This window comes from Desulfovibrio sp. An276, assembly GCF_002159665.1.
GTDB lineage: Bacteria > Desulfobacterota > Desulfovibrionia > Desulfovibrionales > Desulfovibrionaceae > Desulfovibrio > Desulfovibrio faecigallinarum.
In genome coordinates, this window is sequence record NZ_NFJC01000002.1 from 57,078 (window position 1) to 114,748 (window position 57,671).

General features: G+C 55.1%; 47 protein-coding genes, 1 tRNA gene and 1 pseudogene (2 of these 49 cut by a window edge). 32 read left to right on the forward strand and 17 right to left on the reverse strand.

The window, feature by feature from the left end:
- The 3 genes from pgm to B5F76_RS02295 form a co-directional block, all read right to left on the reverse strand.
- Positions 1–408, reverse strand: the start of a protein-coding gene (gene pgm, locus B5F76_RS02285) for a phosphoglucomutase (alpha-D-glucose-1,6-bisphosphate-dependent) (RefSeq protein WP_087350439.1). 1,233 nt of this gene lie to the left of the window's left edge; the window shows 408 of its 1,641 coding nt (coding positions 1–408); the start codon lies at positions 406–408; its stop codon lies off the left edge, out of view.
- Positions 409–718: 310 nt separating this feature from the next.
- The gene (locus tag B5F76_RS02290) at positions 719–2,152 is read right to left on the reverse strand and encodes a Do family serine endopeptidase (protein ID WP_087350442.1); all 1,434 of its coding nucleotides are present in this window, start codon (positions 2,150–2,152) and stop codon (positions 719–721) included.
- Between the two features lie 144 nt (positions 2,153–2,296).
- Positions 2,297–3,874, reverse strand: a complete 1,578-nt coding sequence (locus tag B5F76_RS02295) for a S1 RNA-binding domain-containing protein (RefSeq protein WP_239406926.1) — start codon at positions 3,872–3,874, stop codon at positions 2,297–2,299.
- 621 nt (positions 3,875–4,495) lie between these two features.
- On the opposite strand from B5F76_RS02295, the gene B5F76_RS14735 reads away from it, so the two are divergent.
- The 3 genes from B5F76_RS14735 to B5F76_RS02310 all read left to right on the forward strand — a co-directional run bounded on the left by B5F76_RS14735 (position 4,496) and on the right by B5F76_RS02310 (position 7,383).
- On the forward strand, positions 4,496–4,741 hold the full coding sequence (locus B5F76_RS14735; protein ID WP_087350444.1) for a hypothetical protein: 246 nt from the start codon (positions 4,496–4,498) through the stop codon (positions 4,739–4,741).
- 10 nt (positions 4,742–4,751) lie between these two features.
- Positions 4,752–4,828, forward strand: a tRNA-Met gene (locus B5F76_RS02305).
- A 65-nt stretch (positions 4,829–4,893) separates the two neighbouring features.
- Complete coding sequence (locus B5F76_RS02310) at positions 4,894–7,383, forward strand: aminoacetone oxidase family FAD-binding enzyme (RefSeq protein WP_162608633.1); 2,490 nt, start codon at positions 4,894–4,896, stop codon at positions 7,381–7,383.
- Positions 7,384–7,485: 102 nt separating this feature from the next.
- On the opposite strand, the gene B5F76_RS02315 is transcribed toward B5F76_RS02310, so the two are convergent.
- Entirely contained in the window at positions 7,486–8,109 is a 624-nt protein-coding gene (locus tag B5F76_RS02315) for a GNAT family N-acetyltransferase (protein ID WP_087350450.1), read from the reverse strand.
- Between the two features lie 802 nt (positions 8,110–8,911).
- On the opposite strand from B5F76_RS02315, the gene B5F76_RS02320 reads away from it, so the two are divergent.
- Entirely contained in the window at positions 8,912–13,564 is a 4,653-nt protein-coding gene (locus tag B5F76_RS02320) for an autotransporter domain-containing protein (RefSeq protein WP_087350453.1), read from the forward strand.
- Here B5F76_RS02320 and B5F76_RS02325 read toward each other — a convergent pair.
- Positions 13,561–14,298, reverse strand: a complete 738-nt coding sequence (locus B5F76_RS02325) for a HesA/MoeB/ThiF family protein (RefSeq protein WP_342633801.1) — start codon at positions 14,296–14,298, stop codon at positions 13,561–13,563. The genes B5F76_RS02320 and B5F76_RS02325 overlap by 4 nt on opposite strands.
- Before the next feature lie 946 nt (positions 14,299–15,244).
- On the opposite strand from B5F76_RS02325, the gene B5F76_RS02330 reads away from it, so the two are divergent.
- The gene (locus tag B5F76_RS02330) at positions 15,245–17,236 is read left to right on the forward strand and encodes a DUF3987 domain-containing protein (protein ID WP_162608634.1); all 1,992 of its coding nucleotides are present in this window, start codon (positions 15,245–15,247) and stop codon (positions 17,234–17,236) included.
- A 183-nt stretch (positions 17,237–17,419) separates the two neighbouring features.
- On the opposite strand, the gene B5F76_RS02335 is transcribed toward B5F76_RS02330, so the two are convergent.
- The 5 genes from B5F76_RS02335 to B5F76_RS02355 form a co-directional block, all read right to left on the reverse strand.
- Complete coding sequence (locus tag B5F76_RS02335) at positions 17,420–17,839, reverse strand: helix-turn-helix domain-containing protein (protein WP_087350463.1); 420 nt, start codon at positions 17,837–17,839, stop codon at positions 17,420–17,422.
- A 150-nt stretch (positions 17,840–17,989) separates the two neighbouring features.
- Positions 17,990–18,334 carry a YkvA family protein gene (locus tag B5F76_RS02340; RefSeq protein ID WP_087350466.1) on the reverse strand — a complete coding sequence of 115 codons (345 nt, stop codon included), beginning with the start codon at positions 18,332–18,334 and terminating at the stop codon, positions 17,990–17,992.
- Positions 18,335–18,396: 62 nt separating this feature from the next.
- The gene (locus B5F76_RS02345; protein WP_087350468.1) at positions 18,397–18,744 is read right to left on the reverse strand and encodes a YkvA family protein; all 348 of its coding nucleotides are present in this window, start codon (positions 18,742–18,744) and stop codon (positions 18,397–18,399) included.
- 69 nt (positions 18,745–18,813) lie between these two features.
- Entirely contained in the window at positions 18,814–19,173 is a 360-nt protein-coding gene (locus B5F76_RS02350; protein WP_162608635.1) for a YkvA family protein, read from the reverse strand.
- A gap of 85 nt (positions 19,174–19,258) precedes the next feature.
- Complete coding sequence (locus B5F76_RS02355; protein WP_087350474.1) at positions 19,259–19,606, reverse strand: YkvA family protein; 348 nt, start codon at positions 19,604–19,606, stop codon at positions 19,259–19,261.
- 891 nt (positions 19,607–20,497) lie between these two features.
- Here B5F76_RS02355 and zorA point away from each other — a divergent pair.
- The 7 genes from zorA to B5F76_RS02400 all read left to right on the forward strand — a co-directional run bounded on the left by zorA (position 20,498) and on the right by B5F76_RS02400 (position 31,286).
- Positions 20,498–22,357, forward strand: coding sequence for an anti-phage ZorAB system protein ZorA (zorA, locus tag B5F76_RS02360; RefSeq protein WP_144268366.1), 1,860 nt, complete (start codon positions 20,498–20,500; stop codon positions 22,355–22,357).
- 20 nt (positions 22,358–22,377) lie between these two features.
- Positions 22,378–23,121: an OmpA/MotB family protein gene (locus tag B5F76_RS02365; protein WP_087350481.1), complete on the forward strand. Its 744-nt coding sequence runs from the start codon at positions 22,378–22,380 to the stop codon at positions 23,119–23,121.
- Between the two features lie 3 nt (positions 23,122–23,124).
- Positions 23,125–24,591 (forward strand): EH signature domain-containing protein, encoded by a 1,467-nt coding sequence (locus tag B5F76_RS02370; protein ID WP_087350484.1) that lies wholly within the window; start codon positions 23,125–23,127, stop codon positions 24,589–24,591.
- A gap of 3 nt (positions 24,592–24,594) precedes the next feature.
- On the forward strand, positions 24,595–28,056 hold the full coding sequence (locus tag B5F76_RS02375) for an SNF2-related protein (RefSeq protein ID WP_087350487.1): 3,462 nt from the start codon (positions 24,595–24,597) through the stop codon (positions 28,054–28,056).
- A 732-nt stretch (positions 28,057–28,788) separates the two neighbouring features.
- Positions 28,789–29,097, forward strand: coding sequence for a hypothetical protein (locus tag B5F76_RS02390; protein ID WP_087350497.1), 309 nt, complete (start codon positions 28,789–28,791; stop codon positions 29,095–29,097).
- A 42-nt stretch (positions 29,098–29,139) separates the two neighbouring features.
- Positions 29,140–30,444, forward strand: a complete 1,305-nt coding sequence (locus B5F76_RS02395) for a PqqD family protein (protein WP_087350500.1) — start codon at positions 29,140–29,142, stop codon at positions 30,442–30,444.
- A 362-nt stretch (positions 30,445–30,806) separates the two neighbouring features.
- Complete coding sequence (locus B5F76_RS02400; protein WP_087350504.1) at positions 30,807–31,286, forward strand: hypothetical protein; 480 nt, start codon at positions 30,807–30,809, stop codon at positions 31,284–31,286.
- A gap of 277 nt (positions 31,287–31,563) precedes the next feature.
- On the opposite strand, the gene B5F76_RS02405 is transcribed toward B5F76_RS02400, so the two are convergent.
- The 3 genes from B5F76_RS02405 to B5F76_RS02415 form a co-directional block, all read right to left on the reverse strand.
- A complete protein-coding gene (locus B5F76_RS02405; protein WP_087350507.1) occupies positions 31,564–35,337 on the reverse strand; it encodes an AAA family ATPase in 3,774 nt (1,257 codons plus the stop codon).
- Between the two features lie 75 nt (positions 35,338–35,412).
- Entirely contained in the window at positions 35,413–36,807 is a 1,395-nt protein-coding gene (locus B5F76_RS02410) for a hypothetical protein (RefSeq protein ID WP_087350509.1), read from the reverse strand.
- A 10-nt stretch (positions 36,808–36,817) separates the two neighbouring features.
- Positions 36,818–38,092, reverse strand: a complete 1,275-nt coding sequence (locus B5F76_RS02415; protein ID WP_162608636.1) for an exonuclease SbcCD subunit D C-terminal domain-containing protein — start codon at positions 38,090–38,092, stop codon at positions 36,818–36,820.
- Positions 38,093–38,254: 162 nt separating this feature from the next.
- Between B5F76_RS02415 and B5F76_RS02420 the strand changes: the two genes are divergently transcribed.
- The 6 genes from B5F76_RS02420 (at position 38,255) to B5F76_RS02440 (ending at position 41,934) form a co-directional block, all read left to right on the forward strand.
- Positions 38,255–38,875: a nucleotidyltransferase family protein gene (locus B5F76_RS02420; RefSeq protein WP_162608637.1), complete on the forward strand. Its 621-nt coding sequence runs from the start codon at positions 38,255–38,257 to the stop codon at positions 38,873–38,875.
- Positions 38,876–39,211: 336 nt separating this feature from the next.
- Positions 39,212–39,538: a hypothetical protein gene (locus tag B5F76_RS02425; protein WP_087350518.1), complete on the forward strand. Its 327-nt coding sequence runs from the start codon at positions 39,212–39,214 to the stop codon at positions 39,536–39,538.
- Positions 39,539–39,639: 101 nt separating this feature from the next.
- Positions 39,640–40,221, forward strand: a complete 582-nt coding sequence (locus B5F76_RS02430; protein WP_087350521.1) for a Spy/CpxP family protein refolding chaperone — start codon at positions 39,640–39,642, stop codon at positions 40,219–40,221.
- A 134-nt stretch (positions 40,222–40,355) separates the two neighbouring features.
- Positions 40,356–41,402, forward strand: coding sequence for a DUF1848 domain-containing protein (locus tag B5F76_RS02435; RefSeq protein ID WP_204218296.1), 1,047 nt, complete (start codon positions 40,356–40,358; stop codon positions 41,400–41,402).
- Positions 41,403–41,509: 107 nt separating this feature from the next.
- Positions 41,510–41,647 carry a hypothetical protein gene (locus tag B5F76_RS14740; RefSeq protein ID WP_162608638.1) on the forward strand — a complete coding sequence of 46 codons (138 nt, stop codon included), beginning with the start codon at positions 41,510–41,512 and terminating at the stop codon, positions 41,645–41,647.
- Positions 41,648–41,748: 101 nt separating this feature from the next.
- A complete protein-coding gene (locus B5F76_RS02440) occupies positions 41,749–41,934 on the forward strand; it encodes a hypothetical protein (RefSeq protein WP_087350524.1) in 186 nt (61 codons plus the stop codon).
- Positions 41,935–42,303: 369 nt separating this feature from the next.
- On the opposite strand, the gene B5F76_RS02445 is transcribed toward B5F76_RS02440, so the two are convergent.
- Together B5F76_RS02445 and B5F76_RS02450 are read right to left on the reverse strand one after the other, a co-directional pair.
- Positions 42,304–43,515, reverse strand: coding sequence for a diaminopropionate ammonia-lyase (locus B5F76_RS02445; protein WP_087350527.1), 1,212 nt, complete (start codon positions 43,513–43,515; stop codon positions 42,304–42,306).
- Positions 43,516–43,606: 91 nt separating this feature from the next.
- Positions 43,607–44,185, reverse strand: a complete 579-nt coding sequence (locus B5F76_RS02450) for a GNAT family N-acetyltransferase (RefSeq protein ID WP_144268367.1) — start codon at positions 44,183–44,185, stop codon at positions 43,607–43,609.
- A gap of 836 nt (positions 44,186–45,021) precedes the next feature.
- Between B5F76_RS02450 and B5F76_RS02455 the strand changes: the two genes are divergently transcribed.
- Entirely contained in the window at positions 45,022–45,564 is a 543-nt protein-coding gene (locus B5F76_RS02455) for a hypothetical protein (RefSeq protein ID WP_087350533.1), read from the forward strand.
- 403 nt (positions 45,565–45,967) lie between these two features.
- Entirely contained in the window at positions 45,968–46,225 is a 258-nt protein-coding gene (locus B5F76_RS02460) for a FeoB-associated Cys-rich membrane protein (RefSeq protein ID WP_087350536.1), read from the forward strand.
- Between the two features lie 44 nt (positions 46,226–46,269).
- Here B5F76_RS02460 and B5F76_RS02465 read toward each other — a convergent pair whose 3' ends face one another.
- Positions 46,270–46,461 carry a hypothetical protein gene (locus B5F76_RS02465; RefSeq protein ID WP_087350540.1) on the reverse strand — a complete coding sequence of 64 codons (192 nt, stop codon included), beginning with the start codon at positions 46,459–46,461 and terminating at the stop codon, positions 46,270–46,272.
- 395 nt (positions 46,462–46,856) lie between these two features.
- Here B5F76_RS02465 and B5F76_RS02470 point away from each other — a divergent pair, with 395 nt between their 5' ends.
- The 12 genes and pseudogenes from B5F76_RS02470 to B5F76_RS02530 all read left to right on the forward strand — a co-directional run bounded on the left by B5F76_RS02470 (position 46,857) and on the right by B5F76_RS02530 (position 56,529).
- Positions 46,857–47,090 carry a FeoA family protein gene (locus B5F76_RS02470; RefSeq protein WP_087350543.1) on the forward strand — a complete coding sequence of 78 codons (234 nt, stop codon included), beginning with the start codon at positions 46,857–46,859 and terminating at the stop codon, positions 47,088–47,090.
- 88 nt (positions 47,091–47,178) lie between these two features.
- The gene (locus B5F76_RS02475; protein ID WP_087350546.1) at positions 47,179–47,421 is read left to right on the forward strand and encodes a DUF6110 family protein; all 243 of its coding nucleotides are present in this window, start codon (positions 47,179–47,181) and stop codon (positions 47,419–47,421) included.
- Between the two features lie 45 nt (positions 47,422–47,466).
- A complete protein-coding gene (locus tag B5F76_RS02480; RefSeq protein ID WP_087350549.1) occupies positions 47,467–49,635 on the forward strand; it encodes a heavy metal translocating P-type ATPase in 2,169 nt (722 codons plus the stop codon).
- A gap of 9 nt (positions 49,636–49,644) precedes the next feature.
- Complete coding sequence (locus tag B5F76_RS02485; RefSeq protein ID WP_239406928.1) at positions 49,645–49,923, forward strand: HMA2 domain-containing protein; 279 nt, start codon at positions 49,645–49,647, stop codon at positions 49,921–49,923.
- 481 nt (positions 49,924–50,404) lie between these two features.
- Positions 50,405–50,872 (forward strand): cytochrome c3 family protein, encoded by a 468-nt coding sequence (locus B5F76_RS02490; RefSeq protein ID WP_087350553.1) that lies wholly within the window; start codon positions 50,405–50,407, stop codon positions 50,870–50,872.
- The gene (locus B5F76_RS02495) at positions 50,865–52,439 is read left to right on the forward strand and encodes an ammonia-forming cytochrome c nitrite reductase subunit c552 (protein ID WP_087350556.1); all 1,575 of its coding nucleotides are present in this window, start codon (positions 50,865–50,867) and stop codon (positions 52,437–52,439) included. The genes B5F76_RS02490 and B5F76_RS02495 overlap by 8 nt, the downstream gene beginning before the upstream one ends.
- A 428-nt stretch (positions 52,440–52,867) precedes the next feature.
- A pseudogene (locus tag B5F76_RS02505) lies at positions 52,868–53,811 on the forward strand (Rpn family recombination-promoting nuclease/putative transposase).
- A 31-nt stretch (positions 53,812–53,842) separates the two neighbouring features.
- Entirely contained in the window at positions 53,843–54,376 is a 534-nt protein-coding gene (locus B5F76_RS02510; protein ID WP_087350565.1) for a methylated-DNA--[protein]-cysteine S-methyltransferase, read from the forward strand.
- An 11-nt stretch (positions 54,377–54,387) separates the two neighbouring features.
- The gene (locus B5F76_RS02515; protein WP_087350568.1) at positions 54,388–54,972 is read left to right on the forward strand and encodes a DNA-3-methyladenine glycosylase I; all 585 of its coding nucleotides are present in this window, start codon (positions 54,388–54,390) and stop codon (positions 54,970–54,972) included.
- Positions 54,969–55,280: an antibiotic biosynthesis monooxygenase family protein gene (locus B5F76_RS02520; RefSeq protein WP_239406929.1), complete on the forward strand. Its 312-nt coding sequence runs from the start codon at positions 54,969–54,971 to the stop codon at positions 55,278–55,280. Before B5F76_RS02515 ends, B5F76_RS02520 begins: the two co-directional genes overlap by 4 nt.
- 59 nt (positions 55,281–55,339) lie before the next feature.
- On the forward strand, positions 55,340–55,606 hold the full coding sequence (locus tag B5F76_RS02525; protein ID WP_087350571.1) for a hypothetical protein: 267 nt from the start codon (positions 55,340–55,342) through the stop codon (positions 55,604–55,606).
- 212 nt (positions 55,607–55,818) lie between these two features.
- On the forward strand, positions 55,819–56,529 hold the full coding sequence (locus tag B5F76_RS02530; RefSeq protein WP_087350574.1) for a glutamine amidotransferase: 711 nt from the start codon (positions 55,819–55,821) through the stop codon (positions 56,527–56,529).
- 141 nt (positions 56,530–56,670) lie between these two features.
- On the opposite strand, the gene B5F76_RS02535 is transcribed toward B5F76_RS02530, so the two are convergent.
- Positions 56,671–57,671: the final stretch of a sigma 54-interacting transcriptional regulator gene (locus B5F76_RS02535; RefSeq protein WP_162608641.1), read on the reverse strand. Its footprint extends 1,129 nt past the window's final position; the window shows 1,001 of its 2,130 coding nt (coding positions 1,130–2,130); its start codon lies beyond the right edge, outside the window — the gene reads right to left on this strand; its stop codon occupies positions 56,671–56,673.

Genomic DNA, 57,671 nt, shown 5'->3' on the forward strand with positions numbered 1-57,671 from the left:
GCCCTCGTGGCTGCGGTTCCACAAAAGGATGGCGTGGGAAACAGCGGGTGTTGCCGTGTAGGCGTGATTTTTGGAGATGCGCACGCGCACGTTGTTGGCAGCAAGCACTTCAAGTGCTGTGCGCTGGGCAGGCTCGGACAGGGCGTGGGTGTCGAAGCCGAGGTAGAGGGGTCCCTCGATGCCGTCTTCCTTTCTCAGCTCGCACACGGCCTGGGTCACTGCCAGGATGTGGGCCTCGTTGAAGCTGGTTTTGAGGGAAGAGCCCCTGTGGCCGGATGTGCCGAAGCTTATGCGCTGCGAGGGCTGCCCGGGGTCTGGGACAAGCGTGTAGTAGGCGCTTACCAGGGCCGGGATGTTTTCAAGTGTTGCAGGATCGGGAAGTTTTCCCGCTTCTGGATGGATGGCCATACAAACCTCCTTGGGGCCAAGAGCCACGCGGGCCGGAAAAATTTTTTTTGATTTTAGGATGCAAGGGGAATCTTGGCAAGGATTTGGCGCGTTGAGAACATGTGACAGCTGCCTTTGCTGTACAATTGCTGACCGCCCTGTACACAAGAATGGGCATTTTCTGACCACCCTGCCCCATTGCACATTGGTCCATGTTCGAATTGCCGCATATTCATATTGCCACATGCTCGTATGGACGAGGACAAAAAAAAGAGGACTGCCTCCATATGGAAGCAGTCCTTCTTGAACTGTATGGCCCTGTCCGGTTTTCCTACTTTGCGGAACCGAGTTCGACTGTGCGGAAGATGAGGTCGCCTCTGCGGTTTACCTGCAAGAGGATGGCGCCTCTTTTAACACCTTCCTCACGCACGATGCGGGCAAGATCTGCCACGGTCTTCACGGCCTTCATGTTGGCCTTGACGATGACGTCACCGGGGCGCAGGTCCGTGTTGGCTGCGGGCTTGTCCTGGTCGATGTCGAGAATCATGATGCCGTTGTCGATACCGAGCTGCCTTGCTTCCTCGGCCTTCACGGGACGAACCTTGAGGCCCAGGTTGGCTTCGGCACTGTCTTTGGAACCTGCGGGCGCGCCGTTGTCGGCGGTCTCGAGGTTGGAGGACCTGTCGCCCAGCCTGACCTGCAGGGTCTGAGCCTTGCCATCGCGGATGACTTCTACAGCCACGCGGGTGCCGGGCTTCTTGGATGCAACGACGCGCAGAAGTTCGTCGCGATCCTCGATGTCCTGGTCGTCGATCTTGCGGATGATGTCGCCGTCCCTGATGCCTGCCTCGTCTGCGGGCTGTCCGGGCTGGACGCTCACCACGATGGCACCCTTGTGGTCCTTGAGGCCAAGGGCCTGGCCTGTGGCCTCGTCGACATCCTGGATGACGATGCCGAGCCAGCCACGGCTCACCTTCTTGCCGTCACGCACCTGGGCAATGATCTCGTTTGCCATGTTGGAGGGGATGGCAAAGCCTATGCCCTGGCCGGAGGCGATGATGGCGGTGTTGATACCAATGACCTCACCCTGCATGTTGATGAGGGGGCCACCGGAGTTGCCGGGGTTGATGGAGGCATCGGTCTGCAGGAAGTTGTCGAAGGCTCCGGCGTTGATGCGACGGCCTGTGGCGGACAATATGCCTGCAGTGACGCTGTGATCGAGGCCGAAGGGGTTGCCAATGGCAAGGACCCATTCACCGACCTTCAGGTTGTCGCTGTTGCCGAAGGTGAGATAGGGAAGCTTTTCCTTGACGTCGATCTTCAGGAGGGCGAGATCCGTCTCCTCGTCCGAGCCGACGAGGGTTGCCTTGACGTTGGTCTTGCCCTTGGCAATCTTCTCGTCCAGGGTCACGCGGATAACGTCCGCGCCGTCCACCACGTGGAAGTTGGTCACGATGTAGCCGTCGGCGGAAATGAGAAAGCCCGATCCGAGCGAGCGCTGCCTGTTCGTGTTGGGACGGCGCTTGTCACGCTGGAAGGGCTCGAAGAAGCGCTCGAATCCTGGGGGCATGCCGCGGAACATGTCTCCGAAAAAGTCCTCGGGACCTGTGGTCTTCGTGACCTTTTCGGTGTTGATGTTCACCACCGCGGGGCCACACTTGGCTGCAAGTTCGGTGAACTCGGGCAGGGAGGCTGCATTGGCGCTGGTCACAACAAGGACAAGGGCCAAAAGGGCAGCTGTCAGGGAGAAAAGGGGATTGCGCATGCAGAAAAACTCCTTTGGGAATGTCCGGAAAGAATCCAATAAAGAACCCGGGAAAGAATCCCGGGTAGCATATTGTCCGCCCGGAGCACCCCGGACGGACAATATGGGGATTATGGAAAGAGCAGACTCTTTCCCGACATTACCTTATTGCTTGTTTTCCTGAGCTCTCTGCAAGGCCTGTGCCAAAGTGTTGGAGAAGGAACCGGCCTCGTCCTGCTCGGTCTTCTGATGCTTGTGCCAATCGTTGTTGGAGGAACCACCCTTGCGAGAGGGCTTTTCCTTGCGCTCACGGGGTTCCTTGGGCTGGGGCTGCATGCCTTCGGGCACCAGGGTGATGCGGCGGGCGACGGGGTCGACGCGCTGCACTTCCAGGGTGACAGGAGCGTCCTTCTCCAGCTTCTGGTATTCCTGCTCGGTCTTGGACTGGCGCATGATGCCTTCGGGGAGAAGGCCGGTGATGCCGGGGGCCAGGGTCACAAACAGGCCGAACCTGGACTGGCTCTCGACCTTGCCTTCCACCACGCTGCCCACGGGGAAGCGGGTCTCGACGTCTGCCCACGGATCGCCCTCTGCGTCGCGCAGGCTAAGGGAGACGCGCCTGTTCTCGGTGTTGATCTCCTTGATCTTCACACGCACGACCTGGCCGGGCTGCACGATCTCGTCTGCACGGTTCACGCGCTGGGTCCAGGACATTTCGGACAGGTGCACAAGGCCCTCGATGCCGGGAGCGATTTCCACGAAGGCGCCGAAGGGTGCGATGCGCATGACCTTGCCTTCCACGATGGAACCGGGAGCGGCCACGATGGTCTCAATCTGATCCCAGGGATTGCCCTGGGCTTCCCTGATGGAGAGGGAAATGCGGGTATGCTCGTTGCCGTCCCTGCCCTTCTCCTTGCCGATCTTGAGGATCTTGGCCTGCACGGTGTCACCGGGCTTCACGACCTCGTCGGCCTTCATCACGCGGGACCAGGAGAGTTCGGAGAGGTGCACCATGCCTTCCACGCCGGGAACGAGTTCCACAAAGGCGCCGAAGTTGGCGAGACGGGTCACCTTGCCTTCCACGATGTCGCCTTCGCGGACCTGATCAAGCAGGGCCTGCAGGCTCTGCTCGCGCTGACGATCCATGAGGGCCCTGTGGGAGACAACGATGTTGCGGCCACGGGATTCCACGCGGGTGATCAGGAACTGGAAGGTCTGGCCGATGAGGCTCTCGGGGGAACCGTGAGCCATCTGGGAACCGGGGCAGAAAGCGGTCTTGCCGAGGATTTCCACGTGGTAGCCGCCCTTGCACTGCTCGGTGACCTTGCCTTCAACGGGCACGCCGTTCTCCCTGGCGTCCTCGATGGCCTGCATGCCGGCGCCGCTCATGGAGCGGGCGAGACGGATTTCGCCGGAGGAAACCTGGGTGATCCAGGCTTCCACGTCGTCGCCCACGGACACATTCACGTTGCCCTCGGCGTCACGGAAGTCGTTCATTTCCATGACACCCTCGAGCTTGGCACCGATGTTCACGAACACGGTGTCCTCGTTCATGTCCACTACCTTGCCCTGAACCTTCTGCCCTTTCTGAATGCGCACCTGGGCAATGTCCTGCTTGGCCATCAGATCGGCAAAGCTTTCCTCATCGCCAGCGTTGTCTGCGGCAGCAGCGGTTGCGGCCTCCTCGACGGGGGCTGGGGTTTCCTGCTGTTCTTCCTGGGGCATAGTCAGTTCATCACTCATGTGTTGTATCTCCTTCGAGAAACATAATTAGGCTTATGTTTCTGTAATTTGTTTCCAAGTCTCATGCGCATTTCACGCACCCCGACTTTAATCCTGTTTCGCCAGGGGGTACCCGTGGCGAAATGCCTTTTGTCAAACGCCGGCTTCCCTAAAAACTCTCGGGGAAGAGCGCCATCTGCTCCGGATGCTGATCATCCGGAATCTTGTTAATCCCTGAAGGTAGACTCTCCATATGGGCCCTTGCCTCCTGCGTGCAGGATGGACTCGGAACAGCCGGGGGAAACACAAAGGATGTGCAGACGGCGACCGGAAAAGGCATGGGGTGAGCGTGAAAGAAAGTGTGCCGGCTTTTGGGGGCCAAACAGGCCACCAGGGCCGGCTTGTGACCGGAACGGGGGATCCCTTGCCGGGAGGCCCCGGTGTGCGACCATGGATTTGCGAGAGATCCCGCACACAACTCGTTATAGTATATTGGTAAACTGCGAAAGTCCAGTGATTCGCAGGCATTTTGCAAGAAAAATTAAGGGAAAAAGGCTTTTTCCCGGGCCGGATTCGCATGATCTTGCAGGTCCCGTCCCCTGCCTGTCATCCAGGGTGTCGCATAGGAGGAGCCGGGGCGATATGGCATCCTGGGGCTGCCATCAGGGGGTGACCCGAGGGCTCAGGGTGCTGGTATTCCTTCTCCATGCTCCTGCCGGGGGACAGATGATAGACCTGGGTATGGCTCTGAAAGTGGCTCTATTGGCTGCCCTGCTGGCCGATCTAAAATTTTTTTCACAAAATCGTAAAAAAATGCTTGCCAAAGGGGGTCGATGTGTATATAACCCCTCTTCGTTGGAGCGCAGTGCTTCAGCGAAAACAAAATAGCCAACAATGTGGCAAGGTAGCTCAGCTGGTTAGAGCATGCGGTTCATACCCGCAGTGTCGAGAGTTCAAGTCTCCCCCTTGCTACCACAATGCATATACCCCGGTCAGCCAACGCTCTCCGGGGTTTTTTGCTGCAGACAAACAGGAAAACCATGTCCGCGACAGAGCAGAACTACCAGGGCCTCGAGGGCCGCGACCACAATCCTCAGCAGCCGGACGGGGCTTTGCGCGGGCGCAAGCCCAGGCAGGGCAAATTCGGGCCTCGCGCAAAATCCGGGGGCAGCCGACACCAGGAAGGTGAAAGGCAGGATAGAAGGCAGGAGCAGGCTTCCCATGACGAGCCCCGTGAGGGCCGTGGCAGGCGCGGGGGAAGTTTCAACCACAGGCGTCCCGGAGGCGAGGCTTTCGGACGCGGGGAGCAAAGGGACCATGGGGAACGTGGCCCGCGCTCTGCCCGTGACGAGCGTGGCTTTTCCCGCAATGAGCGCAGTTATTCCCACAAGGACCGCCGCGACCACAGGGATGAAGGCGCAAGTTTCGAGAGAGCCAGGAACCGGGAGGCGCACGATAGAGATGCGCGTGATGCGGACTTTGAAGGCCGTTTCGACAGGCGTGAGCGCTTTGCCCCAAAGCGCGAGCATTTTGTCAAAGACAAGGGGGATTTTTCCCGCGGCTCTGAGGGCGATGGTGGCAAACGGAACAGATTTGCCAGCGAAAGACACGACAGGCCTGCCCGTGGCGCGTGGCACGGCCGCAATGATCGTGAGGATCGCGAAAGGGCTGACGAGCGCCGTGACAGCCGTGAAGGCCGCACGAACCTGCAGCCCCGTGCCCGCTTCAGCGAACGTTTCCCGGCAAGACCAGGGGAACGCAGGGAAGGCTTTGGAGATCGCGGGGAAAGGCGCGGCTTTGGTGAGAAAGCCGGTCAGGGACGGGACGCGAGAGGCACTGGGCCTCGTCCGGACAAGTTCCAGGGCGAACGCGACTTTTGCAGGGAAAACCGCGAAGGGCCCCGTGACGATCGCCGGCAGGACCATATGAAACGCGACTTTGCGCCCACCCTTCCCCGCGAAAGAAACAAGGATCGCCACGACGCGCGCCATGACGCTCGCAAGGATCGGCAAGGCGGGTTCGACACAAGGTCTGACAGGGGGCAGGACGAGCGCCCGAATCGCCCGAACCGTCCAGAGCGCCCCGGGCGTTCGGACCGTATCTACCGCGCTGAGCCTGCGGTAAGATCAAACCGACCCGATCGTCCAGAGCGTACGGATCGTACGGACCGGCGCGAACAGCTGGACGGATACGTTTCCGGTCGGGACGATTCTGTACAGACGAAGGCAGGTGCTGCCTACGCACTTGCCCGCACGCCGGAGGACTTTGTCAGGCCTGGCGAATGGGGCTACGAGGCTGAGGACAGGTCCAGGAAGGCCATGCTGAAGGAGCGCAGCGGCCTGACAGACGTCATCATCCTGGGCGCCGGTGCCGCAGGCCTCATGTGTGCTGCCCACCTGGTAGATCTGGGCCTCAGCGTCTGCGTGCTCGACAGGAGCAGGACTCCTGCCAGAAAGCTCGCAATTGCCGGCGGAGGCCACGCCAACTTCAGCAACAGAAATCTTTCTCCCTCGCACTACGTCTGTGGGCAGGAAGGCTTTGTTGCGCCTGTGCTCGAGAAAATGGGCACTAACGCCATGGTGCGCACCATGGAGCTTCTGGGTATGGGCTATGAGGAGCGGGAAAAGGGCAAGCTTTTTTTGACCGGAACAGGTGTGGATCTTGCTCGCGCCCTGCTCGCCCGCTGTCGCAAGGGGGACTTTACCCTGCTTCTTGGCGAGCATTTGCGCGAGGACTGCGTACGCCCGGAAGCGGAGCGCATCATGGTGAGAAGCCAGGGAGCTCGTCTGGCTGCCCGCCACGTCGTACTTGCCCTGGGATCCCCTGCCTGTCCTGCAAGTGGTGCCACAGGCCTTGGCTACGCCATGGCCCAGCACCTTGGGCACAGCGTGATTACCCCGAGGGCAGCTCTTACGCCACTGACACTTCCCGAAACGAGCCCCTGGCTCGCCCTCTCCGGTGTCAGCCTGCCAGTGAAGCTCACTGTGTGCGACAAGACCATCAGCGACGACATGCTCTTCACCCGCACAGGGCTCTCCGGGCCAGCCATCCTGAAGGCCTCCCTCTACTGGAAGGAGGGCGAAGCTTTGGAAATCGACCTTCTGCCCCACGAGCTGCACGGGCTTTTCGGAGACGAGAACGGCAAGCGCACTCCGCGCTCCGTGCTCTCGCGTCTCATGCCCCAGCGCCTTGCTGACCTTGTGCTTCCGGAAAGCCTGGCCAACAGGCGCTGCGCGGAGCTATCGAGGGAAATGCGCGAGGAGCTCGAGGAGCGCGTGCACGCGCTCAAAATACTGCCTTCCTCGCGCGCAGGCCTGCGTCAGGCTGAGGTATGCATGGGCGGCGTGGACTGCGCAGAAATCGAGCCAGTCACCTTCGCAAGCAAACTCGAGAACAGGGTGAGCATCATAGGCGAGATGCTGGATGTGACCGGGCACCTTGGCGGCTACAACCTGCACTGGGCCTTTGCCTCCGCACTTCTGTGCGCGGACGCTGTGGCAAACAGCCTCTATCGCCTGCGCCGCGGATAAAGTAAAAGTCCACAAGGGCAAAAACATGAAGGAGTACCTGAAAAAAATTCGGGTACTCCTTTAGTTTTTGTACGGGCAACTGTCGGTCAGAATTGTGTTATTTCAGAGTGTTGTTTTGGAGATTGTCTGGGAAGTCCCCTGCTCTTCCAAAAGGGACAAAAAGCGCGTGCGCCACTCCTTCCAGGACGTTTTGTCGGTTTGTAGGACCGTGTGGGGCATATCCTGCCCCCTGAGGTGGATAACGATTTCCCCGCATGCGTGCATGCCAAGGCGTCCTGCCACGGCGAGAGATGACGTGTTCATGGGACGGATGGTGGCGTACATCTCTCCTGCCCCAAGGCTGTCGAAGGCATGGTCCAGAAGGAGTGCTCCTGCTTCCGTGGCATAGCCCATGTGCCAGAACCTCCTGTCCAGGATGTAGCCGATTTCCAGGCACTCCTTCCCGAAGATGGTTTTTGGGAGAATGCCCGCCTGGCCGATGATACGGTCTTCCTGTCCCTTCAGGCACAGGGCGCGATAGCCGAGCTCGGGGTTTGGAAAGCTGCGCATGCGTTCAATCCAGGAGAACACGTCCTCGCGCGTGAAGGTGTATTCCCAGGCGTACATGACCTCAATGTCCCCCATGAAGGCGTACAGGGCGTCGAGGTCGCTTTCCTCAAGCCTGCGCAGGAGAAGCCTGGACGAGACAAGGGGCTGAAGCTCTGGGTGGGGCATTGATTGGGTCATGGATGGGCTCTCCTGGTTGTGGTGGCAAAAAGTTCAGGGACGCAAGGTGAGTACCCCGGTAGTGCACGTTGCGCAAGGGCGAGCCCCGGATTTTTCTTGCGCCCCGAATGGTGTCGGGTTTTGCGACACCGTCCCGGCCTCGTTGTCAAGCGCGGCGTGCGGCCAAAGGGCTCTCCTGTCTGGAGAAGAGTGGAATGCGATCCCTCCCGGGATGGTGTCCTTGTTTGCGTCCCCAAGGTCAGTGTACTTGGCCGGCAGGCCGTGCTCTCCTGTCCGAAACGTGGCTTTTGAAAAAGTGGACTGGGGAGCGGCAGACGAAAGACGCATTTTGCTCCCTGCGTTCACCCTATGCTGTGGGGCGTGCCGCCCTGTCTCCAAACGAAAGCTGCCACAAGGAGAATGAAGAGCGTGATTTTTTGGGATCAGGAGAGCTTTTTGATTGTATTTCTCCTGTTTGTGATGACATATGATCGCAATTTTATCGGGGCAAATGTCGTCAGATACTCTGTCAGTTTTCCGTTTTCTCGCATGGGCGACCAACATCGCATAATCGTTGAACAAACAGGGAAATGATTTTTACATTCTCATAATTTGACGCATGAGAACTATTGTCACTTTACAACACGTGTGCTATCAGGATTTCACAATTCTCCTGACAGAGTATCTGTCAGCTTTTCGTAACAGCGGGTCATGCGCAAATCGGCTCCTGAAGCCGTTTTCAGGTGAAAAGGGCTTTGGAAGTCGTGGGACTGTATTCCGAGCGCTGACTCAATCCGCAAGGTAACAGAGAGGAAAGGTTCATATGAAACAGACAAAGGGAGCTATTGGCAATCTGCTCAACCGTTATAGGGCAGTGCTGAAGAAGTGCCATCTGCTCAACACCTTTGGCTCGCTGGCAGTGGCCAGCATGCTGGTTATGGGTGGGGCAGGCGTAGCGCAGGCCACAACAGTTATGAGTGGAGAAGAGTTGCTCAATGCAGTAACTGAGGCCACACACGATGGTGCAATCACAGTAGGGCAGGATATTTCCCAAGGCGTGGGCGTGTCATTTCCCTCTAATCACGATGTAACCATTGATTTTGGTGGTCATACATATACTGCCTACAAGGATCCTGCTGGTTCTGAAAAAACAAAATCCCAGCTCTTCCAATTGCTTAAAGACAGTACTATTACTTTAAAAAACGGAAATTTAAATGTTTCATCTGAGGCTTCCGGACGATTCTTGATGGTACTCCAAAACTACAGCAACCTCACATTGGAAAATATGGTTGTTGACGGTACAAATCTCCAAGGTAGTAGCCCGTATATTATGAGCAATAATTACGGAGATATTACTATTAGTAATTCAACAATTATTGCAAAGGATGGGGGTATTGCTTTTGATGTGTATTATGGTCTTTATGATACATATGATGCAGTTGGTATTAATGTAAATGTTGAAAAATCTACTATTACTGGTAAAATTGAAGTAACTGTTGCTGATAGAGTCTCAGAACTGGCAGAGGGTGCAAAGCATAAACTCTCTCTTTCAGGTGGTACACTTACAGGTGGATTGAAGACAGAGGGAAATGGTGCACAGCTGGAAAACTGGGGCACAACGACTATTTCTAATGTTGTCATCAGTAGCAATGAGGCTTCTGGATATGGCGGTGCCATTTACAATAGTGATGACAAGAACGGAGCCAAAGGCATTCTCACTCTCAATGATGTCTCTCTGACAGGAAATCAAGCCAACTTTGGTGGCGCCCTGTGGAACGATGGTACTGCCTACATCAGTGGAAAAGACTTCACTGGAAATAACGCGATCTCTGCTGGTGGTGCTATCTACAATAGCACTGATGCTACGCTTACTCTTGATAGTGTGACATTTGAGAGCAACACCAGTGCCAAATCAGGTGCCATCAATAACTATGATGGTACAGTCAATATTACTGGCAGTAGATTCGTAAACAACTCTGCCGGTACAGGCATGGGTGGCGCCATCTCCAACGTGTCCGGGAAAACGGACAAGGAAGGCACCATCAATATCGTCAATTCCGAATTTGACGGCAATAATGGTGGCAACGGTGGCGCCATATGGCAGGGAACCGAAGGTGTTGTCAATATCACGGGAAGCACTTTCACAAACAATACAGCTTTAACCGGCGATGTGCAGCAAGGCGGTGCCATAACAAACGCCGGCAAGATGACAGTTGCCATGAGTGAATTCAGTGGCAATGAAGCTGGCAAAATTGGTGGTGCAATTGCTAACGTCGATCAAAATGGGGCTTCTTTTGTCAACAAACTCAAGCTTGAGAACATCGATGTTCATGACAACTGGGCAGGCGAATCCGGCGGTGGTATTTATAATAGTGCCAATCAAACAATAGACTTCACCGGAACAAATGCCATCGTTGACAACTATGCTGGTGAAGATCGTACAGCTAATGATCTTTACAATGCAGGTTCAGTTAATATCAACGATGGTTCAACTACAATCGCTGCACTTACAAATGATACTGGTGCTACAATAACAGTAGCTGCTGAAAATACAGCTGCCACACTATCCATCACGCAAAGCTGGACTGGTAACGGAAAAGTTGATGTCAGAGGCCTTGGCACATTTGCTGTCAACAAGGACGTTATTCTGGACGCAGACAACACTGTCAAAGAAGGATTAACTCAAGCATCACTTGAAGATGGAGCCATCTACAAGATCAATGGTCTTGATGGTGGTGAATTCACTACAGATGAGTTGACAAGCATCAAAGAAAGTCTTCTTGGTGCTGGAGCAAATGGTCTGATGAACTTTGGCAATATAACAATCAGCGATATTGAGACTACTGATTGTGGAGCTGGAGATCACATTGCCTATAATCCTGACTCTGGCATAACATCAACTGCCTATACAGCTGATGTTACAAGTGTTCAAAATGGTAGCGGCATAGAAGGTGCATTCAAGAGTATCCATCTGACTGATACAACAGATCAACTTGTTGCCAAGGGAAATCTCAATCTTGCAGGCTTTGAGGCAAATAGTGAAAACAATGCACTTGTCATGAATAGCAATGGGGGAACAAGTGGTTTGCGCATTGGTAGTGCTCTTGGCGGTGCTGATGGTAAAACTAGCGTTGTTACCCTTGGCGATCTAACCAAGGATAACACTGGCTCTTTGGGCCAAGTGTCCATGAATGCCGGCAATGGAAAAACTGCTACACTTCAAGTTTTCGGTAATGGTAATGCGAAATTTGAAATTGGTGAGATTTCTACAGCTACAAGTGATAACACTGTTTGGGTAGATGGTGCCCACCTGACTACAGGTTCTATTGCCCCTTACGCAAATCAGGTCCTGAATAAGCTGTCTGTCAACAATGGTTCTGTAACAACAAATGGCACAGCCCTTATTGGAGACATTGACCTGGCTGACGGAAGTACCTTTACTACCAAGGCTACAGAAGCTGAAGGTAGTGGTGCCGTTACCGTTACGGGCAAAGTAACTGGTCAGGGTGAAGTGATCGCTGACAAGAGCCTGACTTTTAAGAATGGCTTGACTACAGGCGAAGAGGCCAACTTACTCCTAACCGCAGGTACCGATGAATACACTGGTACTGTCTCCTTCGAAGGAAACTTGGTTTCAACTGTAGGTACGGTTTATATTGATGCTGATACGCTGACAGTTAACGGCACAACCACATTGGTCGAAGACACTGTCAGGGCAGGTCAATGGATTCCCGGTAACTCTATTACTGCCGAGGACTCCCTCGTTCAGGTCGGTCAGTTTGGCAATGATGAAAACGGAGCATCTTCTCTCACCCAGAACCTCGATTTGAATGGCAATACCCTGTTTGTGCACGGAAGCACTGATGGTGCAACGTTGGCTCAAGCACAGCAGGCCGCTGCCGGACATCAGGGAACAGCCTATTACACCAACAAGACTCTGAACCTTGCAGAGGCCAACGGCAAGCTTGCTGCGGGTACTGTTGATCTCGGCGATAACGCTGTTGCCTTTGGTGCAGATTCCATGCTTATTGTGGACAGCTCAGCTCTGGATAAGGGTCAAGCCTTTACGTATGGCACAGTAACCGGTCCCGGAGCAGCAACTGCAAGTGTTGCCGAGGGAGCCCAGCTGCACGCCGTCAACGTCCAGCATGGCCAGAACGTAGTCATCTTTGGCGACGGCTTTGCTCAAGGTATGGATACTGTTGCGGGATGGGATAGCGTCACCACCGACACGCCCATGCTGACAGCCTCATACGACAACACCACTAACAGTCTGAAGATTGATGCCCAGAATGCCAGGGACGTCTACCCCGATCTGAGCGATGAGATGGCCTCTCTGGTTAACCAATACTATATCGAGGGACTCAATACTACGGGAAAGGGCGCTGGTAGCGAATTCCTCCGCCGTGCTACCCATGGGGATCGCTATCTTGCCGGTGACAGAAAGGCTGCTGCCTCCACCATCGAAAGCGCTGCCCGCATCGCCTTTGCAGGCGCTGTGCCGCAGATGACCAAGATGGCTTCCGACGCTGCAACCAACGCGGTTGTCAACCGTCTGGGCTTTGCCAATCCTGACAATGGCGCAAAGGCCATGAACGTGGACGGCAAGCTTGTGGACGACAAGGCTCTCGGTCTGGCCCTCTGGATCGCTCCCCTGTGGTCCAACCAGACAGGCTTCGGCATGGAAGCCGGAAACCTTGACTACGGCTACAATGCCAACCTCGGCGGCATCTCCCTTGGTGCCGACTACACCTGGGCAAACAACATCCGCGCTGGTCTCATCTTCAACATCGGTGGCGGCTATGCCGAAAGCGCCGGTGGCGATTTGAGCGAGACTACCAATTCCATGACCTTCTGGGGTGTTGGCGCCTACGGCGGCTGGGAGTACAAGAACTTCGCAGTCATGGCCGACGTTTCCTACACTTCCACCTGGAACTCCGTGGACCAGGACGTTGATCATCGTATGGGTATGGGTGACCTTGAGGCCGACATCCAGGCATCTGCCATCAGCGCCGGCCTGCGCTTCGAGTACAAGCTCGAGACCCAGTACCTCGATTTCATCCCCCATGTTGGCGCCCGCTACATGAGCATCAATACTTGGGGCTACGACGTGGATTCCTCCATGGGTACGATCCTCGAGGGCGACGGCTTCCAGCAGAACATCTGGACCTTCCCTGTGGGCATCACCTTCAGCAAGGAACTCGAGATGAACAACGACTGGTACTTCAAGCCCAGCGTTGACTTCACCGTCATTCCTGCTGCTGGCGACATCAAGGCCAAGGAAGACGTGCGCTTCTGTGATGTGCCGATTTCGGCCGAACTGGAAACGCAGATGATGGACTACTTCACCTGGCAGGGTGGTGTTGGTCTTGAATTCGGCAACGACAACATGAGCGTTGGCGTGAACTACACCCTGCAGGCAGGCCAGAACTCCACTGGTCACGGCGTGTTCGGCATGTTCCGCTACGAGTTCTAATCCCCCATCAACCCTCTAACCTTCATACGACCGGCTGCGGCAGACCTGCTCCCTTTGTCTGCCGCAACCTTCCTTCCGAATGCAAAGGGCCACGCTTCGTCTCCTAGAGTCTGGCCCTTTGCTTTGTTTTGGTGACGTGCAGAAAGTCCTGACGGCAGGCTGTACCAGAGGCAGCTGTCGCAAGACTCCCCTGCCCTTCGGCCGGTTCGTTGCCTGGCAGGATGAGGGGTACAGGCCTGCGAGGCGCATGACTTCCGGCTCGGCCCCGAAGGCGAAGCCCTCGTTGCCAAGAATAGCTTGCACAAGGGAATTCCCTTCGCGCAGGCCGCCTCCTCGAGCATCTTCTTCCTGGGTATGGAGTCCAGGTAATTCTCCACGGCGTCGCAGCCGAACAAAAGCTCAGGCAGGTTCTCCGGATCCGCTGCTACTTCACGCGCGTCTATCTCCATGTGCGAGGCCATGCCAAGCAGGCCATCCCTGCAGGCAAGGACCTTGGGCCGGCTCAGGGTCTGCTCTGTGCAGAAGCACTGGCGGTTGATATGGCTCTCCTCGAAGACGCCGGGATCGCACAGGCGAAGGGCGCCTATGCCAAGGCGCGCCAAAAGAGCGGCAACGTGACCGCCAAGGGCGCCGCAGCCTGCGATGAACACCATGCTTTCAAGCAGGCGTGCCAGTGCTGTGCCATGCTCGCTATTCCCTCGCGCCGGACGCGGACAATGCCGTCTACCCCGCAGATGGTGTCATCGCGCAAAAGAGAAGGGAGGTTGTTGTTCTCGCTCATGGGAACTCCCAAGGCTAGGCAGTCGCAGGAGCGGGCGTTGGTGTTTCGCCAACATCCCCTCAAAACTGCTTGTGGACCTGTTTGCAGGAATAAAGCAGCTGAAATGCCCTGCCCCGCAATATGCCTGCCACATCCCGAGCAACTTTTGTCCATGAAAGAGTGCTCTGAACGGGAAAAGGCATTGCCCTTCCCTGCATTCCTGGCGCCGTATCATGCGAAAAAACCCCGGAACAGCCCGAAAAAGAACAGGGGATGCTTCCTTGCGCCAGGAAATGCGGTCTGGTCGGATTGTCAGGGACTTCACCTTGCATGGGATGCTTTCCGGGCCCCGGGGAATTAGACGGTTGTCCCTCTTGGTCTGTCCTTGCAAGAGAAAACATGGCATGCGTTTTCAAGCAGACTGACGGATCAAAGGACAAACCCCGGCTGTATCCTGGCCGAAACGAAGGGCTTCGGGACAGGGAATCTGGTCTTGTCCTTATACTGGCATGCTTTTTGACGAGAGATATTTTCGGAAATTCACCGGGTAGAAAAACGCAACTATTTGAAATCAAGTGATTTTTATAACTTATGATGCGACATTCGGATTTTTTGGGAGAGGGATTGACAATATTTGGGTTCTGCATTATTTCGAAGATGTCAAATTTTTTTGTGCCATGCATGAACGTGGTTGCAAGTCCTTCAACCCTGACAGCGTGGCATGGCTGGGGATGCTTCCCTGGTCGCAGTTTTTCCTCCTGTACACCTTGTTGAAAGGTGGGTCTTCCTGTCTGCCAACCGCAATCGTGGCTGTTTTTGCGGACTTGAGGCAGGATGGGAAGATCTGGCGTAAGCCAGGAGCGAAGCCCGGGACCGGGAACGCAAAGAGAACAGGCAACAGAACCGACAATGGAGATCCTATGGTTATATCGACCCCTGACAAGGAAGGCCTCGGGGCTTCCGAAATGGATGACAGCATCCTGACAGTAGATTTTGTACCGTGCGTGGAGGAAGGGCAGGCTGACAACAAGTCTGGCAAGAAGGCCGGCAGGAAGACCAGGAGTTCAGGCAGGAAGAAGGCCGGCGCGAGTGCACGGAAGAGTGTCAGGCCTGACGCGAAGGGCAGTTCCACTGCGCCTTCAGAGGCTTTGGAGACAAAGGTTGCGGAGTGGACAACGCCAGTCCCCTTCGCAACACAGAAACTCCCGAGGCTCGACTGCACAAAGCTTCCCCCTGTTCTCGGGGATTTCTGCCGCGGATTGTCCAGCGAAATGCAGGTTTCCGAAGAGAGCGTCCTTGCCAACGCTCTGGCCGCAGTCGCTACCTGCGCCCAGAGCACCTATAGTGTCGAACTCTACGGAACAAGCACTATCCAGCCAACCAATCTCTTCATTATGTCTCCCCTGCCCTCGCAAAGCCGCAAGCGTGCTTCCCTCAAGACATGCCTTGGCCCCATAGCAAGGTGGGAGCAGGCCCAGGCGCGTGAAGTCGAGCCCATCATCACCAGGGAAAACTTGCGCAAGATGATCACAAGGAGGAACATTCGCAAGCTTGCAAGGGAAGCCCAGAACGCCCAGGTGGCAAGAAACGGGGAAGCCTTCGAGGCACTGCTCACGCAACTGACCGACCTTGAGATGAGCCTCAGGAATTCGACCATCCTCCCCCGGCTTGTGACGGACACGCTGGCAGGGCTTGAGGAAACCGTGCACGAGCAGCACGAAACACTCACCCTGGCAAGCGCTGACGACAACTGCCTCGACATCCTCTCCTCCGCCTCCTCAAGGTCCGCGAAGGAGCTTGTGGCAAAGGCATGGGATGCCGAACCCTACACTGCGCAGAAGAAGGACAGGGTCTACCACATGCGGCCAAGGCTCACCATGGCCCTTTCTCCGCAGAAAAGCGCCCTTGCGGATCCACGGAAGGTCAAGCTTCTGCAGTCCAGGGGCCTTGCCAGGAACTTTGTCTACTTCATGCCGGATGAGACGCAAACTTTTGCAAATGGCAGCAAGGTGTCGAAGGAAGGCAAGATGGAGAAGGAAGTCGCCAATGCCTTCTTCGAGAGGGTCTTGCGTCTCTTGCCCGCTTCCTGGAATGCGCCCGAAGAGGCGCGCATGCTCACCCTTTCCCCTGATGCCGAGTTGATGTGGCTTGGGTATCGGGACAAGGCAGAAAAGCTTTGTGAGGGCCTCGATGCACCCATGCAGGAGTGGGCCACAGCATTTGCAAACGAGACAGTGGGGAGGATAGCCGCTCTCTTCCACCTTGTCTCTTGCGACAACCCGAGAACCGATCTTGTCGTCTCCTCCGAAGAGATGGAACAGGCCCTTGCTCTCGGAGACCTTCTCTTCGAACACGCAAAGGCAGCCTTTGGGCTCATGCTTCAGGAAAGCCCGGCAGAGGCAGCAGGCAAGATCCTTGATCTTGTCACGCGCAACAGTTGGAGAGTCTTCTCAGCCAGGGAGTGCTTCCAGTCTTTGAGGGGCCAGGCGCTTTTCCGCACCATGAAGCCCCTGAACACGGCGCTCGAGGCCCTTGTTGAACACGGCTACATCCGCACAATTACCGTGAAGGGCAAGAGCGGCAGGCCCATGGAACGCTTTGAGCTCAACCCCGCAGTGGTGCAAACCAGGAACGTCGGGAATGCAGGCGTTGCCGCTCCCGGCGCAAGCGACCAGGTGAATGAGAGCGTCCCTGCCGCAACCCTGGACACAAGCTGCGAGGGCGATCTTTCTTCCCAGACCCCTGGTGAGGCAGACGCCGCAACAGGCAGTGACGCGCCTGAAGGCAAGGTGGCAGAAGCCGAAGGCAGTGCTGAAGGCAATGCAGAAAGCTGTGCTGGCGGCAGCTGCGCCCAGGTCCCTTTTCCCCGTACGCAGAACCTGCCTGGAGTAGCCCCACAGGAAGCACAATAACGCCGGAAGAGTTGGCTGCTACATGGGCCCTCTGGATCGTGCTCTGGCTTGTTCTTTTGATGTGAAATTGCGATGATGGCACCCAAGCCCGCCAGGCCCCTGTTCTGTCGGAAGGTTGCCGGACTTCGGAGTTCAGCCATGAGCAGGAGGTCAGAAATACAGTCTGTGACCGTTTTGTTTCTCCTACTTTTTGTCGGACTTGTCCTCCTGGCTGTCCGACTGCCTGTCCGGTTTGTTGCCGGCCATCTTGCTGACGATATCGGCAAAGGACTTGCCTATGGGAGCCTTCATGATCCCGAAAAGGGTCAGGCCCATCAGCGGCAATGGCATGATGGGCAAAGCGCTTATGAAGGCAAGCACACCGGCAGCTGCGGGAAGACCTGTCTGCTTGTTCTTGCACATGTTCAGAAGGGCCTCCCTGTGTTCGGGATCTTCGAGCGCCTGCTGAAGAAAGAGGAGTTTTTTCTCGGAGCTTTCCACAGGCTTTGCCTGGCCCTGTTCGTACCTGCTCACGGAAGTCTTGGTAACTCCCAGGATCTTGGCAAGGTCGTCCTGGCTGAGATTGAGCGCCTCGCGAATGGCCTTGATTTCTGTGGTGTCCATGACGTTCTCCTCCCGAAGGGCAAATTTCCCTGACAAGGGTTCCTACTGTTGTTTGGCTCCCTTGTCAACGAATGTACCTTGCATCTGCATACACATATGCAACAATGCGCGGGGTAGATTCTGCCCGGGCTGACCTGCCCCATGCGCCGGCTACTTCTGGAGGTTCTCCACGGCCTCGTCAGCCCTTGCCTTCACGTCGTCCGTGACGAAGGTGGCGACTGTCGCGAGGGTGGAGGCGAGTACACCTATGTCGTCGACAAAGCCCAGGCCTGGAATGAGGTCTGCCACCGCGTCGAGGGGCAGGATGAAGTATCCCAGGGCCCCGACAATCAGCGCCTTGGCCCAGGTCGGCGTTGCAGGGGACTTCAAAACGTACCAGAGTTCGTACACCTTCCTGAGGATTGTCCTGCCTAGCCCCCTGTTTTCCGAGAGCTTGCGGGCAAGCTCTTCGACAGAAAAATGTCTTGCGTAGGCCGTATAGTCTGTTCTGTTCATGCTGATCTTCCCCTGATGTCCATATCTGTGGCGTTACGGTTGCGATCCTTCCCTGGCATCCCCTATCCCAGAAGCCTGTTGACGGCCTCCTCTGCCCTTGCCTTTACCTCATCGGTGACATAGAGGGCAATGGTTGCCAGAGCCGAGGCAATGACGCCTGCGTCGTCCACGTATCCTGCGCCCGGGATGAAATCCGGTATGGCGTCCACAGGCGAGATGAAGTAGCCGAGTGTGCCCACGATCACGGCCTTGGCCCAGGCCGGGGTGCCAGGCGCCCTGAACGCGTACCAGAGCTCGAAAACCTTTGTAAGGAGAGTCCTGCCAAGGCCCTTGTTGCGGGCTATCTTGTTGTGCAGCCCCTCCTCGGAATAGCTTTTCGTGTAGGCTGTAGTATCTATTGTTTGAGGCATGATATGTCTCCCTTTCGTGCCATTTGGAGGGGAGCCGCAGTGATGCGACTCCCCGGGGCCCCTGTTGCCCTATCCCAGAAGATCGTCCACGGCCTTCTCGGCCTTGTTCTCGACCTCGTCAGTGATGTTCGAGCCAACCGCTGCCAGAGCCGACGCTATGACTGCCGCGTCGTCCACGTAGCCCACACCCGGGACCAGATCGGGAACTGCGTCGGCAGGGGAAATGAAGTAGCCTATTGCCCCGACGATCACGGCCCTGGCCCAGACAGGCGTGTCCGGGGACATGAAGGCGTAGCCAAGCTCAAGAACGCTCTTCAGAAGCTTGCGGCCAAGGCGCCTGGTCTTCGAGAGCTTGGCCTTCAGCGCTTCTTCCGAGTAGTGGTCCGCATAATCGGCGCAGTTGCTGGCGTAGTCGATGGTCTCTGCCATATGGACATTTCTCCTGCTTGTGTCTTCCGCTTGTGCGCAGCGTTTTTGTTGGCAGGTGGGGCAGACGTTTGTGCCCCACCGATTGCTACATGAGATTGTCGACAGTCTGTCTTGCCCTCCTTTCCATGTCGTCTGTGACATACATGGAGATGGTGGTCAGGGCTGTAAGGATGACGCCTGCGTCGTCTACGTAGCCCAGTCCGGGAATGAAATCCGGCGTGGCGTCCACGGGGCATATGAAGTAGCCGAGGGCTCCGATGATGACTGCCTTGGCCCAGGCCGGGGTGTCGGGGGATCTGAAGGAATACCAGAGCGCAAAAAGCTTTCTGAAGAAGCTTTTGCCAAGGCCCCTGTTTTTCGCCATCTTGTCGAGCAGATTGGCCTCCGAGCAGTGCCTTGCGTAGCCTGAATAGTTGCTGTCCGTCTTGACCATGGAGGGTTCCTCCCGAAACCGTGACTGAAGCTGTTTGAATTTGTGGTTGGCATTTGTACCTTTTTGAGGGTGGCCTTTTGTCCACAAAAACAGAATAAATCCGTGCAATATTTTGTCAACAGAAATTTTCAAGATTTTTGAAAATTTTGCTGTACTCAAATGTTACGTCGTTTGTAACTTACTCTGGTACTTGTTTGCTTCCTAGCCTCGCGATACAAAGAAGGCGAAGAAGCTGATTACCCCCACGATCGGGAGGCCCTGTTCTCCTGTCCTTGCGACACGCTTTTGCTGGAATACCACAGAAGAAAAACCACAGGGGCTTCGGGATAGAACGGTGGTTCTCTGAGGCCCCACATCCCGTACTCCCTGCTGTAAAAGAGTTCTCCTCTCTCTAGCCACACTTCCGGACACGACCATTTCTGTCGCCCTTTCAGTCCACTGACAAGTGGATTGAAAGGGCTTTTTTTAGTAAGATTGAGCCCTCTTTTTTTTGTTGCTAAAGAGGTTTTGTGCTTAGGAATTGTTGCATTTTTTAATGTACTTCTCTTTCCTCAGGCTTTTTGAGGTTTCTCTGTTTGACTGAGCTCAAGAAATATAGTCCATCAAATGACAGTGAAAAAATCAACATTGCCTGCTTTTCAGCAGTTGCATTTCTCTGGAAAGTATTCCAAAATTTCTCAATTTGGATGCATGAAATAACGTATTGTTTTACTACTATTTGTTCTTTTTTGTATAATAATACAGTATAGCTATCGAAAAAAAATCCTTAATTTTCGGCATAGAAGCTCTTTAATATAAAATATGAAAGTATAAATTTTTTATTTATAGAACGTTTAATAAATCAATATGTCACAAATATAAAACTTAATATATTTTGAGGTTATATTCCATATGGATTTTTCACCTTTATCATTTATTGAAGGATTATTTTCTGTATTTGAAAAATTATCCGAAAAAATATGGCCTGGTTTGGATACAATAAAAAATTTATCACCTGATTCACCTATTACAGACCTTACAAATGCAGTAACAATGGTTTTTATCCTTGTTACAGTGCTAATGTTTTTTGTTTTTATTGGGTCATATCTTTTTATTTCTGCTAGATACATGAAGAACTTGAATAATATCAGGATTTCATTGGACACAATAAATAGTGAAAGCTCTCCATTTGAAATACGAAAGGAGCTTGGAAAGAATAATGAACTCAAAAACTTTTCAGATTCACTGATTGAACAAGGTGGAAAACTTTATCTGAGTCAAGATATAGACTACTATATCAATGAAACTTCCCTGGCTCCGTCCATTCTCTGTTCACGCTTCTTTCCTCTTGGCGCAGCCCTGCTGACAGGTATTGGCGTGCTCGGAACGTTTGTGGGCTTGCTTCTTGGACTCAACGGACTGAACCTTGATGGCGATATGAAGGATCTCCAGGAACAGATACGTATCATTGCCGAGGGCGCGTCCGTCGCTTTTGCCACTTCTGTTGTTGGTGTGTCCTGCAGTCTCGCGCTCAACATCTTTGAAAAGGGTGTCGCTGCCCGTGCTGCTGTCCATTTGCGCAAATTGCAGCAAAGGCTGTCAGAATTGTTTTCGCCCTTCCCCGTCATGGGTGTTTTTGCCGACATTCGCAAGACAAACAGGGATTCGTCCGACCTTCTCGGTTCCCTTGCCGAACAGATTGGCAACAACATGCAGCGTTCCCTGGACTCCTTCATGCAATCACTGTTTGAACGCATGGCAACGAACATGATGGAATCGTCCGAAAGATTGAGCAAGGCAATCGGGCAGACAGTGGAGCTGAGCCTGAGCAATACACTTGTGCCTGCTGTAGACCGTATGTCTAAGGTTACGCAGGAAATTGCCATGATGCAGGCGCATAGTTCGGAAAATGCTCTGGGAAAACTCTTGAGCGAGTTCATTGGGCATGTAGGGAAGAAAGGTGACGAACAGAGAATGGCCATGGAGAATGCCACGCAGGAATTTCAGGACACCATCCAGAAGTTCTCATCGTCCATGACGGAAATGATGTCTTCACTGCGCGACCTACAGAAATCGCTGCTTTCGTCTCAGGATGAAAGGGCTCATCAGCTTGAGGATCAAATGAAGAGCGTCTTCGAGCAACAGTCGACTGCGATGGCTACTATGACCACGATGATTGAGGGGCATGTCAAATCAACCCAATCCCTGCTTGAACAGGGCAGCACGCTGCAAAAGAACATCAACAACGATCAAAATGCTCTGACAGTGCTTGGGCACTCCCTGGAATCAAGTACCAGAGATCTTGTCAATGCAGGAACATCTCTGCAGAAATTCTCTGAAAATATTAATAAGAGTATAGAAAAAAGTGCTGAAACAGTAAATATAACTGCTGATCTATATCGCTCTCTCGATGCTTCTCATCGTTCAACGACAGAAGAACTGCACAATGTTCTTGATGGCTTGTCTGCTGTTAATCAGGGGCTTGTCATTGTCACAAGTAATATGAAAAATTCCGTACAGGTAGCAGCTATTAGCTATGAAAGCCTTGCAAAGCATTATCAGGAATTGCAAAATGCATTGCGTGCACATATCTATGAACTTGATAATCTTGTAAAGGAACTTATGAAAAACTATGGAATTCAGGTTCAGTCGCAAATGAATGAAAGAATGCGGGAGTGGAATAACCAAACGAAAAACTTCTGCCAAAGCATGATCAATGCTGTACAGACAATTAACGAAATTGTAGATGCCATGGACATGAAGAGAAGATAATCTAGAACAGGAGCTTCAAAATGTCCTTATTATTTCAACACAAGACAAAATCTGCTCCTCATGTAGAAAACCCATACTGGATGTCATTTTCTGATATGATGTCTGGTATGCTTATAATATTTATTCTTGTTTGTATTGCTTTGCTCTATAAATTATCTCAAATAGAGCATGATGTTAATAAAAAAATATATGAGCTTAATGATCCAATAAAAACAAGAACAATTATTTTAAAAGATATAGAAAAAGAACTTTCATCTTTAAAACCTAAAATAAAAGTAATTATCACTGAAAATGATTCAGTGTTACGTATTCCTGATACTACATTTGATTTTAATACTGGTGAATATAAGATTAAAGAAGAACTAAAACAAACTGCTGAAAGAATAGGCCGCGCATTATATATAGCTATTAAAAAAGACGAACGATGGAAATCTCTGGAAACTGTTTTTATAGAAGGACATGCTGACGAACGTAATGCTCCAAATTTTCGAAACAATAATTGGGATTTGTCAACTATGCGAGCAATTGAACTGTGGAGGTTTTGGATGGAAAAGACAGATTACGGAGTTGAGCTCAGTAATTTCGAGAATGAAAAAAATGAAAAATTGTTTTCTGTCAGTGGTTATGCTGCAACAAGACCTATTGTGAAGAATGCCAGCGATAATGACGAACATCGCCAAAATAGACGTATTGATATTCGTTTTACGACAAAACAACCTATTAATGAAATGAACGATATTATTGATAATCTTAAGAGGAAGTAAATAATGCTGGAAAACTTCTCCTTTCCTGCTTTGCAAATTGTAGACATTGCTACAGAGCAGACAGGGCTTTTCTTTGACAAGCTCTCTCATAAACTCGAAGGCATGTGCAAGAACATGGGAAAGGGAGCCCTCTTCCAGAAAAGGAAAACAGAGCTGATCAACGCTGCACAGAATCGCCGTTCCGTCAGGGCTGTCATGAAATCCCCGAACTACATCAGACCCATCATCGATCTCTGGACGTCCGATCTAGCCTTTTGCAGGGCCGCTCCTCCGGGCAGTGAGCTTCTTGGCCATATCTCGTTTCTTGCAGGCACAACTCCTCGGCGCCGTCTGACACGTTTGGCGCTCAGGGAACTTTGCGTGCTCTTTTTTGTCAGATATGATGAGTTGCCAGGTACCGGACTGATGGGGCAGATGCTTGTCCGTCAGCTCTCCCTGTATAACCCTTCCGAGCTCATGTACGGCCTTGACAAGCTCATTGACTGCAAACAGCTGTTCAATGAAAATGGACACGAATATCTTGCATCAATTGTCTTAAACAGCAATAGAACTGTTCTTGATGTTGCTCAAAGTTATGGTATTCCCACAGACAATTCCTGTTTTGTCCAGCGAACCATGCAGGCTTATTACATAAAAAAACTTGAATCTCTTCCAGTTAATGCAAATGATCCGCTGCTGGACGAAGTCAGGAAAAGAGAATTATGCAACCAGTATGTCAACAGTTCCTTGCGCCTTGGACATAGGGTCATGCAGATCCTCATTGACAAGCTGAGTGCGGAACGGCAAAAGCCAAATGAGCTGTGGATGGATACAATCCTCGCCATTGGCGGTGATCCTCGTGTTCCTATGGCTGCTAATGGCTTGTGGTGGGGTGAACTGAAGGAAGAACAAAAGCAGCGCATGATCGAATGGCTCTCGGAAATGGATCTCAGGATCTTCCTGCAGATATGCCGGGACTATGTTGCCGGATCGGATCGAGAGGATTTGGCACGCATGTATCCAGCGCGCGAGTTGTTCCTGAATGGCCTGTTCAAAAAGAAGGTTATTCGCAGCACGCGCCTTTTCCTTGGCTACAATGTACAGCAATTTGTCGCGCGTTCGCTGCAAGGGAAAAACCCACCCTATTCCACAAGAATAAGCGATGCTTCAGATCTTGCCATCTTCTATCTGGATCTTGGCAATGCCCATATTGTGGAGGGGTCATTCAGCTTTACAATCAAGATTATGGATCGCGTTCCGCCCAAATCCGTGCTGACAGGCTATCATATCCAAATCCACAGCCGCCAATTGCGCACGATGCTGCAAATACAGTACGAGGAAGCCTTTCCTGCCAGTACAAACCTGACCAGCCTTCGGCATGACCCCAGGGGAAAATGGAAGAAGAAGGCAGTCATGGCCCTGCGCTCCCTGGGTGTTCCCATTGTCGACTCGGATGTTATCTCAAGCGAAGAATTTGCCAGAATGTGGTAGGCTATGCTGGATTTTATCGCACGTCTCTTTCGCAAGGCCGACGAAGAAAAGGCCTCGGGCTATGTTTGGCGCAACACGGGATTCGGGCTTGCCTTCTCCCTGCCCCAGGGCAGGAAGAGGCCTGTCTTCATGGACAGCCTTCCCGCGTATCAGTACACCCTGCTTCAACAGATGGCAGAAGCCGGTGCTGCGAAATCCGGAGACGGGGAATTCCATATCGAGTCGGACGTGCTTTGCCAACTGGACGAGAATACCCGCGACATTCTCACCCTTCCCCCTCGGTGGCCGGGAAAAATGGAGCTCGATGTTCAGGGAACAACAAAATCCGGAATGTCCGTGTCCCTGAAGCTGCTCCCTCCCCTGGGAATGGAACCTGTCAGCTACGATCTCTCAGGACCCATCATAGCCACCAGCGACGGTGAACAGTATCTTCCGGCTGAAGCCCAGTGGCAGGCCCTGCACGCTGTGCAGAGCTTCTCGGCCATTGCCCCGGAGATGCGCACGGAGACGGACAACCTGCGTATTGTCTACGAGCTGCAAAAGGCCAGGGAAAAAGGCCTCGCCATTGATCTGCGCAGGTTCAGCACCCTGTCGGTGACGATGCCGGACCACGTCGGAGTCTCAGCAATTGAAAATCCCGACGGCAGCATTCGGCTGGTTCCGGATTTCGGGGACGGTGTCCCCACAGGTGAAATCGAGGCCAGGCTTGGTCAGCTGGAGAACGGGGAAAGCGGCTCCATACGTGTCGGCAATACCATCCTGCTTCTGGACGAGCGGCGACTCAATGCCGTGCACGAGATCCTCTCCTCGCGCATTATCTCCAGAACGGAAAAATACCGCTTCTTCACGACCCCTACTGCCTACCTGGATGCGGCCCTTGTGGATCTAGACATGGGCTTTTCCTTGCGCATGCACGGAATGGAGGTTTTCAGGAAGGCCTATTTTGGCGCGACCGAGCCTTCCGAACTTTCTTGGTTCGGGGAGACAGAGCAGAATCCGGACCTTGTCTTTCTGCCCGCCTGCGCGCAGCTTGTGAAAACGCAGGAGGATCTTGACGCCCTGAAGAGCGGTGTCCGTGAGGCGCAGGCACAGGGCAAGGACGCCATGACCTTCAAGGACATGACAGTGCTTCTTCCCTCCTCCGGGGAGGAAACGCAGGCCGTTCTGGAGCAGATTGAAAAGAAGTTCTGGGAAAGTCAGGAAGCTGCAGGCAAGCCGGAAAAGCCGAAGGAAGAGGAAAAGGCCAGGCCGGTACAGATATCCGTGAGCATTGACCTGCACGACGAGGAGCAGCCGGAGCAGGTGGAGAGCCCGGAACAGACTGTCTCCTATCCGGGGGAACTCTACACGGAAGAGCTGAAATACGTTTTCAAGCCCTACCAGGAAGAGGGAACACGCTGGATACTCGGTCTGATGGCGCCTCATCTGCAGGAAAGACGGACAGGCGAAGAACAGTCGGGCGGGCTTCTTGCCGACGACATGGGGCTTGGCAAGACGTTCATGGTGCTTGCCGCTCTCAATGTCTACTGCCATGTTGCCCAGGACAGGGACAATCTGAAGCCGGTTCTGGCAGTCATGCCTGTCGTGCTGCTCGAAAACTGGAAGGCAGAGATAGAGAAGGTCTTTGCTGCTTCGCCCTTCAGGGACATTGTAGTCCTGCAGGCTGGCAGCGATCTTCCAAAGTATCGCCGAGAGAACATGGGCAGGGAAACAGAGGCTCGTGACGAGGACGACATGCCCTCGCTTTCTGCCATGCGCTATTCCCTGAAGGTTGGCAGTCACTTCGGATCGGAAAGACTCGATATGCCAGGCCGCTTGGTCCTGACGAATTACGATACTTTGCGCGACTACCAGTTTTCCTTAAGCCTGGTCGATTGGGGCTGCGTCATCTTTGACGAGGCTCAGGAAATCAAGAACCCCAATGCGCTCAAGTCCAGGGCAGCCAAGGCGCTCAGGGCCGATTTTCGCCTTGCCGTCACTGGCACTCCTGTCGAGAACAGCCTCATAGACTTCTGGTCTCTGTACGACACGGTGCTTCCCGGCCTTTTGGGATCGTTCCAGGATTTCAACCGCACCTACGAGATCCCGATTCGCAAGGCCGTCACACAGGAAGACAGGGATGCGGTCAGGGGGAGCGTGGGAAGGCAGTTGCGCACAAGGGTCGGCCAGTACATGCTGCGCAGGACCAAGGAAGAAAAGCTCGAGGGGCTGCCCAGGAAGATTGTCCACGACGGAGAAGTGGAGAGGCAGTACTGCGCCATGATGTCCGGCAGGCAGCTGGATGTGTACAACAGTATTGTCGCAAAGGTGGCAGTAGCCAAAGCCAGCGGTGATGTAGACGAGATCCGCGCCATCCTGTTGCCCAGCCTGCGCAAGCTCCAGAGTGTCTCGCTCCACCCGGCACTTCTTGACGGCGAACCCTGGGCTGTTGACCAAGAGAGGGTATGCGATGTGCTGCGGGAATCGGCAAAGCTTTCCCTGTTGCTTGATATTCTGAACGAAATCCGGGACCGCAATGAAAAGGTCATCATCTTTGTCATCAACAAGGCCCTGCAACGCTTTCTGGCCATTGCCCTTGGGCAGCTCTACCGCCTTGAAATTTCCATAGTCAACGGCGAGACGCGGGCTGTCGCTACAGGCAGCGGCAGGGGCAGCAAAAGCCGCATGGAGCTCATCCGCGACTTTGAAAGCCGCGAGGGCTTCCAGATTATCTGCATGTCGCCCCTTGCTGCGGGCGTGGGAATCACCGTCACGGGCGCCAACAACGTCGTTCATCTGGAACGGCACTGGAATCCTGCCCGCGAGGCTCAGGCTACGGACAGGGTGTACCGCATCGGCGCCACACGCGACGTGCATGTCTATCTGCCACTGCTCCTGCACCCGACGCTCAAGTCTTTCGACGCAAATCTCAACGAGCTTTTGCGCCGAAAGGTGGACCTCAAGGACGCTGTGGTGACTGTGGAAGATGTCCAGAGCTCGGATTTCGACAGCAGGAGCATGTTTGACACCGATATGGTCACAGGCAACGTGGATCCGGGATGGCTGGACTCCATAAGCTGGACATACTTCGAGGCGCTGGTCGCTGCCATAGCGGCACGCAAGTTCGGAGGAACGGTCTATCTGACGCAGCGCACCGGAGATCACGGGGCAGACGTCATCGTTCTGGGAGACAAAAATGGTGTTGCCATCGAGTGCAAGCGGTCGCGGCGCCCCTTTGGCAGAAGCGACGCTGCCTGTGCGCCCTACACGGCTTGCAGGGAATACAGCGAACGCTACGGCAAGCCCTTTGACACGGCCATTCTGGCAGTGAACGCGCCTTCGGTGGAGAGCAATGTGACAGAGAGGGCAAAGACCCTCAATGTCACAATCTGGGACAAGACCTATCTTGCGGAGTGCCTTGCGCACATGGAGATCCCATTTGCGGAACTCGAAACCCGGATGCAGGAAGCACGGCTTGCGATCTGAGTGCTACTTCTTTGCATGTCTGTTCATCACGCAGGCTTCACAAGGGCATATCACGATCCCATGGAAAAGGTGTCCAGAAAATGGGTTACGACCAGGTAAAAGCGACTCTCCAATGTGAGAGGAGCAGCACAAAGGCAAGGCGGGATGCCAATGCTGTGAGGATTGCTATACGAGAAATCTGGCCGCAGGGCCCATTGTCAGCAACCCTCAAAAGCATTCGGCAGCGCTACAGAGAGCAGCCATTTGGGATTCGAGAGGTACAAGTTATGGACAACGCTACTATTATTGGAATTTCCATGACCATCCTTTCCATTATTGCGTTCATTGTCTATAGGAAGGGATGGATCAAGTAGCAGGTGGAGGGTAATGACGCCGTGCCGGAAGCGGTGCAGGGCATTAGCTTCCCTGGGCGTGGAGCAAGGACTGATTGCAAATTGTACACTCCTGCCCTGTCTTGTGAAAGACATGATAAAGGGCAGACGAAAAAAAAGCCAGTTGCAGGACGATAGCTTTTGCTGGCATGACTTGTGCAAGTTGTTGGGTACAGATCCTTTCAGGTTTTTTCTGCTTGGCAGATTGTACTGGAAAAATCCGCCAGAGCCTGCTAGAAAAAACAAGAGCCTCATACAACACAAACTATGCCAGGCAGGAGGCAGTGCCCCTGCCAGAACCATGTAACCGACAATCAAGGAGGCGACCCGGTCCGGGTATTCCGGAAGGGCTGAACATATCATGACAGAGAGCCAGAACAATACTGAGAGAAAAGAGGCACTGCGCAGGCAGCGCCGTGCCCTGCTCGCGGGCCTTGCCCTTGCCGGTGTGGCCTACATGGCGCCAGGCATCGTGACCGTCAACGAGGCCCAGGCCCATTCCCACTACACCAGACCCAGCAGACGCTCGCGTCCCTCGCGCCCTTCTCGCAGATCCCGCCCGTCCAGGTACAGTCGCGGCAGCCGCTACAGCCGCTACACAGGCCCCACCCATCCGAGCCGCTATGGCAGGAGATACGGTGACGGTCGCTACGGTGGCTACGGAAGATAGTCTCTTGCGGCACCGGGATATTCCCGGTGCCCGATTTTTTGCATGAACAACGCAACGACGAGGCAGGACCTGCTTTTTGAGGGGCTGCCCGGTCCCGTGCGCCTTGTCCTTCCAGCAGAAGAGATGGAGGATGTGTACGGGCAGTATGCGCTCTGGCCCCACGCATGTGTCTCTCCAAAGGGGGAGCCGCTTCTTCTCCTGCGCCCTGAAGGGGAGAACGAGGACTTTTCGGCGAACGTCGAGGTCGACGGGGACGGCCCCTATATTCTTGAGAAGGATCCCACCCTCGATTTTGGCGTGCGCAGGGAAGAGAGCCTTGCCGCTGGCCTCTGCAGCCTCAACATCGCCATGGTGACCCACTTGTGCCGAAGCCGGGGACTGCTTTGCCTGCACGGGGCCCTTTTGAGCCCTGACAGTGAAAACAGCGACGAGGCGTCTTCGGGCCTGCTCATCCTTGGGAACAACCGCGCTGGCAAGAGCACCCTCACCGTGCGCCTCATGGCCGAGGGTCTTGTCAGCCACGGTGACGACATGCTGGGCCTTGAACCCGAAGGAACCATGATTGCCCTGGGGATAGCTCCAAGGCTGCGCCTTCCCCTGCCTGCGTCCGCAAGGCTTGCGGACTTTGTGGCGAAGCACCGTGGGACAGGCGATGAGCGGGCGACCTTCCTTGTCCCCAATGCGGCCATCATGTCCCCCTTCGGGACACGCTGCAGGGCAGGTCATATCGTTGTTCTGGAACGAAGGGCGGAAGAAATGCCCGCAAGGCTTGTACGGCTTGAGCCAGCCGAGGCCCTGGATGAGCTGGTCTTCCGCTTCTATTTGCAGGAGGGGACTGCGCTTTCGGCCCTTGAGTGCGCAACGCGCCTCGCAAGCACTGTACCCTGCCATGTCCTTGTCTACAGCGATGTCGATGAGGCCTGCGCCCTGCTTGCAAGCCTTCTGGCAGGCGAGGATATCGAAAGCGCAACACTCTCCGAAGGCCCCTGCAAGCACCCTCCTCCTTCCTACTCTCTTTCCCGCCTTAAGGAAGAAGACAACGAGGGGGCACAGTCCCCGGAACTGCCCCAGATTCTTCCGGAGCAGGAATACCGCCAGTGTGAGGGGACAGAACTTGTGACGCGCCTTGGCAAGAGCTTCCTTGTGCACCGCGAGCAAAGCGCCCTCCACGCCCTGAACGAGACAGGCCGCGTTCTCTGGCTCATGCTCGCGGATCCATTGAGCGTGGCAGAGGCGAGCCTCCTTGTGCGGGAGGCCTACCCCATGATTTCAAGAGCGCAAATCGAGGAAGACGTGTGCAATCTTTTTGCGGACCTTCTGGACGCTGGGCTCATAGAACCAGCCTGATCCGCTGGGTACAAGCCCCCCTGCCCCTTGTCGCAGCCAGAGTGCATGGAGACCATCCCATTGGCCCGGGACTTTCTGTGAAACAACGGCCAGCACACCTATTGAGCAGTGAAGTCACCTCTTGTTTCATTGATAGGGGTGTGTCTGAAGACACATGGGGCGTTAGTGCAAGCAGTTTGAGGACAGATACTGTAGTTTTGGTCTTCACGCCAGTCTTTTCGCTTGACACTCGATATTCACTGCCGTCAATTTTGAGATATGCGTACTATGTTGGGGAGAGTGTCCAGAGATCATTTACTTTTTTTCAGCAGCTTGTGTAGTTTCAAGGTCCGATCGATGTATAAATCACAAGGAGAAACACTATGAGATTATTCGCTGCCCTGTTTGTAGCAATGGCTATTCTTTTTGGTGGTACACAGGCTAATGCCAAAAATTATGCTACAATAATAAACTTCCAAAATCCTGGAAAAAAGTACTTATCGTGTGAGTTCAGTTACCGGAAAATTACGAATAACGTAATTGTTTATTACGAAAATCCGGTAGATAGATTTTTCCAGCCAAAAGATAATATAAAAATATCTTCAAATGTTGGAGAAATAAAGATTATCTCTGAAACTGCGTTTAAACTTGATGATTTGACTATTGAGTACAAAAACAACAGATTTTATCTTGATGGTAGTGTTGTTGTAAAAAACAACAATAAAAATGTAATTACACTAACAACAAAGAATGGTAGCAATATATCAGTAAGAAGTGAAGCAATTGTGATAAGCAAGAAGGGGTATAATTTGACTGTACAAATTGATAGAGAAATGGAGACAATTAGTTTCTTTATTGACTAATTTTGCTGCCATACATTACCAAAGCCCCATGTGCTGAAGATTGAAATGCGCATGGGGCTTGTTCTTTGGTGCGCCCGGCATGGTGACTGGGAGGTGCAAGACCTCTGAGGGCCCGGCAGCGGGAACCCCGAGCCGAAAGACAAGGGATTTGTCGCAAGGCAAGTTCTGAAGGAAGTTTTGGAACGTGCCTTGCGACAGCCGCCATGGCCCGTCTTTCGCGTTCAAGGTCTTCCATGTTTGGCATGTGTTCTTCCCGAGGGCTCGATTTCCCTCAATTCTAGCCCTTGCCGCAGCCTGGGCCGGACAGCGTGGAGACGCCGTCCGCCCCGCGGCTCAATACTATCTGCGTGTCCACCCGCTCCTGCAGGGCCTCCACGTGGGAGATGATGCCGATAAGGCCTGTTCCCCTGCCCCTCAGGGCAGCCAGGGTGTTGATGGCCCCGTCCAGAGTCTCGGGATCCAGGGTGCCGAAGCCCTCGTCCAGGAACATGGTCTCGATGCGCATGCGCCCCCCGGACAGATGGGCAAGCCCCAGGGCCAGGGCAAGGCTCACGAGAAAGGTCTCGCCACCGCTCAGGTTGCGGATGGAGCGCTGCTCGTTGCCCTGATAGGTGTCGATGACGTTGAACTCCAGGGCGTTTTGCGGATCGGTTGTGAGCAGATAGCGGTCCGTGAGGCTCTTCATCTCCGTATTGGCGCAAGCAACCAGGCGTGCGAAGGTCACGCTCTGGGCAAAGCGGCGAAACTTCGCACCGTCCGCGGAGCCTATGAGGCTGCTCAGATCCTGCCACTGGCAGGCTATGCTCCTCTGGTTTTCGAGTGCGCGAAGCTCGTTTTCCCTGCGTGCCCGCTCCCTTGCGTCGTGCTCAAGCTGCTCTGAGATGACGCCGATAGTTTGCTGCAGGGTATTGCGCTCCTGTGAAAGCTGCGCAAGGCTCTCTTCAAGGCCTTCCTTTTGTGTCTCGGCGGCAAGGCGTGCCTCGTCCCCCTGCATGTGTTCCGCAAGAGCCCTTTCGCAGTCGCCAAAGCTGGCAGTAGCCCGTGTCAGGGTGTCCCTGGCCTTCTCCACAGCCTCCCTGGCAAGCCTTGCCCTTTTCTCGTCAAGGCGTGCGGCAATGAGTGCCTCGCGCGAGGCAAAGCCCTGTGCAGCAAGGCCCTCGGCAAGGCTTGCAAGGCTCTTTTCAAGCTCCTTTTGGGCTCGCTTGGCCTCTTCAGCGAGGGCCTTGCCCTTGGTCCTTGCGGAAACAAGGTCGGTTTGCGCCTGCGTCTCGTTTGAGATTGCGCTCTCAAGCGCCTTCTTTGCCCTGGTCACAGCGTCACGCAGCCTCTTTTCCTCTGCGCCTGGATCCTTGTCGCCAAAAAGCTCCTTCCTGTCCCCATCCAGGGCCGCATGCTGGCTCTTGAGGGCGTCAAGGCCCTCGTCAATGCCTTTGAGGTGCTTTTCGTTTTCGGCAATGCTTGTGGCAAGAGTCGCCATATTCTTCTCGATGCCGGCTCTCTCCTCCTCTCCTGTCTTTTGGCTTTGTTCGAGATTCTGACGCAGGGCAAGCCTCTTGTGCAGGGTTTGGGAGACAGTGCCATTTTCAAGATCATTCCTGCCAAGGCCATAGGGATCGAGCGTCTTGATCATGCCTTCCCACGCAGACCTGAATTCCTCGCGCAGGTTTTCTGCGCGGGTCTTCTGCTCGGCTTCCTGGCTGACAAGGCCGTCCTGGGCCACGCGGGCGCTGTCCCGCTCTCCAGTGACCTTCGCAAGGGCTATGGCAGACTTTTCCTGCTCCTTTTCGGTCTTTTGCAGGGCCTTTTCCAGTTCCTCTGCTTTGCGCACAGTGGCGGCTGCATCCCTTGCAAGACGCTCCATGTTCTTCCTTGCTGCATCCCACATATCCGCGAGTTCGGGGTTTGGCTCGGGCGCAGGATCCTTCTGTGTGAGTGCCTTCGTCTGCGCGCAAAGATCCTCCAGGCTGGGAAAGTCCGGAAATTCTGCAAGCACTTTCGCAAGGCCGGGGATGGGGGCCAGCTGTTCTGCTAGGGCTTTTTTGCGCCTGTCTACGTTCTCAAGCCCCTTTTGCACATCCGCCTCAAGGCGCGCGGAAAGGTCCCCTGCAGCGCGAATGTCCTGCAGGAGTTTTTGTTCCTCCCCTGTTTCCTTCTCAAGCTTTGCCCTGGCTCCGGCAAGCTCCCTGTCGTCCACAAAGTCCATGCCCACACCGCTGGCCCAGGGGTGCTCAAGGGCTCCGCAGCAGGGGCAGGGCTCGCCTTTTTTAAGGCCAGCCCTGTGCTGTTCAAGACTTTGGATGGCTGCCTTGAGGCGCAGGTTTTTCTCAAGAGCCTGCACATATGCCTCCGCCTGTTCGCGAGAAGCAGATTTTTGCGGAAGATGCGCGGAAAGCTCCTTCTCCCTTGCCTCACTGGACTGAAGCTCGTCTCTGGTTTCGCGAAGTGCCTTTGTGGAGGCAAGGTACTCTCCAAGGCTTTCCCCGACCCTGGCCAGTGCCAGGGCAAGTTTCCCAAGGCCCCGCTCGGTCTCGCGAAGCTCCTGCAAATCTTTAGCCCCTGCAAGGCAGGCCAAAAGATCTGCATTTGCCTTCTCGCGCTCGGCGGCAAGGCGCTCGCGCTCACCTTGCGCCCTTGTCACCATTGTCTCAAGCCTTGCAAGCTCCTTCTCCCTTTTGGCCCTTTCCTTCCCAAGCTTGGACAGGGCATTTTGTTCGTCGGAAAGGGCTTTTGCCTGGGCCTTAAGGGCATCGAGGCTCTGGTCAATGGCCCGGATGTCGCCTGCAAGACTTGCGTCGTGCGCGGTATTTTTCAGTTCTTCGGCCACCCTGGCCAAGGTGACAAGGCAGGCCTCCTGCTTCTTGTGAAGCTCCTCGTCCTTCTTGCCAAGATCTGTTCCCCTCTTGCGTATCTCCTCCCGTTCCTTCTCGCGCTGTTTTTGCTGATCCTGAACCGTGGCAAGACTCGCGTCGAGCTCGCGCACCCTGGCAAGGGTGGGCAAGGCTTTGTTGAAGGCCTCTTCGGCCCTGTCGGCAGTCTCTTTAAGAGCGCCCACTTTCTCGGAGGCCTCAAGGGCCTTTTTTTCAAGGTCTGGCAGGGTGCCCTCGTGTCTTGCAAGCTCATTCGCAAGGCGATGCACGCTTGCCTCGTTCTTGCTCACGGCAAAAAGAGGCGCGTCAAGGGTTGCGGCCTTCGCGTCCAGGGCAAGGAGATCCCTTTCCCTTGCGCATTGCCTGTCCATCTCCCCGGCCCTTGCAAGCTCTTCCCTTGCCCTTGCAAGGGAGGTTTCGAGGGTTTCTTTCGTGGTCATCCAGGAAAGCAGGCGTCCCTTTTCCAAAAGCTCCTTTTCGGTGCCGGAAAGGGCCCTTTTCGTTTCCTCAAGCTGGGCTTTGCGCTCTTCCCTTTCCTCGCCCGTGAGAATCTGTATGCCCTCAAGGCGGCTTTTCAGGGTTGCGTAGATCTCGTTTTCGGCCTTTGCCCGCTCGAAGGTGCTTTTGGATATGCGGCTGTAGATCTCCGTTCCCGTGATCTGTTCGAGAATGGTTGTGCGATCGCCGGAAGATGCCTGCAGGAATTTGGCAAACTGCCCCTGGGCCAGCAGCATGGAGCGGGTGAACTGCTCGAAATTCATGCCCGTGGTCTCTTCGACCAGGGAGCGGACAGTGCTGACCCTGGTCTCTGCCTTGCCAGGGGTTGCGTAGTCCTCGAATTCGCACTCCGGGGGCTGCAGCTTGCGGCCGGCCTTTTTGTACGCTCGTATCTGCGCCCAGCGCACGCGATAGCGCCCCTTGTCCGTGGAATAGACGACCTCGGAAAAACACGAGCCTGTGTGGCGTGTCATGACCTCGTTGCTCGACTGGCTGATTTTGGCAAGCCTCGGGGTCTGGCCGTAGAGGGCAAGGCAAATGGCATCAAGGAGCGTGGACTTGCCTGAGCCAGTGGGGCCCGTGATGAGAAAGAGCCCGGAATCCAGAAGTGCCGGGTCCTCCAGGTCCAGGGACCAGGTGCCGCGAAGGCTGTTGATATTGCAAAATCTCAGTTTTTCTATGCGCATGGTTTTACCCGCATGTTTTTCCGTGGGCTATGACAGCGAGGGCATTGTCCCGAATATGCAAGGGTCCCTCGTGAACTAGCCCTGCTTTTGGGAAGCGGCGTTGGGCAGGGGCATGTCCCTGAACTCTTCGGGAATCTCGTCCGGGTTCATGAAGCTCGGAATATAGCCATCCAAAAGTCTCTCAAGGAGCATCCCGTGCATCGTAAGGTTGAGCATGGACATCCCGTCCTCATCCAGATTGGCCATATCTTCCGCAATCTCCACTGCTCTGCACAGTACGGCTGTTTCGAGGTAGCTTTTCATGCGGCATATGTGGCGGGCATAGTCCAGGGAGCGGAAGTTTTTGGGAAATTCCCCTGTCTTGTCACAAGCCTCTTTCTTCCCTTCTTCAGCGGGATTGTCCAGGGCCCAGTCGAAGACTGCGTCCTCACGTTCCGTAAGGATGGCGTGAAGGGCCTTTGCGGAAAGGCTGGCAAACTTGTTGACCCTCGAAGACAGGGGAGCAGCGGAAGCGAGGATAACGCGGTATTGTGCCTTCACGGCAGCAAGGCTTTCCGCATCAAGCCTGCCTTCCTTCCAGTTCTGCATGGCCTTTTGCAGAAGATCCGCAATCTGACCGCACCAGGGCTCGTTTGCCTCGCGCAGGCACTTTTGAAGATCGTCCTGCAAAATCCTGTGCCTGCAGGGGAAATCCAAAAGGGCCCCTGAAACGCCGTGCACGGCAAGCCCTCCCAAACGCGGCAAAATACCCATGGTCTCCATTGCCTCGCGCCCGTTTTCGGGATGGGCCATGTAGAGCGTGTAGATGGGGCTTTGGGCAGTGTAAAGGAAGCAGCGCCTGCCGCCCATGCGCATGGGACGGCTTGTGAATTGCACGCGCTCCTCTTGCGACAGTTTGTACACAAGCCACTGCTCGAAACCATCCAGTTTGCCGGCAGCCTCGGCAAGGAAATCTTCCACAACAGAGGGCTGTATGAAAAAGCCGGCCATGTTTCCAAAGAAGGTTGCGACCTGCTCCGGAGTCAGGGAGAAGCTCAAAAGCGTCAGGAGCGCGAATTTTTTGAAATTGCTGCTGTAGGTTATGCTCGGTTCGGTGAGCAGGGCCGGGTATTCCGCGATGATATAGTGCCCTGTTTTCCTGTTTTGGTAGACGGTCATATTGTATTCCGTCTTGTGCACGCCTTTTTCCGTGATGTCGACGTAGTACCCGGTATAGAGCTCGTCGCATTTCGTGTAGCCCTCCGGGACAGAATCAGGCTCTATGAGCTTGACCTCGTCCACATCATCAATGAAACCGTAGTGTTCCCTGCCAATTGACGATGTGATTGAGGTGCGTCTGCCCTTGCCGCCCTTTTTCCTGCGGCGCGCCCTGGGGCCTTGGCCGGAACCGATCTGTTCCCTGATGCCTTTGCCGAGAAGCTCAAAGAGCCCGGAAAATTCCATGGTATTGTCGGATGCGTTCTGCCCCATTGCTGTCCTCCTATGCCCTTGCTCCCTGTCCTGTTTCTTGCGTACTGTCTTCCAAAAGAGTGTCCAGGCCCGAGACAATCTCGTCAAAGAGAGTGTTCAGCACTGCCTTCTGCCCTTCTTCTATGTTGTTTGCTGAAAGGCACATGTTGAAGATGTCCTTTGGACTGTACTCATCGAGCTTTTTGTCGACACCAGCGGCCTTGTCGGCAAGCGGAGCGGAAAGGTCGCGCACGCGCAATATGTCAAGTCCTTCGGCTGCGGCGAAGATGCGCTCCTTTCTTCCCTCCAGAGGATCCGTGCCCGTGTAGTTCACCTCGACCCAGGAGCCCGGATGTGTGGTCCCAAGCACGCGAAGTTCCCTTTCTATTTTCTTCGCGTCCCCCTCGACCTGGAAAAGCTCGCGAAAGACGGGAACGTCCAGAAGGCGCATGGCAAGGGGCCATTCTTCCTGGTCCGGCTCGCTTCCCATGGCAGGGCTCCAGGGCTCGATGTCGAGCAGCACAACCTGCTTGTTGGCCTTCTCCCCAAAGCTCATGGGAAGGACGGAACCGCTGTAGCGCACCCTCTCGGACCCCACCCTTTGCGGGGTGTGGATGTGGCCGAGCGCCATGTAGCAAAAGCCCTTTGCAAAGGATGCGTCCACGGCACCAAGTGTTCCCACTGTGAGGCCCGTTTCGCCATCCTGCATGGAGCTTCCGCTGGCAAAAAGATGTCCCATGCCCACAATGGGACAGGGATGTGCAAGGCTCTTTGCTCTTTCCCTGGCCCTTGCAAGGACGTCGCGGTAGTGGCGATCTATTCCTGCGCAAAGCTCCCTTGCGCGCTCCTCGGGATTTTGCCCGAAGGAGCTTTTGCGCACATCGCGGTCGCGCAGAAAGGGAACTGCGCAGACAATGAGGGAAGGTGCGCCTTTTTCGTCGTCAAGGACAAGGACTTCCCGCTCGATTGCGCCGTCTTTTGCGCAGCCCAGGATGTGGATGCCGTCGTGGGCAAGGTAGCCCGCGGGCGCGTTCAGGTGGGAGGGGGAATCGTGGTTGCCGCCGGTGATGACTACGTGGCGGCAGGGGGTATCGTGCAGGGAGCGCAGAAAGTCGAAGTAGACTGCCACTGCCCCGTTGGAGGGCGAGGGGGTGTCGAAGATGTCGCCGCTTGCGAGCAGGACATCCACCCTTTCCTCCCGTATGGTGTTGGCAAGCCAGGCAAAGAAGGCCTTGTGTTCGTCAAGACGGCTCTTTTCGCACAGGTCTGCTCCGATATGCCAGTCGGACGTGTGCAGGACGCGCATGTACTCTCCTTTTGGATTCGGGCTTAATTTGTCCCTCTTGTATCCGAGCGCGCCCATATCTGGCAAGCTTGCCAAGGAGCCTTGCGCAAAGTCGGCGCATGACCCTATCATGGCTCATGGGCGATATCGGGCACAAGCATGCCTGTCCCCAGGGGAGAAATCATGCGCAACACTCATGTAGCAGTTCTTGTCCTTGCGGCCGGCTTTTCCACCCGCATGAAGGCCTTCAAGCCCCTTTTGCCACTGGGAAGCGACAGAACCATACTTGCCAGGATAGCTCGCCTCTGGCAGGCCTGCGGGGTGAAGGATATTGTGGTTGTGAGCGGCCACAGGGCCCATGATGTCGAAAAAGAGGCAGAGAGCCTCGGATGCCTTATTGTGCGCAACCCTAGACCAGAAGAGGGCATGTTCTCCTCCGTGCAGACTGGCCTGAACTTTTGCCTGCAAAGGCTTTTTCACGTGGACTGGCTTGCCGTGCACCCTGTGGACATTCCTCTGATTGCGCAGGGGACTCTGGAAATTTTGTGCGAGCGCGCAAGGACAAGCACTGCACCTTGCCTTGTGCCGGTCTTTGACGGACAGGGAGGACACCCGCCCCTGCTTGGGCGAAGGGTGTGGGGGAGCATTGCTGCCTACACGGGTGACGGGGGGCTCAAACAAGCCATGCAGGGCCTTGCAAGGGAGGATGTGCCGGTAGAAGACAGCTATCTCGACACGGACCTCGACAGGCCCGAAGACTACGAAAGGGCCAGGGCGCTGCTTTCGGGCCCTCTCGGTGACTGATTTTTGTACACCCCGAAAAAAATGCGCAAGGATGAGGTATCTTTTTGCGATCAGTGTGTCTTTTGGGATGGCAGGGAGGGAGGCGGCTCATCCGGAACAGGTTTTTGGCCCCAATGGACAAGGGGCTTGAGCCATGATTGCCCCATGGTGTCAACAAAGTGCCCACCCCCAGGGCCCTGGCTGTTTGCGCAAGGCCAGGGAAAATTTCGCAAGGCGCTGAATTTTTGGGGAAACACGAAAGCTGGAAACAAATGGCACGTGATATGCATTGTTCATGTCAGACTTGGGCAAAAGCCAGGGTACACACCCTGCCCCAACCAATATAAGGAGTACGCCATGAAAGCCAGAACACCGGCATTGTTGCTCGCAGCGGGGATGCTCTCCTCGGCACTGCTTATGGCCGGCACAGACACGGCTCAGGCAGCACCCGTTTCCGACAACGGGTTTGTGCAGCTTGCAGAACGGCATCCGGGTCCCCCTCCGGGACATGTGCGCAAGGCTCCACCGCCTCCGCCCAAAAAGATGCACAAGACTCCCCCTCCGCCGCCGAAGCACGATATGAGGCGCCCGGGGCCTCCCCCGAAACACATGGCTCCCCCGCCGCCAAGGCACGACCGTCCCGGTCCTCCGCCCAGGCACGACGGGCGTCCGGGCCCCAGATAGTGGAACAGATATAGCATGATACCAGCCGGGCGGAGGCCAAAAATCCTCCGCCCGACACAAAAAACACAATCAAGACATCCAGATACAGAGGAGAAAACACCATGGCCTTCAGCAAAAAGCTTCTCATCGCACCCGCACTCGCAGCCGGCCTGCTCGGCGCAGGACTTCTTGGCAGCGCCACCACGGCCGAGGCCTGGCACGGCGGCTACGGCTGCAATGGCCCTCGGGGCGGTTACGACTGCTACAACTACGGCCCCGGCTGCCGCGGCTGGGACGACGATGGACGCTGGCATCGCGGCTGGCACGGCGGATGGCACCGTGGCAACTGTCCCTACTACTACGATGAGGAAAGGTACGGCGACAGGGATGACAGGGACTACAGGGACGAGGGTCCCCGCGGCTACTACCGTGATCGCGACTGGGATGATGAAGGCCCCAGGTTCACCCCCGAACAGCGCAAGACCCTGGAAAAGCTGGTGGACGACTTCAACGCCAAGGCAGAGCCTTTGCGTGACCAGCTCTTTGTGAAGCGCTCAGAGCTGCGCGCCCTGGAAAATTCCACCAACGCCGATCAGGCTGCAGTGGAAAAGACTGCCCGCGAGTTCCTGGATTTGCGCAACCAGCTGCGTGACCTCCACGACAAGCTCGTGCAGGACATGGAAAAGGCAGGCCTCTACAGATAGAAGCTTTTGAGGCTCAAAAAGCAAACAAAGGGGAGATCCGCGTGGGTCTCCTTTTTTTTTGGGGCTTCAAGGGACTTGTCCGGCCCCTGGGAGAGGGGTAGATTTTGGGAACAGTTCGTGAACAGCAATCTCCCATGCAACTCCTTTGGAAGGCCAGGGCCATGTCACTGATTGAGTACACATCCATCCGCACGGAAGATGGCCAGACAGTGCGGGCCAGGGCCCCGCTCGTGATCTCGGCTAGCAGGCGCACAGACATCCCCGCCTTCCATGCGGACTGGTTTTTTGCAAGGCTTGCCAAAGGCTACCTTGCCACCGTGAACCCCTTCAACGGGGCACGATCGTACGTCTCCTTCGAGCGCACGCGCTTTGTTGTCTTCTGGTCCAAGAATCCCCGCCCGCTTGAGCGCTATCTGCCCCTTTTGCGGGAGAAGGGAATCGGCTGCCTTGTGCAGTACACCCTGAACGACTACGAGGAGGACGGCCTTGAAAGGGTGCCGGAGCTGGGCTTCAGGCTTGAGACCTTCAGACAACTTTCGAGTGAGCTTGGCAGGGATGCTGTGGTCTGGCGCTTCGATCCCCTGCTGCTCACAAAGACTGTGTCCGTGGAGACGCTTCTTGCAAGGATACTCGCGCTCGGGGACATTCTGAAGGACTGGACAAAACGCCTTGTCTTTTCCTTTGCGGACATTGCCACCTACCGCAAGGTGCGAAACAACCTTGCACGCTTCGGTGTAGCCTATCGGGAGTGGAGTGAGGAAGAGATGCGGGAATTTGCCAAAAGGCTTGCGGAACTGAATCGCGAGCGCAGCTGGAACCTGGAGCTTGCGACATGTGGCGAGGAGGTGGACCTTTCTGCATACGGCATTGGGCACGGCCGCTGCATAGACCCGGAACTTGTCGCGCGCCTGGCATCCGGCGACAAGGATCTTTTGCGGGGCATGGGGCAAGGGCCTGCACTTCCAGGTATCACGCCTCCTCCCCTTTCTGCGGCACGCAAGGACAGGGGACAGCGGCCCTCGTGCGGGTGCATGCAGGCAGTGGACGTCGGAGAGTACAACACCTGCCCGCACTTGTGCCGCTACTGCTACGCCAACACCTCGGAAAAATCCGTTCTTGCCAATTTCGCGCACCACAGGGAGCACCCAGAGGCTCCGATGCTTGTGTGGAAAGGCGAGTGAAGAGCTGCGTTTCACAGCATTGGAATGTGGAAAAGTTGCGAACGCAGTAAAATGGATCGACCATTTTGCAAACTGTGAATATACTTTTTTGCAAGGAGGATAAGCTCATGACCTCAATCACTTTTGATACGCTTGCCTACAGCAAGAAGCTGACTAAGCTGGGCTTCACCCAGGAGCAGGCTGAAGGCTTCCCAGGCTTGCCCGGGAGCAAAATGAGGTCAACAACGCTGAACTCCAAAAGCTGAAGGCCGAAATCGTAGAAGGCGTTCAAGCCAAACTAAACACCAGGGACAAGCCGGACGACTCCGAACGAAGCAAGCTCGCTACCAAGAGCGATGTTGCTGACGTGCGCCTTGAGGTCGGAAAGGTTCGTGGAGAGGTCGAAAAGGTTTGTGGAGAAATCGAAAAGCTTCGCGGCGAAACCAAGTCCAGGGAAACACGCCTCATCCTCTGGGTGGGCGGTATCATTGGTACAGTATTCATCGGCCTTGTTGGTGTCATGGCCAAGGGCTTTGACTGGCTTGGCTTCTGACCGGGACGAAACTACAATTCACAGGCTCTCTTCGGAGGGCCTTTTTGTTGTTCTGAAGGGCAGACCATGACATCACGAGCAGCATCGGGGGCTGGCTCCGACACAGACTTAAGCCCCCCCTGCCCACTTGCTCGCTAGGCTGAGGCAGGGGACAAAAAATCCTCTTTCGCGAGGCCTGGACGGGAAAGCATTGCCGCAGGGAGGATCCGAGGCTAGACCCCCGTCTGCTACAAAAGACCAGACCTCGACGAAAGAGGATATGTGTATCGGAAGGGGATGCAATGTCATACCGGATTGGTTTTGTCCAGCATTATTTGCCCCTTCGCCGTATTTTTTCCTGTCGCGCGCCCTTTCTTTGGCGCACAAGGGCTATTGCTCCATGGAGAGAACCTTGCGGTAGTTCTCGGGATCCGTAGCGCCCTCGGTGTTGACGAGGAGCACCTGGGAGCGGGGGCCAAGGCCAAGAACCTTGCGCAGTTCCACCTTGTCGTCGTCCTGCATGAGGCCGTGCAGAACACCCAGGGTGACTGCCCCGGACTCGCCGGACTCGATGGCAGTGTCATTGCCCACGGGATGGGCGTAGACACGCATGCCGCAGGCGTAGGCATCGTCCTCGCAGGTGAGATAGAAGGATGCGCAGCGCCGCAGGATATCCCAGGCCTGGGTGGAGGGCGTGCCGCAGCACAAGCCTGCCATCATGCTGGTCATGGGCGTGTCCACCTTCTGCAGCGTGGTCTTGCCCTCGCGCGCAGTGCGGTAGAGGCAGTCCGCGCTGGCTGGCTCCACAATGACAATGGTGATGCGGGGCCACAGGGAAAGGAGGCTTGCGGCAATGGCAGCGGCAAAGCTGCCCACGCCTGCCTGCAGGAAAACGTGGGTGGGCTCGAAGCTTGCGTCCGCCTGGGAAACAAGCTCGTGCACGATGGTCGTATAGCCCTGCATGATGCGCAGGGGGATTTCCTCGTAGCCCTCGAAGCTTGTGTCCTGCACAAGGACGCAGTTTTCCCTGGTGGCCCTGTCGGCTGCAAGCTGTACGCACTCGTCGTAGGAGAGATCCGTGACCAGGACCTCTGCGCCTTCCTTGCGGATGTTGTCGATGCGGGCCTGCACAGTGCCCTTGGGCACAATGACCACGGCCTTGTGGCCCAGCATGCGGGCGGCCCAGGCAAGGCCCCTGCCGTGGTTGCCGTCGGTTGCGGTCATGAAGGTGAGTTCGCCAAGGACCTTCTTGTCGGCAAAGCGGATGAGCGTGGAAAAGTCCAGACCGTGGGCAGTGCCGAGGAGGGATTCAAGGCCGACGAGCCTTGCAATGTAGGCAGCCACGGCAAAGGAGGAGCCGAGGCATTTGAAGGCGTTGAGGCCAAAGCGCTTGGACTCGTCCTTGACAAAGATACCGCCGAGGCCGTCCTGGCTCGCCAGATCCTTTAAGGAAACAAGGGGTGTTGCTGCATAGCCGGGAAGACTCTGGTGGAAGGCGAAGGGTCTGTCCGAGGCATAGTAGGAAAGCTTTTTGGCAAGCGGAGACACGTTCACTCTGGCCGGTGTGGCAGCGAGAACCTTGGCAATGGAAAAGCAGGGCATTGAGAATTTCCTTGGGATAGACAGGGGTTGTGGCAAGAAGTCTTGCCAAAAGCGGCCTTGCTTGAAGGAAGCGGCCCTTGAGCAAGGTGGGTTAGAGAGTTGTGTACATGATGTGTCGCACAAGACCTGCGTACTTGGGTCTTGTGTGGTATACCGTTAGCCCAAGACTTGCAAGCATGGCGAGACTTGCCGTGTTGTCTGGGGCTACAGTGGCAAAAAGATGTTTCTTGTCTGCAGCCCTTGCCTTCTCGACAAGGCGCTTTGCCATGATACGGGCAAGCCCCCTGCCCCGAAACGCGGGGTGCACGGCAACGCTTTCGAGATGCGCAACAAGGGAGAGATCCCCTCTCGCAAGGTTTGCGTCAAGGCCAAGGTTGTCCGCATCCTGTGCGCCTGGAAAGCGCAGAAGAAAGTAGCCGGCAACAGGGGCTGGCTCTCCTTCCCCGGACTCCAGGGTCACATATTCCGCATCGACCCTTGCAGACAAGGTGTCGATCTGGTCGCCGACCGCAAGGACGAGCGTTCCGCCCTTGGCAAGGGTGTCTGCAAAGAAATCCAGGGTGTCCGGCCAGAACAGGGACTGGTCCGGCATGGAGCGGTGGACCAGGTCCTGCAGGGCAAGAGCCTTCTCAAGGAGAATCCCTGGAGCTGTGACGTCAAGATAGCGCATGGCAAAAGGACAAAGGATTGAGGGTGCATGAGGCAAGGTCGCGAACGGCAGGCCCTTTTCTGGCGGGCGCTCGCAATGGCAGTACACAAAGTGACACAACTTTTTTCCCTGTCAACCGTCACAGGAATGAAACTGGCCGGCAGCGGCCGGGAAGCCTGGGCCAAAAAAAGCATTTTGTGCAGGATCGGGACAAGAAATCCCGGGCAATGGAGGGGAGTTGGAACATGAGCCTCAAAAAAGACACGCTTTTTGCCACAATTTGGGCAAGATATGTGGGTGTCAAAAAAATTTTCAGATGCGCCCCTGGACCATGATGCATGCCTATTTTTTTGACACCAGGGACGGTCAGGCGCAGGTGTGAAAAGTGGGCTTTCGGGGAAAGCCGAAGTAAAAATCTGTAAAATCAATATGTTACTTTGAAAACACTGAAAATGGCACGGCTCTTGCTTATTTGTTTGCGTGTGTGAGTAGCCCCTCAGAAGCTCCCATATCTGAGGAGAAAAGTTTGGGCGGGGAAATCTCCTTCCCCGCCCCGACCAAGGGGGCACGAAGGACACCACCAAATACGACAAAAGCCGCAAGGCGTTTTCATATACAGCCAGACAAGCCTCAACCAAGCCATCAACCATACTCTCTCCAAACAGCTTCCAAAACCCTCCTAACCCATCGAAACCGCCGAAATGCCCATCGGCGGTTTTTGCTTTTTTGGATGAAGAAAACAGGCAAGAAAACGGCCGCAATGGGCATGGATACCGAAAAGCAAGGCACTATCTTGTTTCTGTTTCCTGCAGACCGGCTTCGTCTGGCTGTATGGCCTGCAGGGCAAGGAGGAAAACATGCCGAGAAGATATCTTGCGAGAAATGAGGAACAGGGCCCCAAAATGCCCCTTGCAAGCGCCATCAGGGCCTCAGGCTCGCGCGAATTCTGGGTCATCACCCTGGCCAACCTGCTTGTCATGACAAGCTGCTACCTTGTCTTTGTGGTGACTGCAGCCTACGTGCGGGAAACCTGGCACACAAGCTTGAGTGTTACAGGCCTTGCGGTGGGCGTTATGATCATGGGCTGTCTTGTCGGACGTTTTGTGAGCGGCAACCTCGTCTCCCTTCTGGGCTGCAGAAAGGGATCTGTCAGGCCCTGCCAGCCTCTATTTTCTGGCCTATGGCATAGCCACATCGCAAGCAGACCTCTCGCGGGCCGCATCTTCGACAGATGTGGCGAGAATGTGCTCCCTGTGCCCATCTTCTGCCTGATGCCGTGGCACTCTTTCTTCTTGCCCAGGCGCACAGCGGAGCGGTGCTGCTTCTTTCGGGGCTGTTCCTTGGGCTTGGCTTTGGCAACTTCCAGTCCGTGGGCCAGGCAGTATCACTTGCCATGGTGACACGATCGCGCTTTGCACAAGCAACAACCACCTACTTCATTCTCCTGGATCTCGGCGTTGGCGCAGGCCCCTGGCTTTTCGGACACCTTGTGTCTGCCTTTGGCTTCGGGGCATGTATATGGCCCTTTCCGCAACGACACTCGCAGCGTTCGTGCTCTACTATCTTGTCCACGGCAGAAAGCTGCGCTTTGTCCGTCAGTAGCAGGCATTACGCAAGCGCGAAAAAACATGGGGGCCACGATCCACAGTCCTGGATCGTGGCCCCCTTTGTGTATGTCAGAGGCAGGGAAAAAATCCCTGCCAGATTTTTGTGAACTCACCCTATTTGCCTTCCCAGAGCCACTTTCAGAGATTCTTCGCGCTTGGATCGCAAGGATTTCGGGATTTTTCATACTAAAAGACTTTGACAACGAATTTCATTTCCTCTATAGACAGGGGCTGCAGGGTTTGGGGTCACTCCATCCCCGCCAAGGACACCTTCGAGGTACGCATCATGTCACAGGACATCATAGTCGGCATCATCATCCTTCTGGCTCTGGTCTTTCTTGTTCGCAATTTCCGCAAGAAGTTCAAAAGCAAGTCGTGCGACTGCTGCGGCTCGGGGTCTTCCTGCGGCTGCAAGGCAACCGGCAAGCCCGTGTGTCACTGCAACGACAAGTGAGACAGGGCAAGGGCAAAAGCCCTGCCCTGCGTTGGGAATTTTTCCTAGAGGGCCTTGCGGCGCTTGTACACGTGCCAGCCAACAGCGCCCGTGAGCGCAAGACCTGCCGCGATGTGCAGGCTCTTCGAGGAAGCAAAGCCCGCTATGAGGGTGAGCCCGAAAAGGCCAAGCATGAGGGCGTTTTCAGTGCGCATGGGCTTTCTGACCACAAGGGTGGCCGCTGTGTTTTTCGTCATGGTTTTCTCCCTTGTCCGGAGTGTCCGGGAACTGCCCCGCGTATGAGAGCGGGAGCCGAGGTTGAGTGGTGAACAAGACTTGAAACCCTGTTTCAAAATCCTTGGATTTGCCTTGCAGGAGCCGATTGCAAGAATTAAAAAATGGACTGTATTGCCACTGTTCTTTTATCAAAATACAGACTACCAATTCTTGTAGTTTTTTGCAAACAGGAACAATGAAATTCAATTTGCCAAATTTCATGGCAAAACGAAAACGAAAAAATATCTGATACATTTTTCTTCTCTGTTCATGGGCATGGCGACCATTTCCCGGAAAATTTTTTCCGGCCACCGCAGGACAGGGACGGAATTTGGGTAAAAACAATACCAATTTACAACAATTCAGGAGTGTTAAAATGTCTCAGGAAATCAGCCTCAGGCAGATGAACATTGGCGAGAAGGGTGTCATTTCAAATATCAGTGTTTCCGGTGAGTTGGGTCGAAGAATTCGTGACATGGGCCTCATTCCCGGCACCGAGATCTCCGTGGTGGGTCGTGCACCCCTGCAGGACCCGGTGGCCTTGCGCCTTTCCGGAGTTACTGTTACCTTGCGCAACAAGGAAGCCGACTATATCACTGTTACTCGCTAATACAGGCAAACTGTTCATGCTCATGGCAGTTTGACTGGCATGTGGCAGGGATTGGGACGGCTTTGATTTTGTTTTGGAGGGTAAATACATGAATACCGGACTCAAGTATGCTCTTATCTTTGCCGGCGGTGTCGCAGCCGGCGTTCTCGGTGCCATGGTGCTTCAGCGTGGCGCAACTGGCCTGAAGCCCGTGGCAGCCGGCATCATCAGCCGCGGCATGGACGTCAAGGACGCCATCGCCGGCGCTGTCGAGAAGGTAAAGGAAGACGCCCAGGACCTTATGGCCGAAGCCAGGGCCAGCCAGGCCCAGCGCAAGGAACAGGACGCCTAGTCGTAAGCGTATCCTAATCGCATGCGTATCTAACAGGGAGAACGAATGAGTTTTGTCATCGTCCACGAACTGCAGGGCTTTTTCTCGGACGGCGTAGTGAGCTGCCAGGGCAGAATGCGTTGCCGCTGCAACATGCGTCTCACCATGGATGAGGCAACCAGACTTGCCGACAACCTGGCCGACCTGGAAGGCATTGTTGGCGTGACCGTCAATCCGGCCATAGGCAGCGTCCTCTTTTTCTACGTCGACCTTTCCTCAAGGCTTGAGGCTCTGAAGATCATAGCCATAGCCGGCGACGAGATAGTGGAAGCGAGAAAGGATCCCCAGTTCAGAGCAGAAGATCTCCCTGTTCCCAGGGTCGAGGGACCTCTGGCAGCCGTGCTGGAAATCGTGCGGCACTACGTCCTTCGACCCTTCATGCCTTGGTGGTTCAGCATTCCGTCTGCCATAGGGCATGCCATCCCCTATCTTCTCAAGGGTCTGAAGGAGCTGGTCATAGGCCACCTCAACGTGAGCGTCCTGGACGCTGCCGCCATTGCCGTGTGCCTCCTGCGCCGCGACTTTCAGACAGCCAGAACCCTCACCCTGCTCCTCGGCATTGGCGACGAGCTTGAAGAGTGGACAAGGCAAAAGTCCCTGGCCTCTTTGAGCGAGAGCCTCGAGATTGGCGCAGAATGGGTTTGGGTCCGTGACGAGGACGGCACAGAGCGTCAGGTTGCCATGAAGGACCTTGTTGCCGGGGACGTGGTTGTCCTCACGGCCGGAAACGCCATTCCCGTGGACGGCGTGGTTGTGGACGGCGAGGGCGTTGTCAACCAGGCAGCCATGACAGGCGAGCCCATTGGTGTCGTGCGCGTGAAGGGCCACAGTGTCTTTGCCGGCACTGTCATGGAAGAGGGCACCATCTGCGTGCGCGTGAGCAAGGTCGGCGATCAGACGCGCCTCAAGCAGATCGTAAAATTCATCGAGGACAGCGAAAGCCTGAAAGCAGGCATACAGGGCCGCTTCGAGCGCATGGCCGACATGGCTGTACCCTTTACCTTCGGGCTTGCTGCCCTGGTCTATCTCCTCACAAGGGATCCCATCAGGGCCTCCTCTGTCCTTCTTGTGGACTATTCCTGCGCCCTGAAGCTCACCACCCCGCTCACTGTGCTTGCCGCCATGCGCGAGGGCGTTCTGAACAGGGTCGTCATCAAGGGCGGCCGCTACCTCGAAGCTTTGCGCGACGTGGACACAGTGGTCTTCGACAAGACCGGAACCCTGACCAATGCCACCCCCAGGGTTGCGGAAGTCATCCCGGCACCTGGCTTCGACCAGGAGAGCGTCCTGCGGGACATGGCCTGTCTTGAGGAGCACTTCCCTCATCCAGTGGCACGAGCTGTTGTCCGCGCAGCTGAGGAGCGCAACCTGCGTCATCCCGAAGAGCACGACAAGGTGCAGTACATCGTGGCCCACGGCGTGTGCTCACAGCTGAACGGCATGAACGTGGTTGTGGGCAGCCGCCACTATGTGGAATACGACGAGGGCATAGACCTTGGCCCCCTGAAGAAGGACATCGAGGAGCAGGCCGCCATGGGCAGATCCCTGCTCTACCTTGCGGAGGGCGGAAGGATCGCAGGCCTTGTGGCCATAGAGGATCCGCCGCGTCCCGAGGCAGCTGCAGTCATCCGTGCCCTGCGCGAGGAGGGTGTTGACCGCATCCTCATGATCACCGGCGACGACGAAAGGACAGCCAGCGCCATAGCGGGAAGACTTGGCATTGGCGAGTACAGGGCCCAGGTCCTGCCTACGGACAAGTCGGACGTGGTCGCGGAACTCGTGCGCGAGGGACGGCACGTGCTCATGGTGGGCGACGGCATAAACGATGCCCCTGCCCTTTCCGCAGCAACCGTGGGTGTCGCCATGACGGACGGCACGGAGCTGGCCCAGGGTGTTGCCAACGTGCTTTTGACGGAGACGTCCCTGACCGGCCTCATCACGGCAAAGCGCCTTGGCCGCCGCGCCATGCAGCGCATCAATTCCAACTATTTCTACACCATGCTCTGCAACTCTCTCTTCCTTGCAGGCGGTATCTTCATGATCCTGACACCCGCACTCTCAGCCTTTTTGCACAACATGACGACAGTGATTTTGAGCGTGCGGGCCATGCGCCGCAACCTGCAGGACGAGGACCTTGCACTGCCTCAAGCCATTGAGGCTCGTTCTGCCCAATAGGAGGAAGGCATGGCGGAAAAGGTCTCAAAAATGGAGATGCTCTCCTTTGCGCGCTATGTGCGCAGCTTTATCCCTGGTCGCGTGCGTGTGCGCCACCCTGCCTTAAGAAAGCCCGCTGTCGCTTCCGAGGCCAGGATGCGCCTTGAGGGCATGCGCGGCATACAGTCCGTGGAGGTGAACACCGAGACGGGCTCGGCACTCATCCTCTACAACGCGAAGGAGCTGACCCAGGACGAACTCATTGCCGAGGGTGTCGTGTGGGCGCGCTGGCTCAACACCAAGGGATAGATACAAATACCTGACGCAGGGATCCGCGGGATCCTGCAGGATATGGGGACAGGTGGTTCAGGCCATTTGCCCCTTTTTTTTGCGCCCCTGGGGAGACCGACTCCTGGCCCCAAGATGTATATATATGATCGTACCCCAAATCGGGCAACAGCCAATGTGTGTGTATGGGGGAGGAATGCAGCCCCTGCTCCCGAATTTTGCACAAAAGGTGTGCCATTTGTCGCAAGACTGGCAAATATGGGGGATACAGGGCTCTTGGTTTCGGGTAGTTTTCGCAAGGGACCTTGCAGAGCCCTTTTGAGGGGATATGGCGTTACCAAAATTTCACACAAAAAAAGTCAAAATCTGTGTCAAAAACAACATGCAGAACGAAAATTTGTTTGGTACGTGAAAAAAAGAATTAGCTAGACTGGGCACCATATCCAACTTGTATCCGGTCCTGTCCAACTTGGGAGGAAAGCAGGACCAGGGAGGGAAATGAATGGATAAGCCACGCAGTAGCCCCATTATCAAAATCTTCCTGTGTGGTTTGATCGGAGGTGTCGTGCTGCTTGGTATCGCGGCCTATGCGATGACTGTCAGCGATTCACGTCCGTTTTGTACCACATGTCACCTCATGACCGAGGCCGGGGTGACGCACAAGATGTCCACGCATGCGGATCTTTCCTGCAACGATTGCCATGCACCGCACAATCTGCTTGCCAAGCTCCCCTTCAAGGCCAAGGAAGCGGTACGCGACTTTGTCTACAATGTGCAGGGTGCCGACCTTCCCCTTGGTCCCAACAGCGTGACCAGGGAAGTTGTCAATGCCAACTGCATTGCCTGCCATTCCCAGACGAATGTCAACGTGGCCAGCATGAACGTGAAGCCCTACTGTGTCGACTGCCACCGCAACGTGGCCCATATGAGACACAAGCCAATCAGCACAAGGACGGTAGCCTATGACTAGCAAGATTTGTAGAGGGACCGTGTTGCTGGGTCTCGGACTCAGTCTGGTCCTCGCCGGTGGTTGCAACGATGTGAGCACGGACCTGAAGGCCCCTACCTATAACACGTCCATCAAGCAGGATTCCACCAGAATTTCGGATTTCCAGAAAGACTTTCCGCTGCAGTACGCCTCGTACATGAAGAACAACGAGAGCCAGGTGATGACCGAATACAAGGGCTCCGTCAACTTCCGCAAGAACGACGACGTGAATCCCCTGCCCAAGGGCTGGAAACACGCACAGCCCTATCTGAAGAATCTGTGGCTCGGCTACCCCTTCATGTACGAGTACAACGAGGCTCGCGGGCACACCTACGCCATCAAGGACTTCCTTGAAATCGACCGTATCAACCGCTACGCCGAAAAGGGCGGCCTGCCCGCCACCTGCTGGAACTGCAAGACTCCGAAGATGATGAACTGGGTTGCCGAATACGGCGACAAGTTCTGGTCCAAGGACGTCAACATCTTCCGCACCAGGGAAGCCATCGACGAGAAGGACGAGACCATCGGTTGCGCAAACTGCCATGATCCCAAGACCATGGAACTGCGCCCCTACTCCGAGCCCCTGAAGGATTGGCTGAAGCGCTCCGGCAAGGACTGGGACAAGCTCACAAGGAACGAGAAGCGTACCCTGGTCTGTGCCCAGTGCCACGTGGAATACTACTTCACCCACAAGGACAATGGCCCTGCCGCAAGGCCCGTTTTCCCCTGGGACAACGGCTTTGGTCCTGAAGAAATCTACCAGTACTACAAGGGGCATGGCGCAAAGGATGCCAATGGCAAGGAAACCCCCTTCTATGACTGGATCCATGCCGCTTCCGGCATCAAGATGATCAAGATGCAGCATCCCGAGTACGAGACCTTTGTCGACGGCCCCCATGGCGCTGCCGGTGTCTCCTGCGCGGACTGCCATATGCCCTACCAGCGCGTGGACGGCAAGAAGGTGTCCAGCCACTGGATGACCTCTCCTCTGAAGGATCCCGAACTGCGCGCCTGCCGTCAGTGTCATGCAGACAAGACCGCAGATTTCCTGCGTGAACGCGTACTCTACATCCAGAAGAGAAGCTTTGCCCAGCTTCTGAAGGCTCAGGAAGCTTCCGTGCGCGCCCACGAGGCAGTGCGTCTTGCCAACGAATATATTGCCAACAACCCCACAGCCCTCAACGCCAAGCATGCAGAGCTCATGGAACAGGCTCGCGATCTGGTGCGCAAGGGCCAGATCTTCTGGGACTACGTGTCCGCGGAAAACAGCGTTGGCTTCCACAACCCCACCAAGACCCTGGACACCCTGATGTCCTCTGCCGAATTCAGCATGCAGGCTGTGGCCCTGGCCGAACAGGCCACCAACTACGCCATCAGCCCTGCCCTGGCCGGCGACATCAAGACAATCGTTCCGCCCATCCTGGAACACAGCAGAAAGCTGCAGCAGGATCCTGCTCACCTGCAGACCAACCCCTGGCTGAAGCTCCTCCCTGTGTTGCCTCCTGCGGAACAGGTGTGGAAGGATCAGGAAAAGGTGGCGGCCAAGTAACCATTGGCCTGACTGAGACAAGGGCGTAAAGCCCAGACACTTTTTGAAGGATGTGTCCGTTGCCGAAAAGCGCGGGCGCATCCTTTTTTCATATCCCCTTGTTTTCCATGCAGAAAAACAGGGTTGTCGAAAGCGCACAATTTTGCTTGCGAGGACAGGCAAAAGCATGCAATATGAACCTGTCAGGGGCTCATGAGTCCCTGCAAAAAGTTCTGACTGGTGCCACAAGGCGCAGCGATTCTGCTGGATTGTACAGGCACAACCAATGTCGACCACTCCGTCACAGTTGGACAAAGCCTTGAAAAGTGCGTAACTTTTCATGAGAAAAGGAAAACGAGGTTTCTATGAGCTCATCTGCGGCATCCACAACTCACCCAAGGGATATTCACGACAGGATGGCCAAGAACTATTTTGGCGTCCCGCAGAACATGGCCAATTTGCTGGAGCAAACTCTGCCTGCCAGGGTATGCAAGAGACTGGATTTGAGTAGTCTCGAACCAACCGGGGAAACCTTCATAACCGGGGAATATGAAAAGTACATTGCCGATCTTGTGTTCACCTGCAGAACGAAAAGCGGCGAACAGGGTCTGTGTATGTTCTTTTTGAGCATAAGTCGCAGCCTGAGCCTACAATTTCAATCCAGTTGCTGAATTATATGCTTGGTCTTTGGAATAGAACAATAAAAAACAAAACATTTGAAAAAACTGGAGTAATTCCTTTCGTTATCCCTGTTGTTTTCTATCATGGAAAACAAGCATGGGATGGCAAGCTGTTGAGAGAATTATTCTGTAATGATTCTATACTGAGAGAAATCAGCCCTAACTTTCCAATATTTCTCTGTAGTCTCAATGATATACCATGGAAAAAATTAAAAAGAAAACCTGTAGAAAATGCAATGATTATGCTTTTGAAATGTCATTTACAGAAAAATTCTGCAGATAAAATTTTAGAAGTATTAATCATATGTACAAGTAAATTATGGAGTAAAAAGGAAAATGAAAAAATAGGTGATGATTGGAATGATTTCATATCATATACAGAGAAAGCACATTCTGAAATCGCATCACAAGCAAAATACAATATTAAGGAGTATGTTATGAATTCAAATTTTGATGCAGAGCGTATGGAAGTCTTAAAATCATGGTTCCCATTTCTCTACGAAGATGGATTGACTGAAGGCAAGACAGAAGCTAGAGCCCAAACACAGCAGGGTATTATTCAACTTCTTCAGGCAAGATTTGGTGAACTTCCTCAGGATATAGAGTCGAATCTAAAAAAAATGGAGGACGACAGCAGGCTCTCCAAGCTGATTGTAGTTGCAGGTATGGCGACATCTCTTGAGGATGTCGCAAAGGCAATCAAGCAGAACTAATATTTGGGGCAATCCCTGGGAGGCGTAATCCATGCACTATACGGGTGTCTACCAATCCCCTCTGGGAGAGATGTATCTTGCCAGCGATGACATGGGCCTTTGCGGCGTGTGGTTCCAGGGGCAAAAATACTTTGCCTCAGGAATGGACATGGAGCGCCAAGAGAAGGAAACAGAGCACATAGCCTGTGCAAGGCGATGGCTGGACGCCTACTTTGCGGGGCAGGAACCGGACTTTTTGCCCACATTTCACCTCACAGGGACTGTCTTTCAGATGGCCGTCTGGGCGGAGCTTCTGAAAATCCCCTATGGGCAGACTACGACCTATGGGGCCATAGCCAGGGAAATAGCCCAAAAAAGAGGGATACCCCGCATGTCCGCCCAGGCTGTGGGTGGGGCTGTGGGCCACAACCCTGTGTCCGTCATCATCCCCTGTCACAGGGTGGTGGGAACAAACGGCAGCCTGACAGGCTACGCTGGCGGCATCGAGCTCAAAGTCAAACTGCTCACCCTGGAAGGGTGCGATACAACAAGGTTTTTTGTGCCACGCAAGGGAACGGCACTGTAGGAGAATGCAACATGGAGTGGCCTGACGGAAGAAAGCGCTGCAAATGGGCAAACCCCAAGAATCCGGCCTACATTCGCTATCACGACGAGGAATGGGGCAAGCCTGTGCACGACGATGCCATACTCTTCGAGATGCTGGTGCTGGAAACCTTTCAGGCCGGCCTTTCCTGGGAATGCGTCCTCAACAAGAGAGAGGCCTTCAGACAGGCCTTTGACGGCTTCGACTTGGACGCTGTCTGCGCCTTTGGAGAGGAAAAGATAGCCTCCCTCATGGAGAACGGGGACATCATCCGCAACAGCCGCAAAATACGGGCAGCCGTGAACAACGCCAGGGTGTTTCGCGACATCAGGGGGCAGTGGGGCAGCTTTGCGGCCTATTTGTGGCATTTCACAAGGGGGGCCGTGATCCACGAGACCGGGCAGACCCGCTCTCCCCTCTCGGACGAGGTCGCAAGGGACATGAAGGCTCGCGGCATGCAGTTTGTGGGCACTGTAACTGTCTACGCCTATTTGCAGTCCGTGGGCATCATCGATTCCCACGACAGGGACTGCTTTCTGGAGCATAGACAGGGGAACATTGTGTCCTTTTCGAGGTGAAGCCTACTGCAGTACCTGACCTTGCTGCCATGCTCAAGCCCCTGCTTGCTGGCTACGAGGGCTTTGTCCGCGCAGAGAGCTTCGCAAGCCTTTCCGAGGACGGCAAGATCCTTTCCATGAACGTCTGGACAGACAAGACTGCAGTGGAGCGCTGGCGCAACGATGTGCAGCACCGTCTCTGCCAGAAGGAAGGCAGGGAAAGTCTGTTCGCATCCTACAGGATTACGGTTTGCTCGACGCTCAGGGAATATACTGCGTGCGAGAGGGAACAGGCGCCGGCAGACTCGAAGTCCGTTTGCGAACGGTAGCCTTCTCCTCAGAGTTGCGTCTGTGGAACACGCAAGAAGAGGATATCGCGGAGGAAACCATGGACAGTTGTGAACTCGATGCGATCAGACAAGAAATCAGGGAGGAATTTCAGTCCGAACTCGCCCGCAGGGACAGGCAGATTGAGGCCTTGCGTGAGGAACTCAAGCGTAGGGTGGATGTATACAGTGTGAGCCACGAGCTGAAAATGGTACGTACCCAAATCCGTTTCGAAATCGTGCAGCACGAAGGCAGAACCGTTGAGGCATGGGGCAAGGCTTTCATTATTGGAGGTCTGTTGATCACGTTTGGCACCATTGTCCTCTAAGAACAAGGCGTTGCATCAACCATCACCTGGAAAAGTCGGCCTGCCTTGAGGAGGGACTCTTGCTCAACACAATCCTTTTCTATGGCGGCTGGGTTGTGATCCTTGCTGTCGGGGGCTACCTTGCCTTTGGCTCGGAGAGCCCCTGACTTTTTCTGGTTGTCCATCCCATCTTTTTTCCATCTTTGTCCATTCCCCCAGGGAGTACACACACCATGCACTGCATAGTCATTCGCCACGTAGCCTTTGAGGATCTGGGCGTCTTTTGCGACGTCTTTAGCGAGGAAGGCATCACCTACGAGTATTGGGACTGCGAAAGTCCCCGCGACGAGGCTACCTTCCTTGGCGCGGATCTTGCCATTGTCCTTGGCGGTCCCATAGGCGTGGGGGATGAGGATCGCTATCCCCTTGTGCAGGAGGAAACAGCCCTTGTGAAAAAACGCCTTGAGGCGGGCCTTCCCCTGCTCGGCATCTGTCTTGGTGCCCAGTACATGGCACATGCCCGAGGCGCGCGGGTCTACCCGGGGCCCAAAAAGGAAATTGGCTGGGGTACAGTGAGCCTGTGCCACAAGGGAGGCCTTCTTGCTCCCCTCGAATCGGCACCAGTCTTGCACTGGCACGGGGACACCTTTGATTTGCCCGAAGGCGCCACTCTTCTTGCCTCGTCCGAGATTACGCCCAACCAGGCCTTTTCCCTTGCTAAAGGGCAGCTCGCCCTGCAGTTTCACGTGGAAGCGGATGCAAGCAAAATGGAGTCCTGGCTTGTGGGACACTGCTGCGAGCTGGCTTATGCTGGCATCGACCCTTGTGCCTTGCGCGAAGACGCTCAAAGGCTGGGAGGGAGAGCGGCAAGGGCTGGCCGCGAGGTGTGCAGACTGTGGCTTCAGGAAAGCCGCAAGGCCCTTGCCTCATTGGGAAAACAATAGCTGGCACTTGTCCGGAAAAGGCCTCAGCCTGTCCTTGGCATGAGCCACAGAGGCACAATGTCGTATTTCGGCATGCCAGTAACAAGAAATCCCCCGTCCATTGGGCGGGGGATTTGTATTCACTGAGGGGTTGGAGACGGGCTATTCGTCCTTGCCGTTGTCGGATTTGAGCATCTGCGCCACGATGTGGTTGGCTATCTCATCGATGGAGGGCTCTGAGCTGTTTCCGCCCTCGGGCTGGGCGTTCGCGTCCGTTTCAGCCTTCACCTCCTCTTCAGCCTTCGCGTTCACGGATTCTGCGTCAAGCACTGCGCTGGCAAAAAGGGACTGCTCTGCGACTATAGGCGTGCTTTCCTGGGGTGCATCCTGGGGAACGTCCTGGGAGGCAGCGCCTTCTTCGAGCATATCTACCGGAGCTTCGGGCTGGGAGGGCTCTTTGGCAATGGCAGATGTTGTTTCGAATCCGGTTGCGACCTCCTCTGCGGGTATTTCTTCTGCGTTCTTTCTGCGTCTGCCCCTCCTGCCCGTGACAGGCTGGCCAGCGCGCTTTTCGAAATAGAGCATCTGCTGATAGGTCAGGCCCAGAAGCTTGCCGGCCCTGGCCTTGGAACCGTCGCACATGACAAGGGCCTTGTTGATAAATTCCATGCGCTTGTCGGCCAGCCACTGTTCGAGATTTGAGGGCAGGAAATCGTCCGCCTCTTCGCTTGCGGAAGAGACAGCCACAGGTGCTGGAGCCTCGGGCACGGATTCTTGCGCAGCCTCTTGTGCAATCTCTGCCTGAACCAGGGCTTCGGGCTCTTCCTCGACCTTCTGGACCAAGGCTGCGGGCGCGTTTTCCTCGACAACGGGAGCGGGAGCCACAGGGGCAACAAGAGTCGCTGGAGCAGCTGCCGGTTCGGGTGTGCAAACGGCAGGGGCCTGCGGGCGCACCATGGTGAGATGGCGCTCGATATCTTGCCCTGTAATGACCTCGCTTTGCCTTGCAAGAGCCCGCACGCAGGAGAGCAGCAGAACCTGACGCAGTTCCTGCACATTGCCGGGCCAGGGGCAGGCCCTGAGCATGTCCATGGCATCGCGAGTGAGCTGCCAGGAGCGGGAAAGCTCATTGGCCTCGCGGCCAAGGGAGGCCAGAATCTCCT

Bases quoted from the DNA above. Each gene is read 5' to 3' on its own strand.
- B5F76_RS02290 (WP_087350442.1), bottom strand. From the start codon at position 2,152: ATGCGCAATCCCCTTTTCTCCCTGACAGCTGCCCTTTTGGCCCTTGTC.
- B5F76_RS02295 (WP_239406926.1), bottom strand. From the start codon at position 3,874: ATGAGTGATGAACTGACTATGCCCCAGGAAGAACAGCAGGAAACCCCA.
- B5F76_RS14735 (WP_087350444.1), top strand. From the start codon at position 4,496: ATGGCATCCTGGGGCTGCCATCAGGGGGTGACCCGAGGGCTCAGGGTG.
- B5F76_RS02310 (WP_162608633.1), top strand. From the start codon at position 4,894: ATGTCCGCGACAGAGCAGAACTACCAGGGCCTCGAGGGCCGCGACCAC.
- B5F76_RS02315 (WP_087350450.1), bottom strand. From the start codon at position 8,109: ATGACCCAATCAATGCCCCACCCAGAGCTTCAGCCCCTTGTCTCGTCC.
- B5F76_RS02320 (WP_087350453.1), top strand. From the start codon at position 8,912: ATGAAACAGACAAAGGGAGCTATTGGCAATCTGCTCAACCGTTATAGG.
- B5F76_RS02330 (WP_162608634.1), top strand. From the start codon at position 15,245: ATGGTTATATCGACCCCTGACAAGGAAGGCCTCGGGGCTTCCGAAATG.
- B5F76_RS02335 (WP_087350463.1), bottom strand. From the start codon at position 17,839: ATGGACACCACAGAAATCAAGGCCATTCGCGAGGCGCTCAATCTCAGC.
- B5F76_RS02340 (WP_087350466.1), bottom strand. From the start codon at position 18,334: ATGAACAGAACAGACTATACGGCCTACGCAAGACATTTTTCTGTCGAA.
- B5F76_RS02345 (WP_087350468.1), bottom strand. From the start codon at position 18,744: ATGCCTCAAACAATAGATACTACAGCCTACACGAAAAGCTATTCCGAG.
- B5F76_RS02350 (WP_162608635.1), bottom strand. From the start codon at position 19,173: ATGGCAGAGACCATCGACTACGCCAGCAACTGCGCCGATTATGCGGAC.
- B5F76_RS02355 (WP_087350474.1), bottom strand. From the start codon at position 19,606: ATGGTCAAGACGGACAGCAACTATTCAGGCTACGCAAGGCACTGCTCG.
- zorA (WP_144268366.1), top strand. From the start codon at position 20,498: ATGGATTTTTCACCTTTATCATTTATTGAAGGATTATTTTCTGTATTT.
- B5F76_RS02365 (WP_087350481.1), top strand. From the start codon at position 22,378: ATGTCCTTATTATTTCAACACAAGACAAAATCTGCTCCTCATGTAGAA.
- B5F76_RS02370 (WP_087350484.1), top strand. From the start codon at position 23,125: ATGCTGGAAAACTTCTCCTTTCCTGCTTTGCAAATTGTAGACATTGCT.
- B5F76_RS02375 (WP_087350487.1), top strand. From the start codon at position 24,595: ATGCTGGATTTTATCGCACGTCTCTTTCGCAAGGCCGACGAAGAAAAG.
- B5F76_RS02390 (WP_087350497.1), top strand. From the start codon at position 28,789: ATGACAGAGAGCCAGAACAATACTGAGAGAAAAGAGGCACTGCGCAGG.
- B5F76_RS02395 (WP_087350500.1), top strand. From the start codon at position 29,140: ATGAACAACGCAACGACGAGGCAGGACCTGCTTTTTGAGGGGCTGCCC.
- B5F76_RS02400 (WP_087350504.1), top strand. From the start codon at position 30,807: ATGAGATTATTCGCTGCCCTGTTTGTAGCAATGGCTATTCTTTTTGGT.
- B5F76_RS02405 (WP_087350507.1), bottom strand. From the start codon at position 35,337: ATGCGCATAGAAAAACTGAGATTTTGCAATATCAACAGCCTTCGCGGC.
- B5F76_RS02410 (WP_087350509.1), bottom strand. From the start codon at position 36,807: ATGGGGCAGAACGCATCCGACAATACCATGGAATTTTCCGGGCTCTTT.
- B5F76_RS02415 (WP_162608636.1), bottom strand. From the start codon at position 38,092: ATGCGCGTCCTGCACACGTCCGACTGGCATATCGGAGCAGACCTGTGC.
- B5F76_RS02420 (WP_162608637.1), top strand. From the start codon at position 38,255: ATGCGCAACACTCATGTAGCAGTTCTTGTCCTTGCGGCCGGCTTTTCC.
- B5F76_RS02425 (WP_087350518.1), top strand. From the start codon at position 39,212: ATGAAAGCCAGAACACCGGCATTGTTGCTCGCAGCGGGGATGCTCTCC.
- B5F76_RS02430 (WP_087350521.1), top strand. From the start codon at position 39,640: ATGGCCTTCAGCAAAAAGCTTCTCATCGCACCCGCACTCGCAGCCGGC.
- B5F76_RS02435 (WP_204218296.1), top strand. From the start codon at position 40,356: ATGCAACTCCTTTGGAAGGCCAGGGCCATGTCACTGATTGAGTACACA.
- B5F76_RS14740 (WP_162608638.1), top strand. From the start codon at position 41,510: ATGACCTCAATCACTTTTGATACGCTTGCCTACAGCAAGAAGCTGACT.
- B5F76_RS02445 (WP_087350527.1), bottom strand. From the start codon at position 43,515: ATGCCCTGCTTTTCCATTGCCAAGGTTCTCGCTGCCACACCGGCCAGA.
- B5F76_RS02450 (WP_144268367.1), bottom strand. From the start codon at position 44,185: ATGCGCTATCTTGACGTCACAGCTCCAGGGATTCTCCTTGAGAAGGCT.
- B5F76_RS02455 (WP_087350533.1), top strand. From the start codon at position 45,022: ATGCCGAGAAGATATCTTGCGAGAAATGAGGAACAGGGCCCCAAAATG.
- B5F76_RS02465 (WP_087350540.1), bottom strand. From the start codon at position 46,461: ATGACGAAAAACACAGCGGCCACCCTTGTGGTCAGAAAGCCCATGCGC.
- B5F76_RS02470 (WP_087350543.1), top strand. From the start codon at position 46,857: ATGTCTCAGGAAATCAGCCTCAGGCAGATGAACATTGGCGAGAAGGGT.
- B5F76_RS02475 (WP_087350546.1), top strand. From the start codon at position 47,179: ATGAATACCGGACTCAAGTATGCTCTTATCTTTGCCGGCGGTGTCGCA.
- B5F76_RS02480 (WP_087350549.1), top strand. From the start codon at position 47,467: ATGAGTTTTGTCATCGTCCACGAACTGCAGGGCTTTTTCTCGGACGGC.
- B5F76_RS02485 (WP_239406928.1), top strand. From the start codon at position 49,645: ATGGCGGAAAAGGTCTCAAAAATGGAGATGCTCTCCTTTGCGCGCTAT.
- B5F76_RS02490 (WP_087350553.1), top strand. From the start codon at position 50,405: ATGGATAAGCCACGCAGTAGCCCCATTATCAAAATCTTCCTGTGTGGT.
- B5F76_RS02495 (WP_087350556.1), top strand. From the start codon at position 50,865: ATGACTAGCAAGATTTGTAGAGGGACCGTGTTGCTGGGTCTCGGACTC.
- B5F76_RS02510 (WP_087350565.1), top strand. From the start codon at position 53,843: ATGCACTATACGGGTGTCTACCAATCCCCTCTGGGAGAGATGTATCTT.
- B5F76_RS02515 (WP_087350568.1), top strand. From the start codon at position 54,388: ATGGAGTGGCCTGACGGAAGAAAGCGCTGCAAATGGGCAAACCCCAAG.
- B5F76_RS02525 (WP_087350571.1), top strand. From the start codon at position 55,340: ATGGACAGTTGTGAACTCGATGCGATCAGACAAGAAATCAGGGAGGAA.
- B5F76_RS02530 (WP_087350574.1), top strand. From the start codon at position 55,819: ATGCACTGCATAGTCATTCGCCACGTAGCCTTTGAGGATCTGGGCGTC.